This is a genomic window from Streptococcus mitis, from assembly GCF_047459985.1.
Lineage (GTDB): Bacteria > Bacillota > Bacilli > Lactobacillales > Streptococcaceae > Streptococcus > Streptococcus mitis_DZ.
This window is the reverse complement of record NZ_JASHHD010000001.1, coordinates 229,528-287,198: the sequence shown is the minus strand read 5'-3', so window position 1 is coordinate 287,198 and position 57,671 is coordinate 229,528. Positions and strand designations below refer to the sequence as shown.

General features: G+C 41.5%; 54 protein-coding genes, 1 other RNA gene, 1 pseudogene and 1 riboswitch (2 of these 57 only partly in view). Of the genes and pseudogenes, 42 read left to right on the top strand and 14 right to left on the bottom strand.

The window, feature by feature from the left end; translation table 11 throughout:
- The 4 genes from QM959_RS01355 to QM959_RS01340 form a co-directional block, all read left to right on the top strand.
- On the top strand, window positions 1-1,732 hold the 3' portion of the coding sequence (locus tag QM959_RS01355) for a peptide ABC transporter substrate-binding protein (protein WP_414370899.1). It extends 236 nt beyond the left edge of the window; the window shows 1,732 of its 1,968 coding nt (coding positions 237-1,968); its start codon lies off the left edge, out of view; its stop codon occupies window positions 1,730-1,732.
- 204 nt (window positions 1,733-1,936) lie between these two features.
- Window positions 1,937-3,895, top strand: a complete 1,959-nt coding sequence (locus QM959_RS01350; RefSeq protein ID WP_414370897.1) for a peptide ABC transporter substrate-binding protein — start codon at window positions 1,937-1,939, stop codon at window positions 3,893-3,895.
- A 365-nt stretch (window positions 3,896-4,260) separates the two neighbouring features.
- On the top strand, window positions 4,261-5,364 hold the full coding sequence (gene glf, locus QM959_RS01345; RefSeq protein ID WP_414370895.1) for a UDP-galactopyranose mutase: 1,104 nt from the start codon (window positions 4,261-4,263) through the stop codon (window positions 5,362-5,364).
- A gap of 201 nt (window positions 5,365-5,565) precedes the next feature.
- A complete protein-coding gene (locus tag QM959_RS01340; RefSeq protein ID WP_414370893.1) occupies window positions 5,566-7,545 on the top strand; it encodes a peptide ABC transporter substrate-binding protein in 1,980 nt (659 codons plus the stop codon).
- A 291-nt stretch (window positions 7,546-7,836) separates the two neighbouring features.
- Here the strand turns inward: QM959_RS01340 and pbp1a are convergent, their stop codons facing one another.
- Together pbp1a and recU are read right to left on the bottom strand one after the other, a co-directional pair.
- A complete protein-coding gene (gene pbp1a, locus QM959_RS01335; protein WP_414370892.1) occupies window positions 7,837-9,996 on the bottom strand; it encodes a penicillin-binding protein PBP1A in 2,160 nt (719 codons plus the stop codon).
- On the bottom strand, window positions 9,993-10,589 hold the full coding sequence (gene recU / locus QM959_RS01330) for a Holliday junction resolvase RecU (RefSeq protein ID WP_414370891.1): 597 nt from the start codon (window positions 10,587-10,589) through the stop codon (window positions 9,993-9,995). Before recU ends, pbp1a begins: the two co-directional genes overlap by 4 nt.
- Window positions 10,590-10,655: 66 nt before the next feature.
- Between recU and QM959_RS01325 the strand changes: the two genes are divergently transcribed.
- The 17 genes and pseudogenes from QM959_RS01325 to tig all read left to right on the top strand — a co-directional run bounded on the left by QM959_RS01325 (window position 10,656) and on the right by tig (window position 26,474).
- Window positions 10,656-11,183 (top strand): DUF1273 domain-containing protein, encoded by a 528-nt coding sequence (locus tag QM959_RS01325; RefSeq protein ID WP_414370889.1) that lies wholly within the window; start codon window positions 10,656-10,658, stop codon window positions 11,181-11,183.
- Window positions 11,184-11,255: 72 nt separating this feature from the next.
- Window positions 11,256-11,585 (top strand): cell division regulator GpsB, encoded by a 330-nt coding sequence (gene gpsB / locus QM959_RS01320; protein WP_247935598.1) that lies wholly within the window; start codon window positions 11,256-11,258, stop codon window positions 11,583-11,585.
- A 20-nt stretch (window positions 11,586-11,605) separates the two neighbouring features.
- Window positions 11,606-11,987, top strand: an RNA gene (gene rnpB, locus QM959_RS01315) — RNase P RNA component class B.
- An 84-nt stretch (window positions 11,988-12,071) separates the two neighbouring features.
- Window positions 12,072-13,229, top strand: a complete 1,158-nt coding sequence (locus QM959_RS01310; protein WP_414370887.1) for a THUMP domain-containing class I SAM-dependent RNA methyltransferase — start codon at window positions 12,072-12,074, stop codon at window positions 13,227-13,229.
- A gap of 12 nt (window positions 13,230-13,241) precedes the next feature.
- The gene (mapZ, locus tag QM959_RS01305) at window positions 13,242-14,660 is read left to right on the top strand and encodes a cell division site-positioning protein MapZ (protein WP_247935600.1); all 1,419 of its coding nucleotides are present in this window, start codon (window positions 13,242-13,244) and stop codon (window positions 14,658-14,660) included.
- 75 nt (window positions 14,661-14,735) lie between these two features.
- Window positions 14,736-16,160 carry an NADP-dependent phosphogluconate dehydrogenase gene (gene gndA / locus QM959_RS01300; RefSeq protein WP_414370884.1) on the top strand — a complete coding sequence of 475 codons (1,425 nt, stop codon included), beginning with the start codon at window positions 14,736-14,738 and terminating at the stop codon, window positions 16,158-16,160.
- Between the two features lie 11 nt (window positions 16,161-16,171).
- Window positions 16,172-16,861 carry a response regulator transcription factor gene (locus QM959_RS01295; RefSeq protein WP_247935602.1) on the top strand — a complete coding sequence of 230 codons (690 nt, stop codon included), beginning with the start codon at window positions 16,172-16,174 and terminating at the stop codon, window positions 16,859-16,861.
- 95 nt (window positions 16,862-16,956) lie between these two features.
- Window positions 16,957-17,952, top strand: a complete 996-nt coding sequence (gene cbpJ / locus QM959_RS01290) for a choline-binding protein CbpJ (protein ID WP_414370882.1) — start codon at window positions 16,957-16,959, stop codon at window positions 17,950-17,952.
- Between the two features lie 274 nt (window positions 17,953-18,226).
- The gene (gene mvk, locus QM959_RS01285) at window positions 18,227-19,105 is read left to right on the top strand and encodes a mevalonate kinase (protein ID WP_247935605.1); all 879 of its coding nucleotides are present in this window, start codon (window positions 18,227-18,229) and stop codon (window positions 19,103-19,105) included.
- Complete coding sequence (gene mvaD, locus QM959_RS01280; RefSeq protein ID WP_414370879.1) at window positions 19,087-20,040, top strand: diphosphomevalonate decarboxylase; 954 nt, start codon at window positions 19,087-19,089, stop codon at window positions 20,038-20,040. The genes mvk and mvaD overlap by 19 nt, the downstream gene beginning before the upstream one ends.
- Window positions 20,027-21,040: a phosphomevalonate kinase gene (locus QM959_RS01275; protein ID WP_414370877.1), complete on the top strand. Its 1,014-nt coding sequence runs from the start codon at window positions 20,027-20,029 to the stop codon at window positions 21,038-21,040. The genes mvaD and QM959_RS01275 overlap by 14 nt, the downstream gene beginning before the upstream one ends.
- Window positions 21,018-22,028, top strand: coding sequence for a type 2 isopentenyl-diphosphate Delta-isomerase (gene fni / locus QM959_RS01270; protein WP_414370875.1), 1,011 nt, complete (start codon window positions 21,018-21,020; stop codon window positions 22,026-22,028). The genes QM959_RS01275 and fni overlap by 23 nt, the downstream gene beginning before the upstream one ends.
- Before the next feature lie 76 nt (window positions 22,029-22,104).
- Window positions 22,105-22,803, top strand: a complete 699-nt coding sequence (gene liaF / locus QM959_RS01265; protein ID WP_414370874.1) for a cell wall-active antibiotics response protein LiaF — start codon at window positions 22,105-22,107, stop codon at window positions 22,801-22,803.
- A complete protein-coding gene (locus tag QM959_RS01260) occupies window positions 22,800-23,795 on the top strand; it encodes a sensor histidine kinase (RefSeq protein WP_414370873.1) in 996 nt (331 codons plus the stop codon). The genes liaF and QM959_RS01260 overlap by 4 nt, the downstream gene beginning before the upstream one ends.
- Before the next feature lie 13 nt (window positions 23,796-23,808).
- A complete protein-coding gene (locus QM959_RS01255) occupies window positions 23,809-24,441 on the top strand; it encodes a response regulator transcription factor (protein ID WP_153196867.1) in 633 nt (210 codons plus the stop codon).
- Window positions 24,442-25,098, top strand: a pseudogene (locus QM959_RS01250) (DNA alkylation repair protein).
- Between the two features lie 92 nt (window positions 25,099-25,190).
- Entirely contained in the window at window positions 25,191-26,474 is a 1,284-nt protein-coding gene (tig, locus tag QM959_RS01245) for a trigger factor (RefSeq protein WP_414370871.1), read from the top strand.
- 161 nt (window positions 26,475-26,635) lie between these two features.
- On the opposite strand, the gene QM959_RS01240 is transcribed toward tig, so the two are convergent.
- From QM959_RS01240 to rnhC, 3 genes are all read right to left on the bottom strand, one after another.
- The gene (locus QM959_RS01240) at window positions 26,636-29,002 is read right to left on the bottom strand and encodes an ATP-dependent RecD-like DNA helicase (protein WP_414370869.1); all 2,367 of its coding nucleotides are present in this window, start codon (window positions 29,000-29,002) and stop codon (window positions 26,636-26,638) included.
- Window positions 29,003-29,104: 102 nt separating this feature from the next.
- Window positions 29,105-29,719, bottom strand: a complete 615-nt coding sequence (gene lepB / locus QM959_RS01235) for a signal peptidase I (RefSeq protein WP_004245100.1) — start codon at window positions 29,717-29,719, stop codon at window positions 29,105-29,107.
- Between the two features lie 3 nt (window positions 29,720-29,722).
- Entirely contained in the window at window positions 29,723-30,604 is an 882-nt protein-coding gene (gene rnhC / locus QM959_RS01230) for a ribonuclease HIII (protein ID WP_247935263.1), read from the bottom strand.
- 86 nt (window positions 30,605-30,690) lie between these two features.
- Here rnhC and zapA point away from each other — a divergent pair, with 86 nt between their 5' ends.
- From zapA to QM959_RS01200, 6 genes are all read left to right on the top strand, one after another.
- Window positions 30,691-30,993 carry a cell division protein ZapA gene (zapA, locus tag QM959_RS01225; RefSeq protein ID WP_000002019.1) on the top strand — a complete coding sequence of 101 codons (303 nt, stop codon included), beginning with the start codon at window positions 30,691-30,693 and terminating at the stop codon, window positions 30,991-30,993.
- Window positions 30,990-31,538 carry a CvpA family protein gene (locus QM959_RS01220; RefSeq protein WP_247935262.1) on the top strand — a complete coding sequence of 183 codons (549 nt, stop codon included), beginning with the start codon at window positions 30,990-30,992 and terminating at the stop codon, window positions 31,536-31,538. Before zapA ends, QM959_RS01220 begins: the two co-directional genes overlap by 4 nt.
- Window positions 31,539-31,640: 102 nt before the next feature.
- The gene (locus QM959_RS01215; RefSeq protein WP_414370867.1) at window positions 31,641-33,977 is read left to right on the top strand and encodes an endonuclease MutS2; all 2,337 of its coding nucleotides are present in this window, start codon (window positions 31,641-31,643) and stop codon (window positions 33,975-33,977) included.
- A gap of 163 nt (window positions 33,978-34,140) precedes the next feature.
- Window positions 34,141-34,229: riboswitch (glycine riboswitch) on the top strand.
- Window positions 34,230-34,319: 90 nt separating this feature from the next.
- Window positions 34,320-35,642, top strand: coding sequence for an alanine/glycine:cation symporter family protein (locus tag QM959_RS01210; protein WP_414370865.1), 1,323 nt, complete (start codon window positions 34,320-34,322; stop codon window positions 35,640-35,642).
- Window positions 35,643-35,773: 131 nt separating this feature from the next.
- A complete protein-coding gene (locus tag QM959_RS01205; RefSeq protein ID WP_261025698.1) occupies window positions 35,774-36,322 on the top strand; it encodes a carboxymuconolactone decarboxylase family protein in 549 nt (182 codons plus the stop codon).
- A gap of 109 nt (window positions 36,323-36,431) precedes the next feature.
- Window positions 36,432-37,331, top strand: a complete 900-nt coding sequence (locus QM959_RS01200) for a TDT family transporter (protein ID WP_414370863.1) — start codon at window positions 36,432-36,434, stop codon at window positions 37,329-37,331.
- 24 nt (window positions 37,332-37,355) lie between these two features.
- Here QM959_RS01200 and serS read toward each other — a convergent pair whose 3' ends face one another.
- From serS to QM959_RS01185, 3 genes are all read right to left on the bottom strand, one after another.
- Window positions 37,356-38,630, bottom strand: a complete 1,275-nt coding sequence (gene serS, locus QM959_RS01195) for a serine--tRNA ligase (RefSeq protein ID WP_414370861.1) — start codon at window positions 38,628-38,630, stop codon at window positions 37,356-37,358.
- A 215-nt stretch (window positions 38,631-38,845) separates the two neighbouring features.
- On the bottom strand, window positions 38,846-39,217 hold the full coding sequence (locus QM959_RS01190) for a DUF956 family protein (RefSeq protein WP_000079349.1): 372 nt from the start codon (window positions 39,215-39,217) through the stop codon (window positions 38,846-38,848).
- Between the two features lie 2 nt (window positions 39,218-39,219).
- Window positions 39,220-40,584, bottom strand: coding sequence for an aspartate kinase (locus QM959_RS01185; RefSeq protein WP_247935257.1), 1,365 nt, complete (start codon window positions 40,582-40,584; stop codon window positions 39,220-39,222).
- A gap of 360 nt (window positions 40,585-40,944) precedes the next feature.
- Between QM959_RS01185 and QM959_RS01180 the strand changes: the two genes are divergently transcribed.
- The 13 genes from QM959_RS01180 (at window position 40,945) to QM959_RS01120 (ending at window position 51,504) form a co-directional block, all read left to right on the top strand.
- A complete protein-coding gene (locus tag QM959_RS01180) occupies window positions 40,945-41,730 on the top strand; it encodes an enoyl-CoA hydratase (protein WP_247935256.1) in 786 nt (261 codons plus the stop codon).
- A 93-nt stretch (window positions 41,731-41,823) separates the two neighbouring features.
- A complete protein-coding gene (locus QM959_RS01175) occupies window positions 41,824-42,258 on the top strand; it encodes a MarR family winged helix-turn-helix transcriptional regulator (RefSeq protein ID WP_247935255.1) in 435 nt (144 codons plus the stop codon).
- Window positions 42,258-43,232, top strand: a complete 975-nt coding sequence (locus QM959_RS01170) for a beta-ketoacyl-ACP synthase III (RefSeq protein WP_247935254.1) — start codon at window positions 42,258-42,260, stop codon at window positions 43,230-43,232. Before QM959_RS01175 ends, QM959_RS01170 begins: the two co-directional genes overlap by 1 nt.
- Window positions 43,233-43,290: 58 nt before the next feature.
- Window positions 43,291-43,515, top strand: a complete 225-nt coding sequence (locus QM959_RS01165; RefSeq protein WP_000257838.1) for an acyl carrier protein — start codon at window positions 43,291-43,293, stop codon at window positions 43,513-43,515.
- Between the two features lie 116 nt (window positions 43,516-43,631).
- The gene (fabK, locus tag QM959_RS01160; RefSeq protein ID WP_033684213.1) at window positions 43,632-44,606 is read left to right on the top strand and encodes an enoyl-[acyl-carrier-protein] reductase FabK; all 975 of its coding nucleotides are present in this window, start codon (window positions 43,632-43,634) and stop codon (window positions 44,604-44,606) included.
- Window positions 44,599-45,522, top strand: a complete 924-nt coding sequence (fabD, locus tag QM959_RS01155) for an ACP S-malonyltransferase (RefSeq protein WP_414370857.1) — start codon at window positions 44,599-44,601, stop codon at window positions 45,520-45,522. The genes fabK and fabD overlap by 8 nt, the downstream gene beginning before the upstream one ends.
- A 40-nt stretch (window positions 45,523-45,562) precedes the next feature.
- A complete protein-coding gene (fabG, locus tag QM959_RS01150) occupies window positions 45,563-46,294 on the top strand; it encodes a 3-oxoacyl-[acyl-carrier-protein] reductase (protein ID WP_414370855.1) in 732 nt (243 codons plus the stop codon).
- Between the two features lie 21 nt (window positions 46,295-46,315).
- Window positions 46,316-47,551, top strand: coding sequence for a beta-ketoacyl-ACP synthase II (gene fabF / locus QM959_RS01145; RefSeq protein ID WP_414370854.1), 1,236 nt, complete (start codon window positions 46,316-46,318; stop codon window positions 47,549-47,551).
- A gap of 2 nt (window positions 47,552-47,553) precedes the next feature.
- Window positions 47,554-48,039, top strand: coding sequence for an acetyl-CoA carboxylase biotin carboxyl carrier protein (gene accB / locus QM959_RS01140; RefSeq protein ID WP_414370852.1), 486 nt, complete (start codon window positions 47,554-47,556; stop codon window positions 48,037-48,039).
- Window positions 48,036-48,458 carry a 3-hydroxyacyl-ACP dehydratase FabZ gene (gene fabZ / locus QM959_RS01135; RefSeq protein ID WP_000565509.1) on the top strand — a complete coding sequence of 141 codons (423 nt, stop codon included), beginning with the start codon at window positions 48,036-48,038 and terminating at the stop codon, window positions 48,456-48,458. The genes accB and fabZ overlap by 4 nt, the downstream gene beginning before the upstream one ends.
- Before the next feature lie 11 nt (window positions 48,459-48,469).
- Window positions 48,470-49,837, top strand: a complete 1,368-nt coding sequence (gene accC, locus QM959_RS01130) for an acetyl-CoA carboxylase biotin carboxylase subunit (protein WP_414370851.1) — start codon at window positions 48,470-48,472, stop codon at window positions 49,835-49,837.
- A gap of 36 nt (window positions 49,838-49,873) precedes the next feature.
- Complete coding sequence (gene accD, locus QM959_RS01125) at window positions 49,874-50,740, top strand: acetyl-CoA carboxylase, carboxyltransferase subunit beta (RefSeq protein WP_414370849.1); 867 nt, start codon at window positions 49,874-49,876, stop codon at window positions 50,738-50,740.
- Entirely contained in the window at window positions 50,737-51,504 is a 768-nt protein-coding gene (locus QM959_RS01120; RefSeq protein WP_414370847.1) for an acetyl-CoA carboxylase carboxyl transferase subunit alpha, read from the top strand. Before accD ends, QM959_RS01120 begins: the two co-directional genes overlap by 4 nt.
- A gap of 114 nt (window positions 51,505-51,618) precedes the next feature.
- On the opposite strand, the gene nusB is transcribed toward QM959_RS01120, so the two are convergent.
- From nusB to gatC, 6 genes are all read right to left on the bottom strand, one after another.
- Window positions 51,619-52,044, bottom strand: coding sequence for a transcription antitermination factor NusB (gene nusB, locus QM959_RS01115; protein ID WP_247935246.1), 426 nt, complete (start codon window positions 52,042-52,044; stop codon window positions 51,619-51,621).
- Window positions 52,037-52,426: an Asp23/Gls24 family envelope stress response protein gene (locus QM959_RS01110; RefSeq protein WP_247935245.1), complete on the bottom strand. Its 390-nt coding sequence runs from the start codon at window positions 52,424-52,426 to the stop codon at window positions 52,037-52,039. The genes nusB and QM959_RS01110 overlap by 8 nt, the downstream gene beginning before the upstream one ends.
- Before the next feature lie 21 nt (window positions 52,427-52,447).
- Window positions 52,448-53,008 (bottom strand): elongation factor P, encoded by a 561-nt coding sequence (gene efp, locus QM959_RS01105; protein ID WP_000568643.1) that lies wholly within the window; start codon window positions 53,006-53,008, stop codon window positions 52,448-52,450.
- A 129-nt stretch (window positions 53,009-53,137) separates the two neighbouring features.
- The gene (gene gatB, locus QM959_RS01100) at window positions 53,138-54,580 is read right to left on the bottom strand and encodes an Asp-tRNA(Asn)/Glu-tRNA(Gln) amidotransferase subunit GatB (RefSeq protein WP_414370845.1); all 1,443 of its coding nucleotides are present in this window, start codon (window positions 54,578-54,580) and stop codon (window positions 53,138-53,140) included.
- Window positions 54,580-56,046, bottom strand: coding sequence for an Asp-tRNA(Asn)/Glu-tRNA(Gln) amidotransferase subunit GatA (gene gatA, locus QM959_RS01095; protein WP_414370843.1), 1,467 nt, complete (start codon window positions 56,044-56,046; stop codon window positions 54,580-54,582). Before gatA ends, gatB begins: the two co-directional genes overlap by 1 nt.
- The gene (gene gatC / locus QM959_RS01090) at window positions 56,046-56,348 is read right to left on the bottom strand and encodes an Asp-tRNA(Asn)/Glu-tRNA(Gln) amidotransferase subunit GatC (protein WP_414370841.1); all 303 of its coding nucleotides are present in this window, start codon (window positions 56,346-56,348) and stop codon (window positions 56,046-56,048) included. Before gatC ends, gatA begins: the two co-directional genes overlap by 1 nt.
- Before the next feature lie 293 nt (window positions 56,349-56,641).
- On the opposite strand from gatC, the gene QM959_RS01085 reads away from it, so the two are divergent.
- Together QM959_RS01085 and QM959_RS01080 are read left to right on the top strand one after the other, a co-directional pair.
- On the top strand, window positions 56,642-56,716 hold the full coding sequence (locus QM959_RS01085; RefSeq protein WP_232610068.1) for a hypothetical protein: 75 nt from the start codon (window positions 56,642-56,644) through the stop codon (window positions 56,714-56,716).
- 303 nt (window positions 56,717-57,019) lie between these two features.
- Window positions 57,020-57,671, top strand: the start of a protein-coding gene (locus tag QM959_RS01080; RefSeq protein ID WP_247935241.1) for a peptide chain release factor 3. Its footprint extends 893 nt past the window's final position; 652 of the gene's 1,545 nt are visible here — the first part of the coding sequence; it begins with the start codon at window positions 57,020-57,022; its stop codon lies beyond the right edge, outside the window.

The window sequence follows — 57,671 nt, the reverse complement described above, 5'->3', positions numbered from 1 at the left end:
GTCTTTAGCAGAGGATTGGACTGTTTCAGCCGATGGTTTGACTTACACTTACAAACTTCGTAAGGGTGTGAAATGGTATACTTCTGAAGGAGAGGAGTATGCAGAAGTTAAGGCACAGGATTTTGTTACCGGTCTGAAACATGCAGCAGATGGTAAGTCAGATGGTCTTTCTTTGATTGAAAAATCAATCAAAGGTTTGGAAGCTTATGTTAGTGGTGAGACCAATGATTTTTCAACTGTAGGTGTTAAAGCTCTTGATGATTATACGGTAGAATATACCCTTAATAAACCAGAAAGTTTTTGGAACTCTAAAGTAACAACAGCAACCATGCTTCCTGTAAATGAAGAATTTTTGAATGCAACAGGCAAGGATTACGGAGCGCCGACCCCATCAAGTATTCTTTACAATGGTCCATATTTTTTGAAATCTTTGATTTCTAAATCTGTGATTGAATATGAAAAAAATCCTAACTATTGGGATAAGGAAAATGTCAAGATTGATAATGTAAAATTAACATTTTATGACGGATCAGATCAAGAATCTCTTATCCGTAGTTTCGCTACAGGAGCATATAATACAGCGAGACTTTTTCCAAATAGTTCAAGTTTTGCTTCCACCAAAGAAAAATATGGAGATCAGATTATTTATAGCCCTCAGGAAGCAACTAGTTATTACTTTACTTTTAACGTAAATCGTCAATCATATAATAAAACAGCCAAGACAGATGAAGGACAAAAGCTTTCTACAAAAGAAGCCATGCTGAATAAAAATTTCCGTCAAGCAATTAATTTTGCCTTTAATCGCCACGCCTATACAGCTCAATTAAACGGTGAAGAAGGTGCGGATAAGATTATTCGTAATAGTCTAGTACCAGATAATTACGTTCAAGTAGCAGAGAAGACCTTCGGACAGTTGGCTCAAGATGAACTACTGAAATATGGAGAACAGTGGAAAGATGTGACTCTCACAGATGGTAAGGATACAATTTACAATCCTACAAAGGCTAAATCTGCATTTGAGAAAGCGAAGTCAGAATTACAAGCTAAGGGAGTAAGTTTCCCGATTCATTTGGATGTGCCAGTAGAACAGACAGATGTAGTTGCGGTTCAACAAACCAATTCGCTAAAACAATCAATTGAAGAAACGCTTGGAGCGGAGAATGTCATTGTAGATGTTCTTCAAATGACAGACAATGAGAAGGAAAGTATTACTTCTCAAGCAAAAGTGCCAGCGCAAAAAGACTATGATTTGAACGGAACAGGTTGGGGACCAGATTACCAAGATCCAGCAACCTATCTCAATATTTTAGATGCTAAGAAGGGTTCTGCCTTGAAACATCTAGGTATAACAAAGGGCAAGGATCCTGAAGTTATGGCGAAAATTGGCTTAGATGAATACAAGAAGCTCTTGGATGAAGCTGCCTCTGAGACCACTAATCTTGACAAACGTTATGAAAAATATGCTAAAGCTCAGGCTTGGGTAACAGATAGTTCTCTCCTTATTCCAGTGGCGTCTTCAGGAGGTTCTCCTATGGTAAGTCGTTCTGTGCCATTTACTAAAGCTTATTCACAAGTTGGTATCAAAGGGGATCCATTTATTTTTAAAGGAATGGAACTTCAAAATGATATTGTTACGACTAAAGAGTATGAGGCAGCCCTCAAAAAATGGCAAAAGGAAAAACTAGAATCTAATGCTCAGTATCAAAAGGATTTAGAAAAACACGTAAAATGAGTCTAGGCTTGTTTTTACAAATAATTTTTAATCAATAAATCGCATAAAAACAAGGGAAGACTGTATGAAAGACAGAAAACCTTTGTTTTTTTAATTCCTAGAGTTTATAAACTTCCATTCTAGAAATTCAATTAACTTTACAAATCCCCACTAATTTGGTAAAATAAACCTATGTTATAAAAACTAACATAAAGGAGAAAGAAGATGAATACAAAAAAGCGTGTCCTTAGTGCAGGCCTGACTTTTGCGGCTGCTTTGCTTTTAGCTGCTTGCGGACAATCAAGTTCAGATACAAAAACTTACTCATCAACCTTTAGTGGAAATCCAACTACATTTAACTACTTATTAGACTACTACGCTGATAATACATCGATTATAACCAACCTAGTTGATGGTTTGCTTGAAAATGACAATTATGGAAATCTAGTTCCGTCTTTAGCAGAGGACTGGTCTGTTTCAAGTGACGGCCTGACTTATACCTACAAATTGAGAAAAGATGCCAAATGGTTTACAGCTGACGGTGAAGAGTACGCCCCAGTTAAGGCACAAGATTTTGTGACAGGTATCAAGTACGCAGTGGACAATAAATCACAGGCCATTGACTTGATTCAAAACTCGATCAAGGGCTTGAATGATTATATTACAGGAGCGGATTCTGACTTTTCTAAGGTTGGGGTGAAGGCCATTGACGACCAGACGGTTGAGTATACTTTGGTACGCCCAGAGCCTTACTGGAATTCAAAAACAACGAATAGTATTCTTTTCCCAGTAAACGAAGAGTTTCTAAATTCAAAAGGGAAAGATTTTGGTACCCTATCTCCAGATAGCATTCTCTACAGCGGACCTTATTTGTTAAAAGATTTCACATCAAAATCATCTATCGAGTATGTGAAGAATCCGCATTACTATGATCATGACAAAGTATCGATTGAACACGTGAAATTAGCTTATTTTGATGGCTCAGACCAAGAATTAACCATCCGTAACTTTGAAAGTGGAGCCTATTCTATCGCTGGGGTTTATCCAAATAGTTCAAACTTTGCTAAGACCAAGGAGAAATATAAGGATAATATCGTCTATAGCTTGCAAGACAAGACTTCTTGGTATTTCAATTTCAACGTCAACCGTAAGGCCTACAATCATACTGCTAAAACGACAGATGAGCAGAAGAAGTCAACTGAGACAGCTGTTTTGAACAAGAAGTTCCGCCAAGCGGTGAACTTTGCCTTGGACCGCACAGCCTATTCTGCTCAGTCAAATGGGGAAGAAGCGGCTAGCAAGACCCTTCGTAACACCCTAGTGCCTCCTACATTTGTCCAAGTTGGAGATAAGACCTTTGGAGAAGTAGTCGCTTCTAAATTGGTCAACTACGGAACAGAATGGTCAGGTATTAACTTGGCAGATGCTCAGGATGCCTATTTCAACAAAGAAAAAGCCCAAGCAAAATTTGCGGAAGCTAAAAAAGAATTGGCAAGTCAAGGTATGACCTTCCCAATTCACTTGGATGTAGCTGTTGATCAGACAAATAAAAATGCTGTGACAGGCATGAACTCAGTTAAGCAGACCCTTGAGTCGGTTTTAGGTGCTGATAATATTGTCATTGATGTTCAACAACTTTCAACAGATGATTTTAATAACGTAGCCTTCTTGGCACCGACACCAGCTGATCGAGACTACGATTTGAACTTTGATGGCTGGGTAGGTGATTATCAAGATCCATCAACTTATCTCAATCCTTTCAATGCAGAGGATGGTTTCTACCTCAAGATTTTTGGTCTAGATGCCAAGGAAGATAAAGCAAAAATTGCTAGCCTAGGTCTAGATACTTACACTACAATGCTCAAGGAAGCGGATAGTGAAAACAAAGATGTGGCGAAGCGTTATGAAAAATACGCCGAAGCTCAAGCTTGGATGATCGATAACTCTCTCCTTATGTCAGCTATGTCAAATGGTGGAACAGCTTCTGTAACTAAAGTGACACCATTTACAAGAGGTTATTCATTGGTTGGTATCAAGGGCGATGGAAATAACTACAAGTACATGAAACTGCAAAAAGATACTGTTACGACCAAACAGTATGAAGAAGCCAAGACTAAATGGGAGCAAGAAAGCAAAAAAGCAATCGAAAAAGCTCAAAAAGAAGCAGAAAATCATGTTAAATAAGATAAAATAGTTTTTCCGAAAAGAAAATTATTCTATGAAGACAATCATCATTTTTTGATGCTTGTCTTTTTGATTTGACTTATTCATTATATTGGTAGCTGAAAAAATCATTGCTTTATGCTAGAATTGATTAGTATTTCTAGGTTTGCTGATATTGTTTGAAAATCTATTAAAAACTATGTAAATATTGTCTTGTCATTGTAAGTCTATTATTAACTTTATTAGTTTTGTATATAAGTTCAAAGTATTTTTTGAGCTGACTGTAGAAATCACTTTAGTTTGCTAGCTGGTTTTTACTTAGTATTATTTTATTTTAGGAATAACTTGATTGAAATTTAGTATGTTTTGAATTGAAGGAGTATCGTATGTATGATTATCTTATCGTTGGTGCTGGTCTTTTTGGTGCAGTCTTTGCCCATGAAGCAGCCTTAAAAGGAAAAAAAGTCAAAGTCATTGAAAAACGAAATCATATCGCGGGAAATATTTATACCCGTGAAGAGGAAGGAATTCAAGTTCATCAGTATGGTGCTCATATCTTCCATACTTCTGACAAGGAGATTTGGGATTATGTAAATCAGTTTGCAGAGTTTAACCGCTATACTAATTCTCCTGTTGCAAATTATAAGGGAGAGATTTATAACCTTCCTTTCAATATGAATACTTTTAATAAACTCTGGGGAGTTGTAACGCCTGCAGAAGCACAAGCCAAGATTGATGAGCAACGTGCTGTTTTAAATGGCAAAACTCCTGAAAATTTGGAAGAACAGGCGATTTCTCTTGTAGGTACAGACATCTACGAAAAATTAATCAAAGACTATACAGAGAAACAGTGGGGCAAGCCAACTACGGAACTTCCAGCCTTTATCATTCGCCGTTTGCCAGTACGCCTGACCTATGATAATAACTATTTTAATGATACCTATCAAGGAATTCCAATTGGTGGATACACTCAAATAGTTGAAAAAATGTTGGATCATGAAAACATTGATGTAGAAATAAATGTTGACTTCTTTGAGAATAAAGAACAATATATGAAGGACTACCCTAAGATTGTCTTTACTGGTATGATTGATGAATTCTTTGACTATAAGTTAGGTGAACTAGAGTACCGTAGTCTTCGTTTTGAAAATGAGACCTTGGATATGGAGAATTACCAAGGAAATGCAGTTGTCAACTATACAGATGCTGATACCCCATATACTCGCATTATTGAACACAAACATTTTGAGTTTGGGAACCAAGAAAAGACTATTATTACTAAAGAACATTCTAAAACTTGGGAAAAAGGTGATGAACCGTATTATCCAGTTAATAATGATCGGAATAATCATTTGTATAAATCGTATAAAAAATTGGCTGATGAGCAAGGGAATGTTATCTTTGGTGGTCGTTTAGGACACTATCGTTATTACGATATGCACCAAGTAATTGGAGCAGCCTTGCAGTGTGTAAGAAATGAGTTGGATTAAACAACTAAAACTGCTAACCAGTTGCTATTTAGAAATATAATCGATAATTCCTTGACTACCTAATGTAGTTGAGGGATTTTTTGATATTATTCATATTTTTGCAAAGTTGTTGTTTAAAAAATAATTTTCTAAAATTCAGAAAATTCTATTGACAGGACTTTAAAAAGAGTCTATAATGGATAAAAAATAAAGGAGAGTACTATGAAAACAAGGAAAGTATTAGCTCTTGCGGGAGTAACTTTATTAGCAGCAGGTGTCTTAGCGGCTTGTTCAGGTGGTTCTGCAACTAAAGGCGAGCAGACTTTTGCATTTACCTACGAGACAGACCCAGATAACCTCAACTACTTAACAACTGGTAAGGCAGCAACTGCCAATATCACTAGTAACGTGATTGATGGTTTGTTGGAGAGTGACCGTTATGGGAATTTGGTGCCATCAATGGCAGAGGACTGGTCAGTTTCTAAAGATGGCTTGACCTATACTTATAAGATTCGTCAGGATGCCAAGTGGTATACATCTGAGGGAGAAGAGTATGCTCCTGTTAAGGCTCAGGACTTTGTGACAGGTCTTAAATATGCGACAGATAAGAAATCAGAAGCCCTTTACTTGGTACAAGATTCAATTAAAGGTTTGGACGCATATGCTAAAGGGGAAAATAAAGATTTCTCTCAAGTTGGAATTAAAGCGATTGACGATCAAACAGTCCAATACACTTTGAACAAACCTGAAAGTTTTTGGAATTCTAAAACAACAATGGGTGTCTTAGCACCAGTTAATGAAGAGTTTTTGAATTCAAAAGGGGATGATTTTGCCAAAGCTACGGATCCAAGTAGTATCTTGTACAATGGTCCTTATTTGTTGAAATCCATTGTAACCAAATCTGCTGTTGAATTTGCAAAAAATCCTAACTACTGGAATAAAGACAATGTGCATATTGACAAAGTCAAATTGTCATTCTGGGATGGTCAAGATACTAGTAAACCTGCAGAAAACTTTAAAGACGGTAGCCTTTCAGCAGCTCGTCTCTATCCAACCAGTGCAAGTTTTGCAGAGCTTGAGAAAGAGATGAAGGACAATATTGTCTATACGCAACAAGACTCTACAACTTATGTAGTGGGGACAAACATCGACCGTCAGTCCTATAAATATACTTCTAAGACTAGCGAAGAACAAAAAACATCTACTAAAAAGGCTCTCCTAAACAAGGATTTCCGTCAGGCTATTGCCTTTGGATTTGACCGTACAGCCTATGCCTCTCAGCTGAATGGACAAACTGGAGCAAGCAAAATCTTACGTAATATCTTTGTTCCACCAACATTTGTTCAAGCAGATGGGAAGAACTTTGGCGACATGGTCAAAGAAAAATTGGTGACTTACGGGGATGAATGGAATGATGTCAATCTTGCTGATGCACAAGATGGTCTCTATAATCCAGAGAAAGCCAAGGCAGAATTTGCTAAAGCCAAATCAGCCCTACAAGCTGAGGGAGTACAATTCCCAATTCACCTAGATATGCCTGTTGACCAAACAGCAACTACAAAAGTTCAGCGCGTCCAATCTATGAAACAATCCTTGGAAGCAACTTTAGGAACTGATAATGTCATTATTGATATCCAACAATTGCAAAAAGATGAAGTGCTTAATGTAACGTTATTTGCACAAACTGCTGCTGGTGAGGATTGGGATCTTTCTGATAACGTCGGATGGGGACCAGACTTCTCAGATCCATCTACCTACCTTGATATTATCAAACCATCTGTAGGAGAAAATACGAGAACTTACCTAGGATTTGATTCAGGAACAAATAATGAGGCTGCTAAGAAGGTTGGTCTCAATGATTATGATAAAATGGTCAATGAAGCAGGAGCTGAAACTACAGATGTTTCAAAACGTTATAATAAGTACGCTGAAGCTCAAGCTTGGCTAACAGATAGTGCCCTAGTCATTCCAACGACATCTCGTACAGGCCGTCCTATCTTGTCTAAGATGAAACCATTTACAATTCCATTTGCATTGGCAGGAAACAAAGGGACAAGTGAACCACTCTTGTATAAATACCTTGAACTTCAAGACAAGGCAGTCACTGCAGATGAATACCAAAAAGCTCAAGATAAATGGACGAAAGAAAAAGAAGAATCCAATAAAAAAGCGCAAGAAGAACTCGCAAAACATGTGAAATAGATTAAACAAGAAGTTAGTTGTTAGCTAACTTCTTTTGGTTTCGAGAAAATAGATTGATGCCTATCTGATGTTCGATATTACGAAATGTATTTTATACTCTTCTAAAATCTCTTCAAACCACGTCAACGTCGCCTTGCCGTATATATGTTACTGACTTCGTCAGTTCTATCCACAACCTCAAAACCGTGTTTTGAGCAGCCTGTGGCTAGTTTCCTAGTTTGCTCTTTGATTTTTATTGAGTATTATTATAGAAAAAATCCTGAGTTTTTATTCTCAGGATTTTCTTTCATCTCACTGTTGTGGTTGTTGAACTTGTGGATTTTGTGACGTTGGTTGGACAGCTTGACCAGCTTGTCCTTGATTAGGATCAGTTACTGGAGAGTTATTGGGTTGTTGACCAACAGTCGTACTTGCCTGTGTAGTTGAAGTTTCAGTTGTTGTAGAGGAATTTTCTACTGTTTGTTGTGTATCAGGAATATTCCATGTATTTCTGGCTCCGTTTTGGAATACGAACTGCCCGTTTCTATATAATCCTTCAGGCATTGTCCAATCTTCAGGATGGTCATCTTCTGATAGATACGATATCATTGAGCGATAAACTTTGGCAGCAACTAGGAAACCATCTCCAATGATTGGAGTTAAACGATTTGAGTATCCAGTCCATACAGCCATAGAATACTTACGAGTATAACCCACAAACATTTCATCTGGAGCTACGTAGCCAGTGTTCTTGATATACTTTTCAATTTCTTCGTCAGTATAGTTAGAAGTACCTGTCTTACCTGCTTGTGGAAGCCATGGTAGGTAGGCTCCACGTCCTGTTCCGTAAGTTAAAACAGTTTTCATCATTTCAGTCATCATATAGGCAGTAGTCTCTTTCATAGCTCGTGTACCAGCATCAGAAAATTCTTTTTCGCTACCATCACTAAAGACGATTTTATTGATATACATTGGTTTGTGGTAAATACCACCATTAGCGAATGCTGCGTAGGCAGCAGCCATTTTTTCACTACTTGCACCATATTTTTTGTTGGATTCAGTTGTATTACTTGAAATGGCATTTGCATAGTGTATACTTGGATACTCAATACCTAATCCATTGAGGAAAGTTTTTGCTTTGTCTAAACCAACCTTATTAAGAGTTTCAACTGCTGTGACATTACGTGATTGTTGTAGTGCGTATTGTACTGTAATGCTTCCAAAATAACTTTTATCCCAGTTGTAGACTGGAGTGTCAGTACCAGGGTAGTTATAAGGAACATCATGTACAATAGACGCAGTAGAGTCATAGACTCCATATTCTAAGGCGGGAGCATAGTCAGTGATTGGTTTCATAGTAGAACCCCAGTCACGGTTAGTTTCAACGGCTTGGTTAACTCCAAAAGATACATTGCTTGATTGGTGACGGGCGCCTAACTGAGCAATGACTTTACCATTTGTTACATCGACGATGGTAGAAGCTACTTGAAGTTCATCATCTGGATAAGCAACGTACTCATCTGTATTGTATACATCCCAAAGTCTCTGTTGAACATTTTTGTCGACATTAGTATAGACTTCCATACCTGTGGTAAGAAGGTTGTAGCCAGTTTCTTGTTCGACTTGGTCGATTACTTCTTTGAGATAGTTGTCCATATAAGCTGGATAACTATTGGCTGATTTCAAGCTTTGGAGGCCGTCAGTGATAGGCGTATTAATAGCTTTTTCGTAATCTTCTGCACTGATGTATTTCTGTCCCTTCATTTCTGAAAGTACCAAGTTCCGACGCTCTAGAGCAGCTTCTGGGTGGGAATATGGATCATATTGGTTTGGTGCTTGAGGCATTCCGGCTAGGAGTGCTAACTGTGGCAAGCTTAAATACTTCAAGTCTTTGCCATAGTAATTTTGGGCTGCGGTTTGCATTCCATAGTTACCGTTAGACATATAGACTTTGTTGATGTAGTAGGTCAGGATTTCTTGCTTGGTTGCTTTTTGCTCTAGTTGAACGGCTAGCCAAGCTTCTTGAGCTTTACGTGACAAGGTTTGATCGGCAGTCGAAGTAGAGAAATAAGTTAATTTGATTAATTGCTGAGTCAAGGTTGAAGCTCCTTGAAGTCCCCCTCTACCTTGGAGATTTCTCAGAGTTGCCCCAAGGATACGAATAGTATCAACACCTCTATGATCAAAGAAACGGTGGTCTTCGATAGATACAATGGCCTTGACCAAGTCAGTAGGGATTTCATTTGCTTGAGTATTTACGCGACGTTCAGATCCAAGGTCAGCAATCAGTTCGTTCTTATTGTCATAAATCTTGCTAGAGGTTGTCGCAACTAATTTACTTTCAGATAAGGCTGGAGCCTTGCTAACAAAGTAGAGGAAGGTACCTCCACCTAATAGAAATAATGCGATAAATAAGGTAAGGAATGTAATTCCAATATACTTTAAAAATCGCAGAATAATTTGTTTATTCATCTTGTTTTACCACCTAGTAAATGTTCTTTGATAATATCGAGATAGGGAATTTGAGGGAAAGCTTCTTGCTTTACTAAATATCCGTATTCTTGAATATATCCAAGTGGCATTGATTTTTGACCCTTATCTTGATGATAAAAGCGAATCAAATCAAGTGCCGGCAACAAATAAGTTTCTTGTTGAGAAGAGAAATGAAGCAGTACGAAGCAAATGCCCTGCTGTTCTAGAACTTGTTCCATATGTTGAATCTGGTGAAGATGGAAGTTCTTCATTGGGATAGCATTCTTTTGACGCGTTTCTTTGGCTTCAAAGTCAATGTAATGTCCTCTATATACGCCAGAGTAATCCGTTGTGGAAGCTTGTCTAAAATAGGCTTCTACAATCTTTGCTCGACTTCGTTGTGGATAGTCTACTCGAACGATCTGAACTGGTGTAGGTTTTTTATGGATAACTGCCATACCATGCGTCAGATAGTAGTCGTTTGTAGCGTTGATCATCTTTTCAAAAGTCATTCCTCGATTTGCGAAATTTTTTGGTTGAGAAATGGATGTTTGTCTTTTTTTTGATGAAATTTTATGAGGATAGTTGACCATATTTCTCCTTATTGGTACAATAACATCACTCTATTATACCATAAAAGTATAAAGAAAGGTGCAAAAATGACTACAGCTTTAATTATGGGCTATTCTAACTTCGATTTGGGTTTGTTTAATGAAAAAGAGATCAGGTTAAAAATTATAAAGAAAGCCATTCGTCGTGATCTAGAAAGTTTAGCAGAAGAAGGGATTAAATGGCTGGTCTTTACAGGGAACTTGGGATTTGAATCTTGGGTTCTCGACGTTGCAAATGAAATGAAAGACGAGTATGATTTTAGCCTAGCGACTATTTTTGATTTTGAAACACACGGGGAAAATTGGAATGAAGCGAATCAGGTTAAGCTTAGCCAATTTAAGCAGGTAGACTTTGTCAAATATGCTTATCCTCGCTATGAACACAAGGGGCAGTTAAGAGATTACCAGCAGTTTTTACTGGCAAATACTGATTTAGCCTATTTTTTCTATGACCCAGAAAATGAGACCAAATTAAAATTTATGGACAACTTGATGACAAATCAGGAAGGTTATCGCATAAAAAGGCTAACCTTTGAAGACTTAAATGAGATGGCAGAAAATTTTTCTGAAAAGTAAGCCTTTGACCTTGATTTTTGTTTGCTTTTTTTTATATAATAATACTATTAGAAACTGAGAATGGAGAGAGAGATGGCAAGTATTATTTTTTCAGCAAAAGATATTTTTGAGCAAGAGTTTGGACGTGAAGTCCGTGGATATAGTAAGGTTGAAGTTGATGAATTTTTGGACGATGTCATCAAGGACTATGAAACTTATGCTGCCTTGGTCAAGTCTCTCCGTCAAGAAATTGCAGAGTTGAAGGGAGAATTATCTCGCAAACCTGAATCTGCACCGGTTCAAGCAGAACCTCTTGAAATGACAGCTACAACTTCTATGACGAATTTTGATATTTTGAAACGTTTGAATCGTCTTGAGAAAGAAGTATTTGGTAAACAAATTTTGGATAACTCTGATCTATAAGAGCTTATTTGAAAAGTGCAATTTTTGGATAATCGCGTGAGGAGAGTTTCTTTTCATGAGGAAAGTCCATGCTAGCACAGGCTGTGATGCCTGTAGTGTTTGTGCTAGGCGAAACCATAAGCCTAGGGACGAGAAATCGTTACGGCAGTTGAAATGGCTAAGTCCTTGGATAGGCCAGAGTAGGCTTGAAAGTGCCACAGTGACGGAGTCTTTCTGGAAACGGAGAGAGTGGAACGCGGTAAACCCCTCAAGCTAGCAACCCAAATTTTGGTCGGGGCATGGAGTACACGGAAACGAACGTAGTACTCTGACTGCTATCAGCTCTAGGCTGTTAGTGGTAGACAGATGATTATCGAAGGAAGTGGTCCTAGTCACTTCTGGAACAAAACATGGCTTATAGAAAATTGCATATAGGTTGGGGCTGAGAAATTTTCTCAACCTCATTTTTTAAAGTGGACATATAGAAAGGTCTTGCAAGACTGTAAAATGAAAAAAGAATTTAATTTAATTGCAACTGTTGCAGCAGGTCTTGAAGCTGTTGTGGGACGTGAAGTGCGAGAGTTGGGCTACGATTGTCAGGTTGAAAACGGTCGTGTTCGTTTTCAAGGAGATGCGAGAGCCATCATCGAAACCAACCTCTGGCTTCGGGCAGCAGATCGTATCAAGATTATCGTTGGGACGTTCCCAGCTAAGACTTTTGAGGAGCTCTTTCAAGGAGTTTTCGCCCTAGATTGGGAAAATTATTTACCGCTTGGGGCTCGATTCCCGATTTCAAAAGCCAAATGTGTTAAATCTAAACTTCACAATGAGCCAAGTGTACAGGCTATTTCTAAGAAGGCTGTTGTTAAGAAGTTGCAAAAACACTATGCCCGTCCAGAAGGCGTTCCTCTGATGGAAAATGGTCCTGAGTTTAAGATTGAGGTTTCTATTCTCAAAGATGTGGCAACTATCATGATTGATACGACAGGGACTAGCCTCTTTAAACGTGGCTATCGTACCGAAAAAGGTGGCGCTCCTATCAAGGAAAACATGGCAGCAGCCATTTTACAACTCTCTAACTGGTACCCAGACAAGCCCTTGATTGATCCGACCTGTGGTTCGGGGACTTTCTGTATTGAGGCAGTTATGATTGCTAGAAAGATGGCTCCAGGACTTCGTCGCTCTTTTGCTTTTGAGGAATGGAACTGGATTAGCGATCGCTTGATTCAAGAAGTGCGCACAGAGGCGGCTAAAAAAGTGGATCGTGAGCTGGAACTGGATATTATGGGATGTGATATTGATGCTCGCATGGTGGAAATTGCTAAGGCTAATGCTCAGGCGGCAGGTGTTGCAGGAGATATTACCTTTAAGCAGATGCGCGTGCAGGATTTACGTTCCGATAAAATCAATGGTGTGATTATTTCCAATCCGCCTTATGGTGAACGCTTGTCAGATGATGCAGGGGTGACCAAGCTTTATGCGGAAATGGGTCAAGTATTTGCACCGCTAAAAACCTGGAGCAAGTTTATCCTAACTAGTGATGAAGCCTTTGAGATCAAGTACGGTAGTCAGGCGGATAAGAAACGTAAGTTGTACAATGGAACCTTAAAAGTTGATTTGTATCAATATTTTGGTCAGCGCGTTAAACGTCAGGAAGTAAAGTAGAAAGGAAAACTCATGAGTAAGAAAAGACGTAATCGTCATAAAACAGAACATAAAGAAGCGCAATTTGATTTTGATGATGCCAAAGAGCTAACAGTTGGAGAAGCCATGCGAAAAAATGAAGAGGTGGAAGCGGGTGTATTGCCTGGAGATTCTATCTTGGACAAGTATGTGAAACAACATAAAGATGAAATTGAGGCAGATAAGTTTGAAACGCGTCAGTTTAGCAAGGATGATTTAGTTGAAAAAGAAGAGGTAGAGGAGATAGAGGAGACTCAGACTCTGGATAATTTGCTTCAAGAGCTTCGTGAGGAAACAGGAGTAACTGCTCTAGCTCCAGAAGATGAATTGAGTCAGTTTGATGATTTAGAATTAACACGAGTTTCAGAAGCTCCTCTTGTTGAAGAATTTGAGACTGAAGAGGTACAATTGGTCGGAGCGGAAGAGTCCCTCACACGTTCTCGAGTGACAGATAGTGAAGATGGAAAAAGTAAGAAGAAAGGGGTACTTTATGGGCTTCTAGCAGCCTTAGTGGTTCTTATCCTTGGAACTGGTTATTATGTTTATCGTCAAGTAGCTCGTTCAACCAAGGAAATCCAGACTTCTCAATCAACTACAAACACGCAGTCAGATGTAGAAGAATTCAATAATTTATATGATGCTTTCTACACAGATAGCAATAAAACGGCTTTGAAGAATAGCCAGTTTGATAAACTGAGTCAACTCAAGACCTTGCTTGATAAGCTAGAAGGTAGTCGTGAATATACGCTTGCCAAATCGAAATATGATAGCTTAGCAACGCAAATCAAGGCTATCCAAGATGTCAATGCTCAATTTGAGAAGCCAGCTATTGTGGATGGTGTTTTGGATACCAATGCTAAAGCAAAATCGGATGCTAAATTTACAGATATTAAAACTGGAAATACGGAGCTTGATAAAGTGCTAGATAAGGCTATTAGCCTTGGTAAGAGCCAGCAAACCAGCACTTCGAGCTCAAGTTCAAGTGAAACTAGCAGCTCAAGCTCTAGTCAAGCAAGTGAAAATATTGCTAGTGAGACAAGCCCAAGTAGCTCAAATACTACATCAAATGAAACTAGAAGTACTCGCAGTGAAGTCAATATGGGTGTATCAAGTGCAGGAGTTGCTGTTCAAAGAAGTGCCAGTCGTGTTGCCTATAATCAGTCTGCTATTGATGATAGTAACAACTCGGCCTGGGATTTTGCGGATGGTGTCTTGGAACAAATTTTAGCGACTTCACGTTCGCGTGGTTATATCACTGGTAACCAATACATCCTCGAACGTGTCAATATCGTTAATGGCAATGGTTATTACAACCTCTACAAGCCAGATGGAACCTATCTCTTTACCCTTAATTGTAAGACAGGCTACTTTGTTGGAAATGGTTCTGGGCATGCGGATGACTTGGACTACTAAGCAGTCGTTACAAAATTCTTTCTTTTCAAAAGTAAAAATGATAAAATAAAACAAATTAAACAAGAGGAGTGTCAAATGACAAAAGCTAACTTTGGTGTCGTTGGTATGGCCGTAATGGGTCGTAACCTTGCCCTTAATATTGAATCTCGTGGTTACACAGTTGCTATTTACAACCGTAGTAAAGAAAAAACTGAAGATGTGATTGCTTGCCATCCTGAAAAGAAATTTGTACCGAGCTATGACGTTGAAAGTTTTGTAAACTCAATCGAAAAACCTCGTCGTATTATGCTGATGGTTCAAGCTGGACCTGGTACAGATGCTACAATCCAAGCCCTTCTTCCACACCTTGATAAAGGTGATATCTTGATTGACGGAGGAAATACTTTCTACAAGGATACCATCCGTCGTAATGAAGAATTGGCAAACTCAGGTATCAACTTTATCGGTACTGGGGTTTCTGGTGGTGAAAAAGGTGCCCTTGAAGGTCCTTCTATCATGCCTGGTGGACAAAAAGAGGCCTACGAATTGGTTGCGGATGTTCTTGAAGAAATCTCAGCTAAAGCACCAGAAGATGGCAAACCATGTGTGACTTACATCGGTCCTGATGGAGCTGGTCACTATGTGAAAATGGTTCACAACGGTATTGAGTATGGTGATATGCAATTGATCGCAGAAAGCTATGACTTGATGCAACACTTGCTAGGCCTTTCTGCAGAAGATATGGCTCAAATCTTTACTGAGTGGAATAAGGGTGAATTGGACAGCTACTTGATTGAAATTACAGCTGATATCTTGAACCGTAAAGACGATGAAGGTCAAGATGGACCAATCGTAGATTACATCCTTGACGCTGCAGGTAACAAAGGAACTGGTAAATGGACTAGCCAATCATCACTTGACCTTGGTGTGCCATTGTCACTCATCACTGAGTCAGTATTTGCACGTTACATTTCAACTTACAAAGAAGAACGTGTACATGCTAGCAAGGTGCTTCCAAAACCAGCTGCCTTCAAGTTTGAAGGGGATAAGGCTGAATTGATTGAAAAAATCCGTCAAGCTCTTTACTTCTCAAAAATCATTTCATACGCACAAGGTTTTGCTCAATTGCGTGTAGCTTCTAAAGAAAACAACTGGAACTTGCCATTTGCAGACATCGCATCTATCTGGCGTGATGGCTGTATTATCCGTTCTCGTTTCTTGCAAAAGATTACTGATGCTTACAACCGTGATGCAGACCTTGCTAACCTTCTTTTGGATGAGTACTTCTTGGATGTTACTGCTAAGTATCAACAAGCAGTGCGTGATATCGTAGCTCTTGCGGTTCAAGCTGGTGTACCAGTGCCGACATTCTCAGCAGCTATCACTTACTTTGATAGCTACCGTTCAGCGGATCTTCCAGCTAACTTGATTCAAGCACAACGTGACTACTTTGGTGCCCATACATACCAACGTAAAGACAAAGAAGGAACATTCCACTACTCTTGGTATGACGAAAAATAAGTAGGTCAGCCATGGGGAAACGGATTTTATTACTTGAGAAAGAAAGAAATCTAGCTCATTTTTTAAGTCTGGAACTCCAAAAAGAGCAATACCGAGTTGATCAGGTAGAAGAGGGCAAAAATGCCCTTTCCATGGCTCTTCAGACAGACTATGACTTGATTTTACTGAATGCTCATTTAGGGGATATGACAGCCCAGGCTTTTGCAGAACAGCTGAGTCGGACAAAACCAGCCTCAGTGATCATGGTTTTGGACCATCGAGAAGGGTTGCAAGACCAACTTGAAACTATCCAGCGTTTTGCTGTTTCATACATCTATAAGCCTGTGATTATAGAAAATTTGGTAGAACGAATTTCAGCCATTTTTCGAGGTCGGGACTTCATTGACCAACATTGTAGCCAGATGAAAGTTCCAACATCCTATCGTAATCTGCGTATGGATGTTGAAAACCATACTGTCTATCGTGGTGATGAGATGATTGCTCTGACACGCCGGGAATACGATCTTTTAGCGACTCTTATGGGAAGCAAGAAGGTTTTAACTCGTGAACAGTTGTTGGAAAGTGTTTGGAAGTATGAAAGTGCGACCGAAACCAATATCGTGGATGTCTATATCCGTTATCTACGTAGCAAGCTTGATGTAAAAGGTCAAAAAAGCTACATTAAAACCGTGCGTGGTGTTGGGTACACCATGCAAGAATAGAAAAGCAGTTGCAGTCATGTAACTGCTTTTTTGAGGATTGTACATATTGACATATAGTTTGGTCTTTGCTACAATTAGTTATGGAGGAAAATCTAATGAAAACAATAAAAAAATTGATGCAAATTGCATTAGCAGTCTTTTTCTTCGGTTTGCTGGTTACAAATACAGTATTTGCAGATGATTCAGAAGGTTGGCAATTTGTCAAAGAAAATGGTAGAACCTACTACAAGAAGGGTGACATCAAAGAAACGGACTGGCGAGTGATTGATGGCAAGACCTATTATTTTGATTATAATGGTGAAATGGTTGTTGGTTGGCAGTACATTCCAATGCCAGTTAAAGGATATACAATTGGTCCTTACCCTAATGGTATAAGATTAGAAGGTTCCCCAATGCCAGAATGGTACTACTTCGATAAAAATGGGGTACTACAAGAGTTTGTAGGCTGGAAAGCATTAGAGATTAAAACAAAAGATAGTGTTGGAAGAAAGTACGGGGAAAAACGTGAAGATTCAGAAGATAAAGAAGAGAAGCGTTATTACACGAACTATTACTTTAATCAGAATCATTCTTTAGAGACAGGTTGGCTTTATGACCAGTCTAATTGGTATTATCTAGCTAAAACTGAAATTAATGGAGAAAACTATATTGGTGGTGAAAGACGTGCAGGTTGGATAAATGATAACTCAACTTGGTACTATCTAGATCCAGAAACTGGCATTATGCAAACAGGTTGGCAATATCTTGGTAATAACTGGTACTATCTCCGTTCATCAGGGGCTATGGCGACTGGTTGGTATCAAGATGGCTCAACGTGGTATTATCTTGATGCTCAAAATGGTGATATGAAAACTGGTTGGCAAAACCTTGGTAACAAGTGGTACTATCTCCATTCATCAGGAGCTATGGCAACTGGTTGGTATCAAGATGGTTCAACTTGGTACTACCTAAATGCAAGTAATGGCGATATGAAAACAGGCTGGTTCCAGGTCAATGGAAAATGGTACTATGCTTATAGCTCAGGTGCTTTGGCAGTGAATACGACTGTAGATGGCTATTCTGTCAATTATAATGGCGAATGGGTTCAATAATGAAAGAGGCGATTGTGAAGGAAACAATCGCTTTTTTTGTGAAAATATAATAAAATAGATAGGAGAGAATAAATATTTGTATGAAAAATAATACTCTTCGAAAATCTCTTCAAACCACGTCAGCGTCGCCTTACCGTAGGTATATGTAACTGACTTCGTCAGTCTTATCTGCAACCTCAAAGCTGTGCTTTGAGCAACCTACGGCTAGCTTCCTAGTTTGCTTTTTGATTTTCATTGAGTATAAGACGGCTTTTTCGTCTAGTAAAAGGAAAATATGACAAAAAAAGTTGGTGTCGGTCAGGCACATAGTAAGATTATTTTAATAGGGGAGCATGCGGTCGTTTACGGTTATCCTGCTATTTCCCTGCCTCTTTTGGAGGTGGAGGTGACTTGTAAGGTGGTCCCTGCAGAAAGACCTTGGCGTCTTTATGAGGAGGATACCTTGTCCATGGCGGTGTATGCTTCGCTGGAGTATTTGGATATCAAAGAAGCCTGCATTCGCTGTGAAATTGACTCGGCTATCCCTGAGAAACGGGGCATGGGTTCGTCAGCAGCTATCAGCATAGCAGCCATTCGTGCGGTATTTGACTACTATCAAGCAGAACTACCTCATGATGTACTAGAAATCTTGGTCAATCGGGCTGAGATGATTGCCCATATGAATCCAAGCGGTTTGGATGCTAAGACCTGTCTCAGTGACCAGCCTATTCGCTTTATTAAGAATGTAGGATTTACAGAGCTTGAGATGGACTTATCAGCCTATTTGGTCATTGCCGATACGGGCGTTTATGGTCATACTCGTGAAGCTATCCAAGTGGTTCAAAGCAAGGGCAAGGATGCCCTGCCGTTTTTACATTCCTTGGGGGAATTGACCCAGCAGGCAGAAGATGCGATTTCACAAAAAGATGCTGTAAGATTGGGACAAATCCTCAGTCAAGCGCATTTACATTTAAAAGAAATTGGTGTCAGTAGTCCTGAGGCAGACTCTTTGGTTGAAACGGCTCTTAGCCATGATGCTCTGGGTGCCAAGATGAGCGGTGGTGGGCTGGGAGGCTGTATCATAGCCTTGGCAGACAATTTGACACAAGCACAAGAATTAGCAGAAAGATTAGAAGAGAAAGGAGCTGTTCAGACATGGATAGAGAGCCTGTAACAGTACGTTCCTACGCAAATATTGCTATTATCAAATATTGGGGAAAGAAAAAAGAAAAAGAGATGGTGCCTGCTACTAGCAGTATTTCTCTGACTTTGGAAAATATGTACACGGAGACGACTTTATCATCTCTGCCGACGGATGCGACAGCTGATGCCTTTTATATCAATGGCCAGCTACAAAATGAGGCGGAACATGACAAGATGAGCAAAATTATTGACCGCTACCGTCCAGATGGTGAGGGTTTTATCCGTATTGATACTCAAAACAATATGCCTACCGCGGCGGGTTTATCCTCAAGTTCTAGTGGTTTGTCCGCCTTGGTCAAGGCTTGCAATGCCTATTTCAAACTTGGTTTGACTCGGAGCCAGTTAGCGCAGGAAGCCAAGTTTGCCTCAGGGTCTTCTTCTCGGAGTTTTTATGGACCGCTAGGAGCCTGGGATAAGGATAGTGGAGAAATTTACCCTGTAGAGACAGACTTGAAACTAGCTATGATTATGTTGGTGCTAGAAGACAAGAAAAAACCAATTTCTAGCCGTGATGGGATGAAACTTTGTGTGGAAACATCGACGACTTTTGATGACTGGGTGCGTCAGTCTGAGAAAGACTATCAGGATATGCTTCTTTATCTCAAGGAAAATGACTTTGCCAAGGTTGGGGAATTAACGGAGAAAAATGCCCTTGCTATGCACGCTACTACAGAAACAGCATCACCAGCCTTTTCTTATCTGACCGATGCTTCTTATGAAGCCATGGACTTTGTCCGCCAGCTTCGAGAGCAAGGAGAATCCTGCTACTTTACCATGGATGCCGGTCCCAATGTCAAGGTCCTCTGTCAGGAGAAGGACTTGGAGCATTTATCAGAAATCTTTGGTCAACGTTATCGCTTGATTGTGTCAAAAACAAAGGATTTGAGCCAAGATGATTACTGTTAAAACATGCGGAAAACTCTATTGGGCAGGGGAATATGCTATTTTAGAGCCAGGGCAATTGGCCTTGATAAAGGCCATTCCCATCTATATGAAGGGGGAGATTGCTTTTTCTGATAGTTACCGTATCTATTCAGATATGTTTGAGTTCGCAGTTGATTTGACACCAAATCCTGACTACAGCTTGATTCAAGAAACGATTGCCTTAGTGGATGATTTCCTGACTTATCATGGCCAGACCTTGCGACCTTTTTCTCTAGAAATCCGTGGAAAAATGGAACGAGAAGGGAAAAAGTTTGGTCTGGGTTCTAGCGGTAGCGTCGTTGTCTTGGTTATCAAGGCCCTACTGACTCTGTATAATCTTTCAGTTGATCAGACTCTCTTATTCAAGCTAGCCAGTGCTGTCTTGCTCAAGCGAGGAGACAATGGTTCCATGGGAGACCTTGCCTGTATTGTAGCAGAGGATTTGGTTGCCTACCAGTCATTTGATCGCCAGAAGGTGGCTACTTGGTTGGAAGAAGAAAACTTGGCGACAGTTCTGGAGCGTGATTGGGGCTTTTCAATTTCACAAGTGCAACCAGCCTTAGAATTTGATTTTTTGGTGGGTTGGACCAAGGAAGTAGCTGTGTCTAGTCATATGGTCAAGCAAATCAAGGATAATATGAATGCTAGCTTCTTGCAGGCTTCAAAAGAAACTGTGAGCTCTTTGGTGAAGGCTTTACATGCAGGTCAAGAAGATAAAATCATTGACTTGCTAAATCAGGCTAGTCTGCTTTTAGAAGGCTTGAGTTCAGATATTTACACACCTTCGCTCAGGCAATTAAAAAATGCTAGCCGAGACTTAAAAGCTGTTGCAAAAAGTAGTGGTGCTGGTGGTGGAGACTGTGGGATTGCTCTCAGTTTTGACCAAGACTCGACCACATTACTGAAAAAACGCTGGGCTAATCTAGGGATTGAGCTCTTGTATCAAGAAAGGATAGGACATGACGATAAATCGGAAGGATGAGCACATCCGCTATGCCCTTGAACAAAAAAGTTCTTATAATAGTTTTGATGAGGTGGAGTTAATCCACTCCTCACTACCCTTATATGACTTAGATGAGATTGATCTTTCGACAGAATTTGCAGGGCGTAAATGGAACTTTCCTTTTTATATTAACGCCATGACAGGTGGGAGTGATCGGGGCAGAGAAATCAATCAAAAATTAGCCCAGGTGGCAGAGGCCTGCGGGATTTTATTTGTAACGGGTTCTTATAGCGTAGCGCTAAAGGATCCAACAGATGACTCTTTTTCTGTCAAGTCTAGTCATCCAAATCTCCTCCTTGGAACCAATATTGGATTGGACAAGCCTGTCGAGTCAGGACTTCAGACTGTAGAAGAAATGAATCCTCTTCTCCTGCAAGTACATGTCAATGTCATGCAGGAATTACTCATGCCTGAAGGAGAAAGAACGTTTAGAAGCTGGAAATCGCATCTAGCAGACTATAGCAAGCAAATTCCCGTTCCTATTGTCCTAAAGGAAGTGGGCTTTGGAATGGATGCCAAGACTATTGAAAGAGCCTATGAACTGGGTGTTCGAACTGTGGACCTATCGGGTCGTGGTGGTACTAGCTTTGCTTATATCGAAAACCGTCGCAGTGGTCAACGTGATTACCTCAATCAATGGGGGCAGTCCACCATGCAAGCCCTTCTCAATGCCCAAGACTGGAAAGACAAGGTCGAATTCTTGGTCAGTGGAGGGGTTCGGAATCCGCTGGATATGATTAAGTGCTTGGTCTTTGGTGCCAAGGCCGTAGGACTGTCTCGAACAGTTTTGGAATTGGTTGAAACCTACACAGTTGAAGAAGTGATTGACATTGTCCAAGGCTGGAAAACAGATTTACGCTTGATTATGTGTGCCCTTAATTGTGCCACCATAGCAGACTTACAAAAAGTAGACTATCTTCTTTATGGAAAATTAAAAGAAGCAAAGGATCAGATGAAAAAGGCGTAACCACCGCCTTTTTTCCATCTTCAGACTGAGGTGCCTTTTTTGAATTGTGATAAAATAGAAGGGAGAGGATGAACCTATGAGAAAATTTAAAATCTTTTTATTTATCGAAGCTTGTCTTTTGACAGGAGCTCTGATTTTGATGGTTTCAGAGCATTTTTCGCGTTTTCTGCTGATTCTATTCCTCTTTTTGCTTTTGATTCGCTATTACACTGGTAAAGAGGGAAATAACCTTCTGTTGGTAGTGACAACCATTCTCTTCTTTTTCATCGTTATGCTCAATCCCTTTGTGATTCTAGCTATTTTTGTTGCGGTCATCTATAGCCTCTTTCTTCTTTATCCGATGATGAACCAGGAAAAAGAGCAGACCAATTTAGTTTTTGAAGAGGTGGTAACGGTTAAGAAGGAGAAAAATCGTTGGTTTGGAAATCTCCATCATTTTTCAAGCTACCAGACTTGCAAGTTTGATGATATCAATCTCTTTCGTTTCATGGGGAAGGACACTATTCATCTGGAGAGGGTCATCCTAACCAATCATGATAATGTCATTATCCTCAGAAAGATGATAGGCACGACCAAAATCATTGTACCTGTAGATGTGGAAGTCAGTCTTAGCGTTAACTGTCTCTATGGGGATTTGACTTTTTTCAACCAACCCAAGCGAGCCCTCCGAAATGAACACTATCATCAAGAAACAAGAGACTATCTTAAGAGTAACAAGAGTGTCAAAATTTTCTTGACCACTATGATTGGGGATGTGGAGGTGGTCAGAGGATGAAAAAACAAGCTTATGTCATTATTGCTCTCACCTCCATCCTGTTTGTCTTATTTTTCTCCCACAGCTTGATGGAAATTCTTGATTTTGACTGGTCTATTTTCCTGCACGATGTCGAAAAAACAGAAAAATTTGTCTTTTTGTTATTGGTCTTTAGCATGTCCATGACCTGTCTCTTAGCCCTATTTTGGCGAGGTATTGAAGAGCTTTCTCTAAGAAAAATGCAGGCTAATCTCAAGCGTTTATTGGCAGGGCAAGAAGTGGTTCAGGTTGCCGATCCAGATTTGGATGCCAGTTTCAAGTCCTTGTCTGGGAAACTTAACCTTTTGACAGAAGCTCTTCAAAAGGCTGAAAATCAGAGTCTTGCTCAGGAAGAGGAGATTATAGAGAAGGAACGGAAGCGGATTGCTCGGGACTTGCACGATACGGTCAGTCAGGAGTTGTTTGCGGCCCACATGATTTTATCAGGTGTCAGCCAGCAGGTTTTGAAACTGGACAGAGAAAAGATGCAGATCCAGTTGCAGAGTGTCACAGCTATTTTAGAAACCGCCCAGAAGGATTTGCGGGTCTTGCTCTTGCATTTGCGGCCGGTTGAGTTGGAGCAGAAGAGTCTGGTTGAGGGAATCCAAATCCTCTTAAAAGAGCTTGAGGACAAGAGTGATCTTAAGGTTAGTCTCAAGCAAAATGTGACGAAATTGCCTAAGAAAATCGAGGAACATATCTTCCGTATCCTGCAAGAGTTAATCAGCAATACCCTACGACATGCCCAGGCATCTTGTCTGGACGTCTATCTCTATCAGACAGATTTTGAATTGCAACTGAAGGTGGTGGACAATGGGATTGGGTTCCAACTGGGGAATTTAGATGACCTGAGTTATGGACTCCGCAATATCAAGGAGCGGGTTGAAGATATGGCAGGGACGGTTCAGTTATTAACAGCTCCCAAGCAAGGGCTGGCGGTTGACATCCGTATTCCCCTGCTCGATAAGGAATGATAAAGGAGTAAAGATGAAAATTTTACTAGTAGATGACCATGAGATGGTCCGATTGGGTTTGAAAAGCTACTTTGACCTCCAAGATGATGTAGAAGTTGTGGGAGAGGCAGCAAACGGGTCTCAAGGTATTGATTTGGCCTTGGAACTGCGTCCAGATGTCATTGTCATGGATATCGTCATGCCTGAAATGAATGGAATTGACGCGACCTTGGCCATTCTCAAAGAATGGTCTGAAGCCAAGATTTTGATTGTGAGCTCTTATTTGGACAATGAAAAAATCATGCCAGTATTGAATGCGGGTGCTCGGGGCTATATGCTCAAGACTTCTAGTGCTGACGAATTACTTCATGCCGTCCGTAAGGTGGCTGCTGGCGAGTTGGCCATTGAGCAGGAGGTCAGCAAGAAGGTCGAATATCACCGCAATCATATGGAGCTTCATGAGGAGCTAACTGCGCGTGAGCGAGATGTGCTTCAACTCATCGCCAAGGGCTATGAAAATCAGCGCATCGCAGACGAACTTTTTATCTCTCTCAAGACGGTCAAGACCCACGTGTCTAACATTCTTGCCAAACTTGAAGTCAGCGATCGTACCCAGGCTGCAGTCTATGCCTTTCAGCATCATTTGGTAGGGCATGAGGAGTTTTAGATGAGTCTAACAGATTTACTTGTTGAGCTAGAAGCAGCAAAAGATTCAAAAAAGGCAGGGCCCATGGAATCCTATATGCGCCATCAATTTTTCTTCCTAGGTATTGCGGCTCCTGAAAGAAATGCACTCTATAAAAAATACTTTCCAAAAGCGAAAAAAACAAAGATTATCGATTGGGATTTTGTAGACACTTGCTGGGAAAAAGAATCTAGAGAATACCAGTATGTGGCTGCCAATTATTTGAAAGCCATGCAGTCTTATCTAACGGAGAACGATTTACCTAAGCTTGAGCGGTTAGTCGTCACAAAATCCTGGTGGGATACCGTAGATATCCTAGATCGAGTAGTAGGGAGTTTGGTGTATGACCACCCTGAACTAGAAGAAATAATCTTAAAATGGAGCCTATCAGATAATATCTGGCTGAGACGGGTCGCTATTGACCACCAGTTGTTAAGAAAAGAGAAGACCAATGTTCAATTAATGGAAAAGATTCTGCTTCATAATTTGAACCAAACAGAATTCTTTATCAATAAAGCCATTGGCTAGGCTCTAAGAGACTACTCCAAAACCAATCCAACTTGGGTAGCAGGTTTCATTGAGAAAAACAAGAAAAGAATGGCTGATCTTAGTATCAAAGAAGCAAGCAAGTACCTCTAGAGTGATTGAAAAGCGCATTCGTTACTTGAAAAAATTCACTCGTTTATGTTATAATAGACTGTATTTAAAAAATTTTAAGGAGAAATGACAGAATGTCTGTATCATTTGAAAACAAAGAAACAAACCGTGGTGTCTTGACTTTCACTATCTCTCAAGACCAAATCAAACCAGAATTGGACCGTGTCTTCAACTCAGTGAAGAAATCTCTTAATGTTCCAGGTTTCCGTAAAGGTCACCTTCCACGCCCTATCTTCGACAAAAAATTTGGTGAAGAGTCGCTTTACCAAGACGTTATGAACGCTCTTTTGCCAAACGCTTATGAAGCAGCTGTAAAAGAAGCTGGCCTTGAAGTGGTTGCTCAACCAAAAATTGACGTAACTTCAATGGAAAAAGGTCAAGATTGGGTTATCACTGCTGAAGTCGTTACAAAACCTGAAGTAAAATTGGGTGACTACAAAAACCTTGAAGTATCAGTTGATGTAGAAAAAGAAGTAACTGACGCTGACGTTGAAGAGCGTATCGAACGCGAACGCAACAACTTGGCTGAATTGGTTATCAAGGAAGCTGCTGCTGAAAACGGCGACACTGTTGTCATCGACTTCGTTGGTTCTATCGACGGTGTTGAATTTGATGGCGGAAAAGGTGAAAACTTCTCACTTGGACTTGGTTCAGGTCAATTCATCCCAGGTTTCGAAGACCAATTGGTAGGTCACTCGGCTGGTGAAACTGTTGATGTTATCGTAACATTCCCAGAAGACTATCAAGCAGAAGACCTTGCAGGTAAAGAAGCTAAATTCGTAACAACTATCCACGAAGTAAAAGCTAAAGAAGTTCCAGCTCTTGACGATGAGCTTGCAAAAGACATCGATGAAGAAGTTGAAACACTTGCTGAATTGAAAGAAAAATACCGCAAGGAATTGGCTGAAGCTAAAGCAGAAGCTTACAAAGATGCAGTAGAAGGTGCAGCAATCGATAAAGCTGTAGAAAACGCTGAAATCGTAGAACTTCCAGAAGAAATGATTCACGAAGAAGTTCACCGTTCAGTAAACGAATTCCTTGGAAACTTGCAACGTCAAGGTATCGACCCTGATATGTACTTCCAAATCACTGGAACTACTCAAGAAGATCTTCACAAACAATACGAGGGAGAAGCTGAGTCACGTACTAAGACTAACCTTGTTATCGAAGCAGTTGCGAAAGCTGAAGGATTTGATGCTTCAGAAGAAGAAATCCAAAAAGAAGTTGAACAATTGGCAACAGACTACAACATGGAAGTTGCTCAAGTACAAAGCTTGCTTTCAGCTGATATGTTGAAACACGATATCACAATCAAAAAAGCTGTTGAGTTGATTACAAGCACAGCAACAGTTAAATAATCTTATACTCTTCGAAAATCAAATTCGAACCACGTCAACGTCGCCTTGCCGTACTCAAGTACAGCCTGCGGCTAGTTTCCTAGTTTCCTAGTTTGCTCTTTGATTTTCATTGAGTATTCATAAACAAAAATCCCACCTGAATTGGTGGGTTTTCTTGTGCACTATTTTCCAAAAATCTCTTTGAGATCTGCGTCTGTAATCCCAATCATGGCTGGGATGCTATCCCAGTTTTCTTCGGTTAGGATGTAGGATTGATCAGAGTCACTTGATGTGGCAGTTTCGGAGATAGCTGGTTGCTTTTCTTCAACATTTTCAATTAAATCGCTGAATCGTTCAATCAGATAGGTTTTTCGGGCAGTTCCGATGTGCTGGGTAGCATAGTCGAAAGCCTGTAATTCGCCTAGTAAGATGAGTTTGCTTTTGGCGCGTGTAATGGCTGTATAGATGAGATTGCGCTCCAGCATACGCCTGCTAGCACTGGTGATAGGTAGAATAACAACAGGGAACTCACTTCCCTGGGACTTATGGATACTCATGGCATAGGCCAAGCGAATCTTGTACCATTCGTTACGCGGGTAAGAGACCTCATTGCCATCAAAATCAATGACAATCTCGTCTTGCTTTGACTCGGTATATTTACTCGGAATCAGGTCTGTGATAGCTCCTAGATCCCCATTAAAGACATTGATTTCAGCATCGTTGACCAAATGAATGACCTTGTCTCCCTTACGATAGTGGCACTGGGGAGCTTCAAAACTGAGTTGGTCTTTTTGTGGTGGATTGAGCAGGTCTTGCATGAGCTGGTTGATAGCATCAATCCCTGCCGTCCCTCGGTACATAGGAGCCAGAACTTGGATATCACGGGCAGGGATACCACTCCTGAGGGCAGCACCTAATATTTTCTCAATCGTAGCAGGAATATGGCCACTAGCAATTTCAAAGTAGGAACGGTCTGCTTTTTTCTGAGTGAAATCAGCTGGCAAGATACCCTGTCGAATCTGACTAGCTAGGGTGACGATGGTTGATTCTTCGCTTTGTCGATAAATTTTTTCCAAGCGAGTCTGAGGAATCAAGGGAATATGAAGCAGGTCCGCTAGAACTTGTCCAGGGCTGACAGACGGTAGCTGGTCGCTGTCACCCACGATGAGGATCTTACTGTTAGAAGAGATGTTGGAGAAGAGTTGATTGGCCAGCCAAGTATCCACCATAGAAAATTCATCCACGATGATAAAGTCGGCATCCAGATAATCTTCCAGATGACTGGTATCATCGTCCCCTGTCATTCCCAAGTGGCGGTGTATGGTAGCGCTAGGTAAACCTGTCAATTCATTCATGCGCCGAGCTGCTCGTCCAGTTGGAGCAGCCAGAAGAATGGGCAGGTTGCTTTTTTTTCTGAGGTCAAGTCCTTCTAAGAGGGCATAAACAGCGATAATCCCATTGATAACAGTTGTCTTCCCAGTACCAGGGCCACCTGTCAGGATAAAGACCTTATTCTGGATAGCATCACAGATAGCTTGTTTTTGAATGCTATCATACTTAATACCCAGTTCTTCCTCGACAGTAGTGATATGTTTTTGAATGGTTTCCAAATCTTGGCTCTTTTGTCTTCCTTTTTCAAGGATACGAACCAAGTGACTACGGATGCCTTCCTCAGCGAAAAAGAGGCTATTATCAAAGATTTTGGTATCAATCTGCTGAACCTTATCTTCTTCAATCAGGTGGGAGAGTTCTTGGGCTATTTGGCTGGGATCCAGTTCCACGGGGCGGGAAGACTCAAGGAGAGTAAGGGTTTGTTCCAGCAAATCCCGTGCTTCAACATAGGTGTCCCCTGTTTCCATACAAGCCTGAAAAAGACTGTGAACTAGACCGGCACGGAAGCGCTCAGGAGCCTGACTTTCGATGCCTAGTTCCTCGGCTAATTGGTCAGCAATAGTAAAGCCCAAACCCTTTATATCCTCAACCAGCTGGTAGGGATAATTTTCAACCACATCAAGAGTTTCTTCCTTGTAGAAGTCTTGAATCTGAAAGGCTAGTTTGTTGGGAATACCATAGTTGGCTAGTTTGGCCAAGACCATCTCCGTTCCGTAGTTGAGACGAAGAGTGGAGACGAACGCCTCGCGATTTTTGGCAGAGAGTCCTGCGATGCCTTCTAGCTTTTCTGGGTGTTGCAAAATCTCGTCAATGGTATTGTCGCCATAGGTATCCACAATTTTCTGAGCTGTCTTGAGACCAATCCCCTTGAAATGGCTACTTGAAAAGTATTTGACCAGCCCCTTGCTAGTTGGTTTTGCTCGTTCATATCGGCTGATTTGAAGTTGTTCCCCGTACTTGGAGTGCTGGACAATTTGTCCCCAAAAAGTATAGTCTTCTCCCTCAATCACGTCAGCCATAGTGCCCGTGACAATGATTTCAAAATCATCAAAATCTTCTGCGTCCGTATCGTCGATTTCTAGGAGGAGGATGCGATAAAAATTGCTGGGATTTTCAAAAATAATCCGTTCAATGGTTCCTGAAAAATAAACTTCCATAAAATTCCTTTGCATGAATAGGTGAGAGTTGGGTAGTGAATAACCATCTTCTCACGATAGAAGAAGAGGCTGAGATTCTTGATTCTCGGCCTCTTAGGTTTCTTAAAATGTTCCGATACGGGTGATTGGCCAGAAGCGGAATTTAGCTTCTCCTGTGATATCTTTTGCTTTGAAGGTACCTACGTGGCGGCTGTCACTCGAAACCAAGCGGTCATCTCCGAGGAGAAGGTACTCTCCTTCTGGGACAGTAAAGCTAAAGTTGGTATTGTAGTTGACATCAACTGTGAAGGCTTGGGCTTTTTCAGCAATACTTCTAAAGAAAGTGCCTTTATTTCCCTCAAATCCCTTGCCTGAGTATGTGCTTTGAAGTTTATCATCCTTGAAACGTTTGATGTAGTCAGCTAGATAAGGTTCATCTGTTTCTTTGTCATTGATGTAAAGTTTATCGTTTTCGTAACGGATAGTATCGCCAGGCATTCCGATCACGCGTTTGACAATGTCCTTATTGCCATCTTCCTCATGGGCCACCACGATATCAAAACGGTCAATAGGGAGGTGTTTGACAACAAAGAGGATTTCGCCATCCGCTAGAGTTGGATCCATGGAATGTCCTTCTACGCGGACATTACTCCAAAAAAAGATACGGCTCAAAGCTAGTAATGACAGAATCAGGAGGAATAATCCCCACTCTTTTAGGAAATTTTTAAATGAATTCATAACTTACCTTTCTAAGCGTTTTTTCGCTTTTTCAGTATTTTTAAAGTGCAGTTTGGCGCAGAAGTTAAGTCCCTGCATACCATAGGCTTGTAAAATCTGGCTAGCCAACTTATCAGAAGCCGTTCCAGCTCCGCTTGGAAGTTGATAGCCTAGTTCTCGTCCCAGATTTTCAAGATTTTCCAGAAAGAAATCACGCGCAATGATGGAAGAAACTGCGACAGCCAAGTATTTGCCTTCAGCCTTTTCTTCTAAGCTGATAGGATTGCTGAAACGATTGGCCTCTTGTGCCAAGTACTTGTCATAATTTTTAGCACTGGTAAAGGCATCAATCACAATTTTCTCAGGCTGAACACCTTTTTGAAGAAGGAGGTAGATAGCCTGATTATGGAGGGCAACCTTAACAGAAACAGCGTTGTAGCGGTCTCCGATAACCTCGTTGTACTTGCTGGGTGAGAGAAGCAGTGCTTGGTGCTGAATTTTTTCCTTGAGGATAGGGGCAATCTGACGGATTTTTTGGTCGGTCAGATTCTTGGAATCCCCCACACCGAGTTTTCGCAAGAAGTCATGCTGGTCAGGTGTGACAAAGGAAGCCACAACTGCAAGCCCACCAAAGTAGGAACCATTTCCCACCTCATCTGTCCCAATCAAAGGAAGATTTTGTCCGCTGGTTTTCTCTAGAACCTGATAGCCAAAGAAACTAGCGTATTTCTCAGCCCCTTCACCCTGAAGCAAGACCTTTCCAGAAGTATAGATAGAAACTGTTGCTTGAGGTAGTCGCAAAAAGTAGCGGATATAGGGATTTTTACTGGGAGCCAGACTGGTTTGGTAGTGTTCAAGAAAAGCCTGAATCTCCTTTTCGCTTGGTGTGAGTGTGATACTTGCCATAGTTTCTATTGTACCATAAAAGCAGGCAAATTTGTAAAAACTGACAAAGTTAGCGAATTTTGGTATAATATCGTGAGGTGAATTTTATGGCAAATCTAAATCGATTCAAATTTACATTCGGGAAAAAATCATTAACTTTGACAAGCGAACATGACAATCTCTTTATGGAGGAAATCGCTAAGGTTGCGACAGAAAAATATCAAGCAATTAAAGAACAAATGCCTAGTGCAGATGATGAAACCATCGCCCTTTTGTTGGCAGTTAACTGTTTGTCAACTCAGCTCAGTCGTGAGATTGAATTTGATGATAAGGAGCAAGAATTAGAAGAGCTCCGCCACAAGCTTGTGACTTGCAAGCAAGAACAGAGCAAGATTGAGGATTCCTTATGATTTCACTCCTTCTTCTATTGGTCTTGGCTTGGGGATTTTATATCGGCTATCGGCGAGGTCTGCTCTTACAGGTTTATTACCTGATTTCAGCTATGGCATCGGCTTTTATGGCTGGCCAGTTTTATAAGGGTCTTGGAGAGCAGTTCCATTTATTGCTCCCTTATGCAAATCCGCAGGAAGGTCAGGGAACTTTCTTCTTCCCATCGGATCAACTTTTTCAGTTGGATAAGGTCTTTTACGCAGGTATTGGCTACTTGCTTGTATTTGGGATTGTCTATAGCATCGGTCGTTTGCTTGGTCTCCTCTTACACTTGATTCCTAGTAAAAAACTGGGTGGTAAGTTGTTCCAAGTTTCAGCAGGCATCTTGTCCATGTTGGTGACCTTATTTGTCTTACAAATGGTCTTGACAATACTAGCGACCATCCCCATGGCAGCTATACAAAATCCTCTTGAAAAGAGTATCGTCGCAAAACACGTCATCCAGAGCATACCAGTAACAACTAGTTGGCTCAAACAAATCTGGGTGACAAATTTAATCGGATAAAAAGGGCAGGAATTTTCCTAGCCCTTTGTTTACAGATTGACTCGAATCTATCAGAATGTAAAAAGCTATCACACCTAGACATTCAAAGACAAGGAAATAAAGATGAACAAGAAAATATTAGAAACATTAGAGTTCAATAAGGTCAAGGCCTTGTTTGAACCCCATTTGTTGACAGAGCAGGGCTTGGAGCAACTAAGACAGCTGGCTCCAACTGCTAAAGCAGATAAAATCAAACAGGCTTTTGCTGAGATGAAGGAAATGCAGGCTCTTTTTGTTGAGCAACCGCATTTTACCATTCTCGCAACTAAGGAAATCTCAGGACTCTGCAAGCGGTTGGAGATGGGGGCAGACCTCAATATCGAGGAGTTCCTACTCTTGAAGCGTGTGCTTCTTGCTAGCCGAGAACTGCAAAGTTTTTATGCCAATCTGGAAAATGTCAGCTTGGAAGAATTAGCTCTTTGGTTTGAGAAATTACATGATTTTCCGCAATTACAAGGAAATCTCCAAGCCTTTAATGATGCAGGTTTCATTGAAAATTTTGCCAGTGAAGAACTAGCGCGCATCCGTCGAAAAATCCATGATAGCGAGAGTCAGGTACGCGATGTTTTACAAGACCTGCTCAAGCAAAAAGCGCAGATGTTGACGGAAGGAATTGTTGCCAGCAGAAATGGCCGTCAGGTTTTACCGGTCAAAAACACCTACCGCAATAAGATTGCAGGGGTCGTTCATGATATTTCTGCTAGTGGAAATACCGTCTATATCGAACCTCGTGAGGTGGTCAAACTAAGCGAAGAAATTGCTAGTCTGCGAGCAGATGAGCGCTATGAAATGCTTCGCATTCTTCAAGAAATCTCGGAGCGTGTCCGCCCTCATGCGGCTGAGATTGCTAATGACGCTTGGATTATCGGCCATTTGGACTTGATTCGTGCCAAGGTCCGCTTTATTCAAGAGAGACGAGCAGTCGTTCCTCAGCTGTCAGAAAATCAAGAGATTCAACTGCTCCATGTTTGCCATCCTTTGGTCAAAAATGCCGTCGCGAATGATGTCCATTTTGGTCAAGATTTAACAGCCATTGTTATTACAGGTCCCAATACAGGTGGGAAGACCATCATGCTCAAAACTTTGGGATTGACGCAAGTTATGGCCCAGTCTGGTTTACCGATTTTAGCAGATAAGGGAAGTCGTGTTGGTATTTTTGAAGAAATCTTTGCCGATATTGGAGATGAGCAATCTATTGAGCAGAGTTTGTCTACCTTCTCTAGCCATATGACAAACATCGTGGATATTCTTGGCAAGGTCAACCAGCATTCACTTCTACTCTTGGATGAGTTGGGGGCTGGTACAGACCCTCAAGAGGGAGCCGCCCTTGCCATGGCTATTCTGGAGGACCTGCGCCTGCGTCAAGTCAAGACCATGGCGACCACCCACTATCCAGAGCTCAAGGCCTACGGTATTGAGACAGCCTTTGTGCAAAATGCCAGCATGGAGTTTGATACTGCAACTCTTCGCCCGACCTATCGCTTTATGCAGGGTGTGCCTGGCCGAAGCAATGCCTTTGAAATTGCTAAACGTCTAGGCCTATCTGAAGTTATCGTAGGAGATGCCAGTCAGCAGGTCGATCAGGATAATGATGTCAATCGGATTATTGAGCAACTGGAAGAGCAGATGCTAGAGAGTCGCAAACGCTTGGACAATATCCGTGAGGTGGAGCAAGAAAATCTCAAGATGAACCGTGCTCTCAAAAAACTTTACAACGAGCTCAATCGTGAAAAGGAAACCGAGCTTAACAAGGCGCGTGAACAGGCTGCTGAGATTGTGGACATGGCCCTAAGTGAAAGTGATCAGATTCTCAAAAATCTCCACAGTAAATCCCAACTCAAGCCCCATGAAATCATTGAAGCCAAGGCCAAACTGAAAAAATTGGCTCCTGAAAAAGTAGATTTGTCTAAAAACAAGGTCCTTCAAAAGGCCAAGAAAAAACGAGCTCCAAAGGTGGGAGATGATATCGTGGTTCTCAGTTATGGACAGCGTGGTACTTTGACCAGTCAACTCAAGGACGGCCGTTGGGAAGCCCAAGTCGGCTTGATCAAGATGACCTTAGAAGAGAAAGAATTTGACCTTGTTCAAGCCCAGCAAGAAAAACAGGTCAAGAAGAAACAAGTCAATGTCGTGAAACGAACTTCTGGTCGTGGTCCACAAGCTAGACTGGACCTTCGAGGCAAACGTTATGAAGAGGCCATGAATGAGCTAGATGCCTTTATCGACCAAGCCTTGCTTAACAATATGGCTCAAGTTGATATCATCCATGGTATCGGAACAGGTGTCATCCGTGAAGGTGTCACCAAATACTTGCAAAGAAACAAACATGTCAAGAGTTTCGGCTATGCCCCGCAAAATGCTGGAGGCAGTGGTGCAACCATTGTCACTTTTAAAGGATAGCAGTATTTCGGACTTCATAAAGTAAAAACTGCTGAACTAATTTTTACTAATTAAAACATTGACAAAAGCCAACATTTTTTGTAAAATAAGAATCAATTAAATACCAACACCGAATGAAGTTTAATAGAAGTGGGAAATCGTTTGATTTTCCATGACTGTAAATGGACGGAACTCTGGAGAGACCGTAAAGGCACCGAAGGGGCAAGGCAGGTAACTGCTCAAACTCTCAGGTAAAAGGACAGAGCTAGGATAGACCGCTTTTTAGCATTTATCTAAGCATTCCAGAGTACATGTATCTTGCATGTGCTCTTTCTTTTGGGGTTGAAAAGATAGGAGAAGAAAATGTTAGAATTGCTTAAATCAATTGATGCTTTTGCTTGGGGGCCTCCACTCTTGATTTTATTGGTCGGAACAGGGATTTACCTAACTGCCCGGCTAGGACTCTTGCAGGTTTTGCGTCTGCCCAAGGCCTTCCAGCTTATTTTTATCAAGGATAAGGGGCATGGGGATGTATCCAGTTTTGCGGCCTTGTGTACAGCCCTAGCAGCGACAGTTGGTACGGGAAATATTATCGGGGTGGCGACGGCTATCAAGGTCGGTGGCCCAGGGGCCCTCTTTTGGATGTGGATGGCTGCTTTCTTTGGAATGGCAACCAAGTATGCGGAAGGTTTATTAGCTATTAAATACAGAACTAAAGACGATAACGGTGCTGTTGCAGGAGGTCCCATGCACTATATCCTTCTAGGGATGGGAGAAAAGTGGCGACCACTTGCCATCTTCTTTGCCCTGGCAGGTGTTCTAGTAGCTTTGTTGGGAATCGGAACCTTCACCCAAGTCAACTCGATTACAGAATCTATCCAAAATACAACGACTATTTCGCCAGCTATCACGGCTCTCGTGTTGTCTATCTTTGTAGCAATTGCTGTTTTTGGCGGGCTCAAGTCTATTTCTAAGGTTTCAACTACTGTTGTTCCTTTTATGGCTATCATTTATATTTTGGGAACACTTACAGTTATTATCTTTAATATTGGAAAACTCCCTGCTACAATCGCTTTAATCTTGACATCAGCTTTTAGTCCGGTTGCTGCGGTAGGTGGATTTGCCGGTGCTAGCATTCGGATGGCTATCCAAAATGGTGTGGCGCGTGGTGTGTTCTCAAACGAATCTGGTCTGGGTTCTGCTCCCATTGCAGCTGCTGCGGCTAAGACAAATGAACCAGTAGAGCAAGGTTTGATTTCCATGACAGGAACCTTTATTGATACCCTTATTATCTGTACCTTGACTGGTTTGACCATCTTGGTAACCGGAGTATGGAATAGTGATTTGAATGGAGTGGCTTTGACTCAGTCAGCCTTCTCAACATTCTTTTCACATTTTGGGCCGGCCCTCTTGACTATCTTCCTTGTACTCTTTGCCTTTACAACGATTCTAGGTTGGAACTACTATGGAGAACGCTGTTTCGAGTTTCTCTTTGGGGTTCGTTTTATCTGGCTCTACCGTGTGATTTTTGTGCTCATGGTCTTGCTGGGAGGATTTATCGAGTTGGATATGGTCTGGATTATCGCAGATATCGTCAATGCCTTGATGGCATTGCCAAACTTGATTGCCCTCTTAGTTTTATCACCAGTTGTTATTGCTGAGACTAAAAAGTATTTTAATAAATAGTGGAATCACACAGCTCGTGTGATTTTTTGCTTTCATAAAAAATTTTTATCGATGCAATTTAAAATATATATTATACACGGTATAGAATCTGTGATAGACTAGGTTTCAACAAAATGAAAAGAGGTTTTATGATGACAGCATTTACCATCCATACAGTAGAATCAGCACCAGCAGAAGTGAAAGAAGTTCTTGAAACAGTAGAAAAAGATAACAATGGCTATATTCCTAACCTAATCGGTCTCTTGGCTAATGCTCCCACTGCTTTAGAAGCCTACAGAACTGTCGGAGCCATCAATCGTCGCAACAGCCTGACACCCGTTGAGCGCGAAGTAGTGCAAATCACGGCAGCTGTGACCAATGGTTGTGCCTTCTGTGTCGCAGGGCACACAGCCTTTTCAATTAAACAAATCCAGATGAACGATGACCTTCTGCAAGCCCTTCGCAATCGTACTCCAATCGAAACAGATCCTAAATTAGACACCCTCGCTAAGTTTACCTTGGCTGTTATCAATACCAAAGGTCGTGTAGGAGATGAAGCCTTGGCTGAGTTTCTAGAAGCTGGTTACACCCAACAAAATGCCTTGGATGTGGTTCTTGGTGTCAGCCTAGCAAGCCTCTGTAACTATGCCAATAATCTAGCTAATACCCCAATTAACCCAGAATTGCAACCTTATGCTTAATCCTTATCTGAGTAAAAATGAAGTCTGAAATAATCGGACTTCGTTTTTTAGAATCTTATTCCAGCTTTTTTATGATATACTAAAGATAATATCATTATTGGAGGTTAGGATGAAAAAACTCCCCTTGGTATTTTCTGGTTGTTTGTTAGGTTTGGCAGGAGCTGGAAATCTTATTTTAGATACGTTACCGGTTCTGTCCCATCTATTAAGTCTGACTGGTTTGATTTTGTGGATTTACTTTCTAATTTTTCATCTCTTTAATTGGAAGGAAAGCAAGCAAGAATTGACCAAGCCTCCTCTTTTGTCAGGAATGGCCACTTTTCCCATGGCTGGGATGATTTTATCGACTTATGTCTTTCGCGTATTCCCTCATTTGCCTATAGTAGCGCAAGGACTCTGGTGGTTTTCATTTCTCTTGGATTTGGCCTTGATTGCTGCTTTTACAATTAAATTTACCTATCCGGGTCGGAGAGTTCATGCCACTCCTAGCTGGACGGTTCTCTATGTGGGGATAGCAGTGGCAGCCTTGACCTATCCTCTTGTAGGCATCATCGAAATTGCCTATGCGACTTTGAGTTTTGGATTTCTCTTGACCTTCTATCTCTACCCACTTATTTATAGCGATTTAAAGAAACATCCACTCCCACTAGCCTTGCTTGGGCAAGAAGGAATCTACTGTGCTCCTTTCTCTCTACTCTTGGCATCCCTAGTTCGGGTAGGAGGAGCCAGCCTACCGACTTGGCTCTTGATTGTCATGATTTTGGCTTCTCAATCCTTCTTTTTCTTTGTTTTGACTCGCCTGCCCAATATTTTAAAACGAGGCTTTCAACCAGCCTTCTCAGCCCTCACCTTCCCAACCATTATCACGGCTACCTCGCTTAAGATGGCTCAGGGAATCTTGAAACTTACATTTCTGGATTATCTGGTACTGGCTGAAACTGCTATTTGCCTAACTATTTTATTCTTTGTTTTAGGTACTTATCTGATTTGGTTACGAAAAAAGGTCTAGCTAGAAATAGCTAAACCTTATTTTTTATGGTTTGATGACTTCAGCTCCACCCATGTACGGACGAAGTGCTTCTGGGATGGTTACAGAACCATCTTCATTTTGGTAGTTTTCAAGAATAGCAGCCACTGTACGTCCAACTGCAAGTCCAGAACCGTTCAAGGTGTGGAGCAATTTCACCTTGCCATCAGCTTCATCACGGTAACGGATTTGGGCACGACGGGCTTGGAAATCTTCTGTGTTTGAACAGCTTGAGATTTCACGGTAAGTATTTTGTGCTGGGATCCAAACTTCCAAGTCGTAAGTCTTCGCAGCTGAGAAGCCCATATCTCCTGTAGAAAGAGCAACGACACGGTATGGTAAGTTTAGTTTTTGAAGAATGTTTTCAGCGTTGGCTGTCATTTTCTCCAATTCTTCATATGACTCTTCAGGTTTAGCAAATTTAACCATTTCAACCTTGTGGAATTGGTGCAAACGAATCAAGCCACGAGTGTCACGGCCAGCAGAACCAGCTTCTGAACGGAAAGATGGGCTCATAGCAGTAAAGTAGATTGGTAAATCTTTGCCATCGATGATTTCATCACGGTAGTAGTTAGTGAGAGGCACTTCAGCGGTTGGAATCAAGACAAAGTTGGTATCGCTAAGTTCAAAAGTATCTTCCTTGAATTTTGGATATTGTCCTGTACCAAACATTGAATCATGATTAACCATGTAAGGTGTGATGACTTCAGTATAACCTTCCTTACCATGTTCATCCAACATAAAGTTGTAGATGGCACGTTCTAAGCGAGCTCCGAGGCCTTTATAGAAGAGGAAACGAGCTCCAGTGACTTTTGCACCACGTTCCCAGTCAAGAATACCGAGGTCTTCACCAAGATCCCAGTGGGCTTTTGGTTCAAAGTCAAACTTACGAGGAGTTCCCCAACGGCGAACTTCTACGTTATCATCTTCATCTGCTCCAATAGGAACACTGTCCGCTGGGATGTTTGGAAGAGTAGTGGTAAATTCTGTCAATTTAGCATCGATTTCTGCTAATTCTGCATCTAGCGCTTTGACTTCTGCAGAAAGAGTTTGCATAGCTGCAATCTTATCATCTGCATTTTCCTTGTTGCGTTTAGCTTGGGCAATCTCAGCAGAAACTGTGTTACGCTCTGCCTTGAGGGTTTCAACCTTGACTAAGATGTCACGACGTTTAGCATCGATTTCTTTCATCTCATTTAAGATAGCAGCGTCTACACCTCGTGTAGCCAATTTTTCAGCGACAGCTTCAAAGTCTGTACGAATTCGTTTGATATCTAACATGAGTCCTCCTTTATATGAAAAAAGCACACCTGACAAAGCGTTGGAGTGGCAGAGCCACGGTTCCATCCAACTTCACAGATGTGCACTTGATTGTGTATTTGATTTAAAACAACGGTAGAATTTCAATTAACTCCTCTATCTGCTCGCAGCACCCGCAGACTTTCTGAAAGAAGGGAATAACCTACTTATCCGTTTCTATGATTATACTAAACTTTCTATTTTTTTGCAAATAGATTTTTAAATTTTTGACCAATGGTCTGAATCAGGGTCGGAAGCTTGACGACCTTGTCATTGCCCAATTTTTCGCGTGCAATTTTGAGAATGGCACCTGAATCTTTTGACGCAAAGAGGAATTTTCCTCGATCTGTAAAAACTTCGAAGTGGCGACTGATTTTGCGACCAGTGACATTGGCTCCAATCTGATTGATATGGCTCCAAGGAATCTGGATAAATTGTTCGACATTAACATCTGGGTAAAATTCCAGAGCCTGATCTCCGACAAGGAATTTCCCAACTTTCCCAGCTATAGAGAGGTAGGAAGTTCCTGTGGTATTGAGGAGCACTGTTTTATTAAGTGATTGGGCCATGATTAGTCTTCCTTACTTTCACCGAAAAAGGCATTGTAGAGGGCTTTGATTGCTGCTTTTTCTTGGTCTTTATTGACAACAAACATGATAGAAACTTCACTAGAACCTTGAGACATCATCTGGATGTTGATCTTGTTTTCAGATAGAGCTCGTGTCGCAGTAGCAGTTACTCCGATATGACTCTTCATTTTTTCTCCAACAATCATAATGATAGAAAGGTCGTGTTCAATTTCTGCATGGTCTACCTCAGCCTTTTGAACCAACTGACGAAGGATTTCTTCTTCCTTGATAGGAGTTAGTTCACGAGAACGGAGAATGATAGAAAGATCGTCGATACCTGTTGGCATATGTTCCCAACCGATGTTAAGGTCTTCAAGGATTTGCAGAACCTTGCGACCAAATCCGACCTCGCGGTTCATGAGGTATTTCGACATGTTGATGCTGACAAAGCCTGAGTCACCAGCAATTCCCACAACTGGGAATTCATCACTACTATGTTTTAGAACGATACGAGTACCTGGATGGTCAGGGTTGTTGGTATTCTTGATAACCAGAGGAATTTTTCCACGGTAGGCAGGAAGAAGGGCTTCGTCATGAAGGACTGAGAATCCTGCATAGGCCAACTCACGCATTTCACGGTAGGTCAACTCAGGGATTGAGTGTGGTTGATGGATAATACCAGGGTGAGCTGCAAAGATACCATCAACGTCTGTAAAGTTTTCATAGAGGTCGGCTTTTACACCTGCAGCAATGATAGAACCTGTAATGTCTGAACCTCCACGTGAGAAAGTACAGATTTGATTCTCTTTAGTAACTCCAAAGAAACCAGGAATGACAAGGACTTCATTTGTATTTGTCAATTCTTCAATCTTGTCATAACTTGATGGCACGATGCGAGCGTTGCCCGGTTCACTTGTTACCACAATCCCAGCTTCTCTAGGGTGAACATAGCGTGCATCGATACCGTTTTGGTTAAAATATGCAGCAATCAATTTGGCATTGTTATTTTCACCGGCTGCTAGGAAAGTATCGTAGAGAAATTCATTTTCTTCGATAGGAAGACTGGCCAAGGCGCGAATGCTTTTTGAAATTTTGTCTAGCACAGCTGGTTTCAGTCCCAATTCACTAACCATAGCAGCATAGCGGTTGATAATCCAGTTTTGGCTCTTGCTAATATCGTTACCAGCAACATAATCACGGTAGTATTTAATCAAGGCATCCGTAACCTTAGTATCTTCAGCATTGCGTTTACCAGGCGCAGAAACGACTACAAAACGACGCTCTGAATCGCTTTTTACGATGTTTAAAACTTTTTCTAATTGACTAGCAGAGGCAAGAGAACTACCTCCAAATTTAACAACCTTCATAAGAACTCCTAAAGTAAGTATTTTATACGATTATAGCAGAAAGGAAGGCTTTTTTCAATGAAGAAAATAAGATGCTTTCTAGGATAAAGCGAGCTTTTCTAATCGGCTGAGACACTTTCAGTCGATTTTTTCTTGCTTTCCACTCCTAAAAAAGATATACTTTGAAAATAAAATAATTTAATGCTCAATGAAAATCAAAGAGCAAACTAGGAAGCTAGCCGTAAGTTGCTCAAAACACGGTTTTGAGGTTGTGGATAGAACTGACGAAGTCAGTAACATATATACGGCAAGGCGAAGCTGACGTGGTTTGAAGAGATTTTCGAAGAGTATAAACTGCTTATCAAACAAAAAGGAGTCCAGATGGAACATATTATTTATCAGATTGAAGAGGATTTGGCAATTATTACTTTAAACCGTCCTGATGTCGCTAACGGTTTCCACATTCCTATGTGTGAGGAGATTTTAGATGCTCTGACTTTGGCAGAAGAGAATCCAACTGTGCATTTTGTCTTGATCAATGCGAATGGCAAAGTCTTTTCAGTTGGGGGAGATTTAGTAGAGATGAAGCGGGCAGTGGATGAGGATGATATTCCATCATTAACGAAAATCGCAGAATTGGTCAATACTATTTCGTATAAAATTAAACAAATAGCCAAACCTGTTTTAATGGAGGTAGATGGGGCTGTTGCAGGTGCTGCAGCTAATATGGCTGTTGCCGCAGATTTCTGTTTAGCGACTGATAAGGCTAAATTTATCCAAGCCTTTGTTGGAGTTGGTTTGGCGCCAGATGCAGGAGGAATTCATCTCTTGAGTCGAAGTATCGGTGTGACGCGTGCTACTCAACTAGCCATGACAGGAGAGGCTTTAACCGCAGAAAAAGCTCTAGAGTGGGGTGTGGTTTACCGTATTTCTGAAGCTGATAAGTTAGAAAAAACCAGAGAACAGCTTCTTAAAAAATTAAGACGTGGCTCAGCTAATTCTTATGCTGCCATTAAGAAGTTAGTTTGGGAGAGCCAATTTAAAGATTGGCAAGATTATGCCGCTTTAGAACTGAACCTACAGGAATCACTAGCGCAAACAGAGGATTTCAAAGAGGGAGTTCGGGCTCATTCAGAGAGAAGAAGACCTAAATTTACAGGAAAATAAAAAAATACTTGCACCATTCTTTGAAGTTTGATATAATTCTCTTGTCAAATGTTTTGATTCTAAAAGTTTTTTTGAAAAGGAGGGAAGGAAAGATTGGACTACCAACGAATTAATGAATATTTAACATCTATATTTAACAATGTCCTCGTTATCGAGGAAGTTAGCTTGAGAGGTAGTCGTTTCAAGGATATCTCCATCAAAGAAATGCATACGATTGATGTGATTGGAAAAGTTCCAGATGTGACACCAAGTCAAGTGTCAAAAGAGTTGATGGTGACTCTTGGGACAGTGACGACTAGTTTGAATAATCTCGAACGCAAGGGTTACATTGAACGCATTCGTTCAGAGCATGATCGACGTGTGGTGCATCTGCATTTGACAAAGAAAGGTCGCTTGGTTCATAGGCTACATAAACGCTTCCACAAGGCCATGGTTGAAAAAATCATTGATGACATGAGCGAGGAAGAAATTGCTGTTATGAGCAAAGGTTTGACTAATCTTTACCAATTTTTGGAGGATTTGAAATAATGGCTTTTGCAAAAATAAGCCAGGTTGCTCATTATGTGCCAGAGCAAGTGGTTACAAATCATGATTTGGCTCAGATTATGGATACCAATGATGAGTGGATTTCAAGTCGGACGGGAATACGACAAAGGCATATCTCAAGAACAGAATCTACTAGTGATTTGGCTACAGAGGTTGCTAAGAAACTGATGGCAAAAGCTGAAATTTCAGGAGAGGAGTTGGATTTTATCATCCTAGCTACCATTACTCCAGATTCGATGATGCCCTCTACAGCTGCTCGTGTCCAAGCCAATATTGGTGCAAGAAAAGCTTTTGCTTTTGACCTAACAGCTGCTTGCAGTGGATTTGTATTTGCTCTTTCAACTGCTGAAAAGTTTATCGCTTCTGGTCGCTTTCAAAAAGGCTTGGTGATTGGTAGTGAAACCCTCTCTAAAGCAGTCGATTGGTCAGACCGATCTACAGCTGTTTTGTTTGGAGATGGTGCTGGTGGTGTCTTGCTAGAAGCTAGCGAGCAAGAGCATTTCTTGGCTGAGAGCCTCAATAGCGATGGAAGTCGTAGTGAATGTCTGACGTATGGATATTCAGGCTTGAATTCTCCATTTTCAAATCAAGAAAATGCAGATTCATTTTTGAAGATGGATGGACGCGCAGTCTTTGATTTTGCTATTCGAGATGTTGCTAAGTCTATCAAACAGACTATTGCTGAATCTCCTATAGAGGCGACAGACTTGGATTATCTGCTACTTCATCAGGCTAATGACCGTATCTTGGATAAAATGGCTAGAAAAATCGGTGTCGACCGAGCTAAACTTCCAGCCAATATGATGGAATATGGGAACACCAGTGCAGCCAGTATCCCGATTTTACTTTCAGAGTGTGTAGAACAAGGTCTCATCCGTTTAGATGGAAGCCAGACTGTTCTGCTATCAGGCTTCGGTGGAGGCTTGACCTGGGGCACACTCATTCTTACAATTTAGGTAATCATGTGGTGAACACATTGTTATAAAAAACTATTTATTTTAAAGGAGTCCTATCATGGCAGTATTTGAAAAAGTACAAGAAATTATCGTTGAAGAACTTGGAAAAGATGCATCAGAAGTAACACTTGAATCAACTTTTGATGATTTGGATGCAGATTCATTGGACTTGTTCCAAGTAATCTCAGAAATTGAAGATGCTTTTGATATCCAAATCGAAGCAGAAGATGACTTGAAAACAGTTGGTGACTTGGTTGCCTACGTTGAAGAGCAAACAAAATAAACAGAATATGGATAGAAGGAGTAGGGAAACCCGCTCCCTCTTGTTTAGGCAATAGTTTGATTGTCAAATTATGACGATATCGAACTATTACGTAAGCAAGAAACGATGGAGGCACTATGAAAACGCGTATTACAGAATTATTGAACATTGATTATCCTATTTTCCAAGGAGGGATGGCCTGGGTTGCTGATGGTGATTTGGCAGGGGCTGTTTCCAAGGCTGGAGGACTAGGCATTATCGGTGGGGGGAATGCCCCAAAAGAAGTTGTCAAGGCAAATATTGATAAAATCAAATCATTGACTGATAAACCCTTTGGTGTCAACATCATGCTCTTGTCTCCCTTTGTGGAAGATATTGTAGACCTCGTTATCGAGGAAGGTGTTAAGGTGGTCACAACAGGCGCAGGAAATCCAAGTAAATACATGGAACGATTTCATGCTGCTGGTATTACGGTTATTCCAGTTGTACCAAGTGTTGCCCTAGCTAAACGCATGGAAAAAATCGGTGCGGATGCCGTTATTGCAGAAGGAATGGAAGCTGGTGGTCACATTGGTAAATTAACAACCATGACCTTGGTTCGTCAAGTTGCAGCGGCTGTTTCAATTCCTGTTATCGCTGCAGGTGGTATTGCAGACGGTGAGGGAGCAGCAGCTGGATTTATGCTTGGTGCAGAAGCTGTGCAAGTAGGAACTCGTTTCGTAGTTGCTAAAGAATCAAACGCTCATCCAAACTATAAGGCTAAAATTTTAAAAGCTCGTGATATTGATACAACAATTTCAGCACAACATTTTGGTCACGCAGTTCGTGCTATCAAAAATCAATTAACTCGTGATTTTGAACAAGCTGAAAAAGATGCCTTTAAACAAGAAAATCCAGATTTGGAAATTTTTGAGCAAATGGGAGCAGGTGCTTTAGCCAAAGCGGTTGTTCACGGAGATGTGGATGGGGGTTCTGTGATGGCCGGCCAAATTGCAGGCTTGGTTTCAAAAGAAGAAACTGTTGAAGAAATCCTAAAAGATTTGTATTACGGAGCAGCTAAGAAAATTCAAGAAGAAGCCTCTCGTTGGGCAGGAGTTGTAAGAAATGACTAAAACAGCCTTTTTATTTGCTGGCCAAGGTGCCCAGTATCTAGGTATGGGCCGTGATCTATATGATCACTACCCTATTGTCAAAGAAACGATTGATCAAGCGAGTCAGGTACTCGGTTATGATTTGCGTCATCTCATTGATAGGGAAGAAGAAAAACTCAATCAGACCCGCTATACGCAACCAGCTATTTTAGCGACTTCAGTTGCTATTTATCGTTTATTGCAAGAAAAGGGATATCAGCCTGATATGGTTGCTGGTTTGTCTCTTGGGGAATACTCTGCCTTGGTGGCCAGTGGCGCCTTGGATTTTGAAGATGCAGTTGCCTTGGTTGCTAAGCGTGGAGCCTATATGGAAGAAGCGGCCCCTGCTGGCTCTGGTAAGATGGTTGCTGTTCTCAATACGCCAGTAGAGATTATTGAAGAAGCTTGTCAAAAAGCTTCTGAACTGGGAGTGGTTACCCCAGCCAACTATAATACACCTGCACAGATCGTGATTGGTGGAGAAGTGATTGCAGTTGATCGAGCTGTTGAACTCTTGCAGGAAGCGGGTGCTAAACGCTTGATTCCTCTCAAGGTTTCAGGACCTTTTCATACTGCTCTCCTTGAGCCTGCTAGTCAGAAACTAGCTGAAACTCTAGCTCAAGTAAGTTTTTCAGATTTTACTTGCCCCCTAGTCGGCAATACAGAGGCTGAAATTATGCAAAAAGAAGACATTGCTCAACTCTTGACGCGTCAGGTCAAGGAGCCAGTTCGTTTCTATGAAAGCATTGGGGCCATGCAAGAAGCAGGCATCACCAACTTTATCGAGATTGGACCGGGGAAAGTTTTGTCAGGCTTTGTCAAAAAAATTGATAAGACAGCTCAACTAGCCAATGTTGAAGATAAGGCTAGCTTGGAAGCCTTGCTAGAAAACGAGTAATCCCTTCTCCCATAAATACAAAAGGAAACAGGAGAAAAGAATGCAACTAAAAAATAAAAATATCTTTATTACAGGTTCGAGTCGTGGAATTGGTCTTGCCATCGCCCACAAGTTTGCTCAAGTAGGAGCTAATATTGTCTTAAACAGTCGTGGGGCAATCTCAGAGGACTTGCTAGCTGAGTTTTCAAACTATGGTGTCAAAGTGGTTCCCATTTCAGGAGATGTGTCAGACTTTGCAGACGCTAAGCGTATGGTTGATCAAGCTATTGTAGAGTTGGGTTCAGTTGATGTTTTGGTCAACAATGCAGGAATTACCCAAGATACTCTTATGCTCAAGATGACAGAAGCAGACTTTGAAAAAGTTCTCAAGGTTAACCTGACTGGTGCCTTTAACATGACACAATCAGTCTTGAAACCGATGATAAAAGCTAGAGAAGGTGCTATCATTAATATGTCTAGTGTTGTTGGTTTGATGGGAAATATTGGTCAAGCTAACTATGCAGCTTCTAAGGCTGGTTTGATTGGTTTTACCAAGTCTGTGGCGCGTGAAGTGGCCAATCGCAATATCAGGGTTAATGCTATTGCACCTGGAATGATTGAGTCCGATATGACAGCTGTTTTATCAGACAAGGTGAAAGATGCCATGCTGGCGCAAATTCCTATGAAAGCATTTGGGCAGGCAGAGCAGGTTGCAGATTTAACAGTATTTTTAGCAGGCCAAGATTATCTAACTGGTCAAGTGGTTGCCATTGATGGTGGCTTAAGTATGTAGCAGAAGCTAGAGGTAAAAAAGATGAAACTAAATCGCGTAGTAGTAACAGGTTATGGAGTAACATCTCCAATCGGAAATACACCAGAAGAATTTTGGAATAGTTTGACAACTGGAAAAATCGGAATTGGTCCAATTACAAAATTTGATCATAGTGACTTTGATGTGCATAATGCGGCAGAAATCCAGGATTTTCCGTTTGATAAATACTTTGTAAAAAAAGATACCAATCGTTTTGATGACTATTCTTTGTATGCCTTGTATGCAGCTCAAGAAGCAGTGAACAATGCTAATCTTGATGTAGAGAATCTTGATAGAGACCGCTTTGGTGTCATCGTTGCATCAGGTATCGGTGGGATTAAAGAAATCGAAGACCAAGTGCTTCGACTTCACGAAAAAGGTCCAAAACGTGTAAAACCATTGACACTTCCAAAAGCCTTGCCAAACATGGCTGCAGGTAATGTTGCTATGCGCTTTGGTGCCAATGGTATCTGTAAATCTATCAATACTGCTTGTGCTTCATCAAATGATGCTATCGGAGATGCCTTCCGTTCTATCAAATTTGGTTTCCAAGATATCATGCTGGTTGGAGGTTCAGAAGCCTCTATTACACCTTTTGCGATTGCTGGTTTCCAAGCTTTGACAGCTCTTTCTACTACAGAGGACCCAGCTCGTGCTTCTATCCCATTTGATAAGGACCGCAATGGGTTTGTTATGGGTGAAGGTTCAGGGATGTTGGTTCTTGAAAGCCTTGAACATGCGGAAAAACGTGGCGCTACTATCCTTGCTGAAGTAGTTGGTTACGGAAATACCTGTGATGCCTACCATATGACTTCGCCACATCCAGAAGGTCAGGGAGCAATCAAGGCCATCAAACTAGCCTTGGAAGAAGCTGAGATTTCTCCAGAGCAAGTAGCCTATGTCAATGCTCACGGAACGTCAACTCCTGCTAATGAAAAAGGAGAAAGCGGTGCTATCGTGGCTGTTCTTGGTAAGGAAGTGCCTGTATCATCAACCAAATCATTCACAGGACATTTGTTGGGAGCTGCAGGTGCGGTAGAAGCTATCGTCACCATCGAAGCTATGCGTCATAACTTTGTACCAATGACAGCTGGAACAAGTGAAGTATCAGATTATATCGAAGCCAATGTCGTTTACGGACAAGGCTTGGAGCAAGAAATTCCATACGCTATTTCAAATACCTTTGGTTTTGGCGGCCACAATGCAGTTCTTGCTTTCAAACGTTGGGAGAATAAATAAGTATGAATTTAAACGATATTAAAGACTTGATGGCTCAATTTGACCAATCAAGTTTGAGAGAATTTTCTTATAAGAATGGGACGGATGAGTTGCAGTTTAGCAAGAATGAAGCTAGACTGGTTTCTGAAGCTACAGCTCAAGTCGCTCCAGCACCTGTTCTAGCAACACCGAGTCCAGTAGCTTCTACATCTGCTCCAGCAGAAACTGTAGCAGAAGAAGTTCCAGCTCCAGCTGAAGCAAGCGTGGCTGCTGAGGGAGATGTTGTAGAGAGTCCACTTGTTGGGGTGGCTTACTTGGCTGCTGGTCCTGATAAACCTGCCTTCGTTTCAGTTGGTGATAGTGTTAAAAAAGGCCAAACATTGGTAATTATCGAAGCCATGAAAGTCATGAATGAAATTCCAGCACCTAAGGATGGTGTGGTAACGGAAATTCTCGTTTCGAACGAAGAAATGGTTGAGTTTGGTAAAGGATTGGTACGCATCAAATGATCGATATTCAAGGAATCAAAGAAGCTCTACCTCACCGCTATCCCATGCTCCTAGTGGATCGTGTGTTGGAAGTGAGCGAGGATACCATTGTTGCCATCAAAAATGTGACCATCAACGAACCCTTCTTTAACGGCCATTTCCCTCAATATCCAGTTATGCCAGGTGTTCTGATTATGGAAGCCTTGGCGCAAACAGCTGGTGTCTTGGAGTTGTCTAAGCCTGAAAATAAAGGGAAACTGGTCTTCTACGCTGGTATGGACAAGGTTAAATTCAAGAAGCAAGTTGTACCTGGAGATCAATTGCTTATGACGGCAACCTTTGTAAAACGTCGTGGCACCATTGCTGTGGTTGAAGCAAAGGCTGAAGTGGATGGCAAGCTTGCAGCTAGTGGTACTCTTACCTTTGCAATAGGGAACTAAGGAGGTTCTCCATGTTTCGAAAAATTTTAATTGCCAATCGTGGTGAAATTGCGGTTCGGATTATCCGTGCAGCGCGTGAATTGGGGATTGCGACGGTAGCAGTTTATTCAACTGCTGATAAGGAAGCCCTTCATACGCTTTTGGCAGATGAAGCAGTTTGTATCGGTCCTGGCAAGGCAACAGAGTCTTATCTCAATATCAATGCGGTTCTATCAGCTGCAGTCTTGACTGAGGCAGAAGCCATTCACCCAGGTTTTGGATTTCTCAGTGAAAATTCCAAATTTGCAACCATGTGTGAAGAGGTTGGAATCAAGTTTATTGGTCCATCTGGTCATGTTATGGATATGATGGGAGACAAGATCAATGCGCGTGCTCAGATGATTAAAGCAGGTGTGACAGTTATTCCAGGTTCGGATGGAGAAGTGCATAACTCCGAGGAAGCTTTGATTGTTGCAGAAAAAATTGGCTATCCTGTTATGCTCAAGGCTTCAGCAGGTGGAGGTGGTAAAGGGATTCGTAAGGTTGAAAAACCAGAAGACCTCGTTTCAGCCTTTGAAACTGCCTCTAGTGAAGCCAAAGCCAATTATGGCAATGGTGCCATGTACATAGAACGGGTCATCTATCCAGCTCGTCACATCGAGGTTCAAATCCTAGGAGATGAGCATGGACATGTGATTCATTTAGGTGAACGGGATTGTTCTCTTCAACGGAATAATCAAAAGGTTTTGGAAGAAAGTCCTTCGATTGCAATCGGAAAAACGCTGCGTCATGAAATCGGTGCTGCTGCTGTTCGCGCTGCAGAGTCTGTAGGCTATGAAAATGCAGGGACCATTGAGTTTCTTCTTGATGAAGCCAGTGGCAACTTCTATTTTATGGAGATGAACACCCGTGTACAAGTAGAACATCCAGTAACAGAATTTGTTTCAGGTGTTGATATCGTTAAGGAACAGATTCGCATTGCGGCAGGTCAGCCCCTGTCTGTTAAGCAAGAAGATATTGTCCTACGCGGTCATGCCATCGAGTGTCGTATCAATGCTGAAAATCCAGCTTTCAACTTTGCTCCAAGTCCAGGTAAGATTACCAATCTCTATCTGCCAAGTGGAGGAGTTGGCTTGCGCGTGGATTCAGCAGTTTATCCAGGTTATACCATTCCACCCTATTATGATAGTATGATTGCCAAAATCATCGTTCACGGTGAAAATCGTTTTGATGCACTTATGAAAATGCAACGTGCCCTCTATGAACTAGAGATAGAGGGGGTGCAGACCAATGCAGATTTCCAGCTTGACCTTATTTCAGATCGCAATGTCATTGCTGGGGATTATGATACTTCCTTCTTGATGGAAACCTTCTTACCCAAATATCAAGAAAAAGAATAAAATGACTTCAAGAGTTTAAACCGAAAAGGGGAATCAATGGCTCTATTTAGTAAAAAAGATAAGTATATTCGAATCAATCCCAATCGTTCGGTTAGGGAAAAACCTCAAGCTAAGCCAGAGGTTCCAGATGAATTATTCTCCCAGTGTCCGGGTTGTAAGCATACCATCTATCAGAAGGATCTGGGAAGTGAGCGTATCTGTCCGCACTGTAGCTATACCTTTCGTATTTCTGCCCAAGAACGCTTGGCTTTGACGATTGATATGGGAACCTTCAAGGAATTGTTTACAGGGATTGAAAGCAAGGATCCCTTGCATTTCCCTGGTTATCAAAAGAAACTAGCGGCTATGCGTGAAAAAACAGGGCTGGATGAAGCTGTTGTGACAGGAACTGCTCTTATTAAAGGTCAGACTGTGGCTCTTGGGATTATGGATTCCAACTTTATCATGGCTTCTATGGGTACAGTTGTAGGGGAAAAAATCACTCGTTTGTTTGAGTATGCGACTGTTGAACAGTTGCCAGTGATTCTCTTCACCGCCTCTGGTGGAGCCCGTATGCAGGAAGGAATCATGAGTCTCATGCAGATGGCCAAGATTTCGGCAGCGGTTAAACGCCATTCAAATGCTGGTCTCTTTTACCTGACCATTTTGACAGATCCAACGACAGGTGGTGTAACAGCTTCTTTCGCTATGGAAGGCGATATCATTCTGGCTGAACCACAGAGTTTGGTCGGTTTTGCTGGGCGTCGTGTGATTGAAAATACGGTTCGTGAAAGCTTGCCTGAGGATTTTCAAAAGGCAGAATTTCTACTTGAACATGGCTTTGTGGATGCTATTGTCAAAAGAAGAGATTTGCCAGATACGATTGCTAGTCTAGTCAGATTGCACGGAGGGGGTTCTAGATGAATATTGCAAAAATAGTCAGAGAAGCGCGTGAGCAGAGTCGCTTGACAACCTTAGATTTTGCGACAGGCATTTTTGATGACTTTATCCAATTACACGGTGACCGTTCTTTTCGTGACGATGGTGCAGTTGTTGGTGGTATTGGCTGGCTTGGGGAACAAGCTGTAACAGTGATTGGTATCCAAAAAGGCAAGAGTTTACAAGATAACCTTAAACGGAATTTTGGACAACCGCATCCAGAAGGTTACCGCAAGGCCCTACGGTTGATGAAACAGGCTGAAAAGTTTGGCCGTCCAGTGGTGACCTTTATCAATACAGCAGGTGCTTATCCTGGTGTCGGAGCGGAAGAACGTGGACAGGGAGAAGCTATTGCTCGCAATCTCATGGAAATGAGTGACCTGAAAATTCCTATTATCGCCATCATTATCGGTGAAGGTGGTTCAGGCGGGGCTCTGGCTCTAGCAGTCGCTGACCGTGTCTGGATGCTGGAAAATTCTATTTATGCTATTCTCAGTCCAGAAGGCTTTGCTTCCATTCTATGGAAAGACGGCAGTCGTGCCATGGAAGCGGCAGAACTGATGAAAATCACTTCGCATGAACTGTTAGAAATGGATGTGGTGGACAAGGTGATTTCTGAAGCAGGACTTTCTAGTAAAGAACTGATTAAGAGTGTCAAGAAAGAACTTCAAGCTGAGCTAGCTAGACTTTCACAAAAACCGCTAGCAGAGTTGTTGGAAGAACGCTATCAACGATTTAGAAAATACTAATTCTTCAGAATACGCAAAAACTAGAACTGACTGTCAGTTCTAGTTTTTGTGTGGGTCTCACTCTGTGTAGATGGGAAAGTCAAAAGGTGCTTGGAAGACCAAACACCTTTTCGATTATTCATTTTCTTCAGTTACAAATTGACTAAGCAGTCCGTTGATAAAGCGGGCTGATTTTTGATCTGAAAAATTCTTAGCGAGTTCAATAGCTTCATTGACTGCTACCAGCTGAGGTGTGTCAAATGAAGTGATTTCAAAGATACCCAAGCGTAGTAAGTTTTTTTCGACCAAGGTCAAGCGTTCAACTGTCCAGCCTGACTTGAGGTGCTGGTTGATTTGTTTATCCAACTCGTCTTTTTGAGCTTGAACACCAGAAACCAAGTTTAGAAGAAAGGCAGGGATTTGCACATCTGTATCTTCACGGTCATGCGTGTAGGCAAAGTGACAAGCTGTTTCCATATCTGTGTCGAATTCAAGGCTCATAAGAGCTTGAAAAGCGCATTTACGAAGTTCGCGTCTAGATTCTAATAATGGACTAGTCATTGAGGAAGTCCTCGTTAAATAGATCTTTCAACTCAGGTTTTGGTGTTTTATCTGGAACGATTCCTGCAACATGTATATTGACAGCAGCAAGTTCCACATCAGCCATATCACGGACAGCATCTTTAACCGCTTTTTGAATAGCCAGAGCAACTTTTGGTACTTTCACACCGTACTCAAGATAGAGATAGATATCAGCTGTCAGCTCTTCTTCGATATTTTTTAAATAAACACCACGACCAAGAGAGAGTTTTGATAGAGTATCAGATACGGATTTATTTGAAAATGAGTGAACACCATCAACTTTAGCAGTTGCGATGGCAATGATTTTTTCAAGTACACGTGGAGCGATAACGATTTCGCCAAATTGTTCTTCAATTCCCATAGAATGACCTCTTTCTAGAGATTAGGCACGAGAAACGTAAGTTCCTTCTGCAGTGTTGATGATCAATTTTTGTCCAGCTTCGATGAAGTCTGGAACGTTGACAACAAGTCCAGTTTCCATAGTTGCTGGTTTACCAGAACCTGTAACAGTAGCACCTTTGATAGATGGTTGTGTTTCAGCGACTGTTAATTCAACAGTAGTTGGTACAGTTACACCGATTACTTCAGTTCCGTAGAATTGGATTTTCACATCAGAGTTTTCAAGGATGTAAAGCAATTCATTTTCAACGTTTACGACTGGGATTTCGTATTGGTCGTAAGTTTCAGTGTTCATGAAGTAGGCAGTTTCATCCATTTTGTACAAGTATTGAGCTGGAACAGTTTCGATAATAGCTTGTTCGAATTTTTCTTCTGGACGGTAGCTTGTGTCAAATGTAGAACCAGTACGGACATCACGCAATTTCATACGCATGATCGTGTTTCCTTTACCTGGTTTGTGGTGGCTAGCTTCCAAAACGCGGATCAATTTTCCGTCTGCAGTTTCAAATGTCATACCAGCTTTCAATTTGCTTGCTTCAATCATGTTTTTACCTCTTTAATAAATATTATTACTCTTCATTTTAACATAAAATCTTCTGGAAATAAAGTCAAAATAGTTATTGGAAGATGGTGGGAGCCAAAAAAACCAACCTCAGGGCTGGTTTTTTATATATTAATCTTCTTTCAACTTGGCCAATTCTTGGGCAAGGAGTTTAAGGGCGACTTGTGGGTTGGCTTGACCTTTGGTTGCTTTCATAAGGAAGCCTGTGAAGGCCTTGTCTGCGTTACGTTTGCCTGACTTGAAGTCGGCAACAGCCGCTTCGTTATCGGCAAAGACTTGGTGGATGATTGGAATTAAGACAGCTGGATCTGAGATTTGAATCATGCCTGCTTTTTCCACGTATTCACGCGCGCCGCCGCCATTTTTAGCCAGGTGGACAAAGACTTTCTTAGCAATCTTAGAAGAGATCGTACCGTCTTCGATGATGGCAATCATTTCAACCAAGTTTTCTGGTGTTAGTTTGATTTGTTCGAGAGTTTTGCCTTCAGCGTTCAAGAATTGAGCGACTTCCCCTTGGAGCCAGTTAGAGACTTGTTTGGCATCACCACCAAGGGCAACAGCTTTTTCAAAGAAGTCAGAAGTGACTTTATTTGCAGTCAACTGGCTAGCATCATAGTCTGACAAGCCAAGGTCAGATACATAACGCGCACGGCGTTCTTTTGGAAACTCTGGCAACTCAGTACGCATTTCCTCAATCCACTCATCTGAGATTTCAAAGAGTGGTAGATCTGGTTCTGGGAAGTAGCGGTAGTCAGCAGCCCCTTCCTTGACACGCATGAGGATGGTTGCCTTGTTAGCTTCATCATAACGACGAGTTTCTTGGCGGATTTGACCCCCTGAGCGAAGGATTTCAGCTTGACGTTGGACTTCGTATTCAAGACCCTTGCGAACATTTGAGAAGGAGTTGAGGTTTTTCAACTCAGTCTTGGTACCGAATTTCTCTTGACCATAAGGACGAAGGGAGATGTTGGCATCCACACGCATAGAACCTTCTTCCATCTTAACGTCAGAAATACCAGCGTACTGGATGACTTCCTTGAGGGCTGTCAGATAAGCATAGGCTTCTTCTGGCGAACGCATGTCGGCTTCAGATACAATCTCAATCAAGGGCACCCCTTGGCGGTTGAGGTCAACATAAGAGTAGCCATCAGTACCGTGGGTGTTTTTACCAGCGTCTTCCTCTAGGTGGGCACGTTCGATACCGATTTTCTTAGTTGTACCGTCTTCTAGCTCGACTTCAATCCAACCGTTATAGCCGATTGGCTCATCAAACTGAGAAATTTGGTAGGCTTTTGGATTATCAGGGTAGAAGTAGTTCTTGCGGTCAAAATGCATATTTTTGTGGATATCCATGTTGAGGGCAAGAGCAGCCTTGATTCCGGCATCGACAACACCTTTATTGAGAACTGGCAGTACGCCTGGGAAAGACCAGTCAATCACGTTAGTGTTGGCGTTTTGGTCATTTCCAAAGTGGGCAGAAGTAGGTGAGAAGATTTTTGAATTGGTGTTTAGCTCTACGTGGACTTCAAGTCCGATGACTGTTTCAAAGTTCATTAGTTGTCACCTCCAAAAATCACGGGTTGTTGTTTGTGGTAGTCTGTTGTTGCTTCAAAGGCAGCAGCAGCTTGGTAAATGGTTTCCTCAGAGTACTTAGGACCGATCAATTGGAGACCGACAGGTAGACCTTGAGAGAATCCAGCAGGAATCGAAATTCCTGGTAGACCAGCCAAGTTGACAGGGATGGTCAAAAGGTCAGCTAAGTACATAGCAACGGGGTCATGGTTGAGTGAATCTAAGTCATAGGCAACACTAGGAGCAGTTGGTCCCAAAATCAAGTCGTAATCTGCAAAGACGTTTTCGAAATCTTGGATGATGAGGGTACGGACTTGTCCAGCCTTTTTGTAGTAAGCATCATAGTAACCTGATGAAAGGCTGAAAGTACCTAGCATGATACGACGTTTCACCTCTTCACCGAAACCTTGGCTACGGCTGTTTACATAGATTTCATCAAGGTTGGTTGCATCCTCTGCGCGGTAGCCGTAACGGATACCGTCAAAGCGTTGCAAGTTTGATGAAGCTTCAGATGAAGCGATGATGTAGTAAACGGCAACACCGTATTTTGAGTGAGGCAGGCTCACTTCTTCAACGATAGCACCAAGTTTTTCAAAGTGCTTAGCAGCATTCAGAATAGTTTCCTTAACTTCTGGGTCAATTCCTTCACCAAGGTATTCCTTAGGCAAAGCAATTTTCATGCCCTTGATGTCTTGCCCGATTTTTGAAGTAAAGTCGGCAATACGGACAGGAGCAGAAGTGGAGTCTTTGGCATCTTCACTGGCAATAGCGTTGAGCAAGAGGGCATTTTCCTTAACAGTTGGTGCAAAAGGTCCGATTTGGTCTAGAGAGCTACCGAAGGCAATGAGACCGAAACGAGAAACCGTTCCGTAGGTTGGTTTGAGACCAACAATCCCGTTGAAGGCAGCAGGTTGGCGGATAGAACCACCAGTATCAGAACCAAGTGATAAACGGACTTGTCCAGAAGCTACAGCAGCTGCTGAACCACTTGATGATCCACCAGGAACCTTGCTGTGGTCCCAAGCATTTTTAGTAGCACCATAGTAAGAAGTCTCACCTGATCCACCCATGGCAAATTCGTCCATGTTGGTCTTTCCAACGACGATCATACCTTTAGATTTTGCATTGGAAACGGCTGTCGCATCAAAGATTGGCTCATAGTTGTAGAGCATTTTTGAGGCAGCAGTTGTGAGAATACCATCTGTGGAGATGTTATCCTTGACAGCTAGGGGAATTCCTGAAAGGACATTATCAGCGTCAATTCCAGCTTCATCAATAGCTTTAGCCTGAGCAAGAGCTTGATCTTCAGCGATTGTAACAAAAGCGTTAATAGCTGTCTCGCGTGACTTGATATCTTCAAGCGTAGCTTGGGTCAATTCTGTTGCAGAAATTTCCTTAGAAACAAGGAGATTGTGCAAGTCTTCAATGGTTTTATTGTTGAAAGTCATTAGGCATCTCCTCCGTCGTCTAAGATAGCTGGCACCTTGATATAGTAGTTGTCTTTTTCAGGTACGTTTTTAAACAGGCGCTCAAGGTCTGTTCCTTCTTCAGCCACATCAGGGCGAAGTACAGTTTTGCGGTCAGCCATAGTTGTAGTTGGTGCGACACCTGTTGTGTCAACTTCGCCCAGCAATTCAACCATGTCAACAATCTTAGACAAGGTAGTCGCAAAAGCGGCAGTTTCTTCTTCAGAGAATCTTAATTTTGAAAGATTGGCAACGTGTGTTACCTCTTCTTGCGTAATTTTCATCTTGCATCCTTTCGTGAAATGATGATTTTTAGTCTGTTCTATTTTACCATATTTTCCTATAAATAAGGGAGGTAAAGCTGAAAAAAGACATGTGGAGGCTAGAGAATGTGTTTTAATGATGATTTGTTTGAAAAGCGGATTTCAAAGGGGAAATTATATGATACAATGGTATAACAGAGAAGTGAAGACGGTGGTTACGAAATCGAAAGGAGGGTGATGTTTATGTGCAGAACCCGTAAAATCTTAGTAGAAAGGAGTAACCAGATTTGTTACCCTTTGAGGCTTTGACGCTCATGTTTGTAGCTGGTAACTTTGTTATCACGCTCCTGAAGTTCATCCTTGAATTGGTAAAAGAGACAAAAAAATAGCCGTCCTAACTTTGGCGAGTTAACGAGCTATTTTTTAGTTATGTAATTACAGCCACCGTCTTAAACGGCTTTGTAGGGTGTTGTTGACGCAACACCTTTTTCTATCTATATTCATTGTAACATTTATTTTAAAAATTGCAAGTGGAATTGTTCTACTCTAGCAGTGTCTTATATAAAATAGAAATTGAAAAAAATGCTAAAATCCGATATAATGGAGTGTTGAAAGGAATGGTAAAATCCAATGTAAAAATCATTCTTAGCTATTGAAACAACTTAAAATAGAGAATCAAAGAAAGAGAACTTATGAATATTCAAGAAGAAATTAAGAAACGTCGAACCTTTGCCATCATCTCTCACCCGGACGCGGGGAAAACGACCATTACTGAGCAGTTGCTCTACTTTGGGGGAGAAATTCGTGAGGCTGGTACTGTAAAAGGAAAGAAGACAGGAAACTTTGCCAAGTCTGACTGGATGGATATCGAGAAACAACGTGGGATCTCGGTAACCTCATCTGTGATGCAGTTTGACTATGATGGTAAACGAGTCAATATCCTGGACACTCCAGGGCACGAGGACTTCTCAGAGGATACCTATCGTACCTTGATGGCGGTGGATGCTGCGGTTATGGTAGTGGACTCTGCCAAGGGTATTGAGGCCCAAACCAAGAAATTGTTTGAGGTTGTGAAACATCGTGGCATTCCGGTCTTTACCTTTATGAACAAGCTGGACCGTGATGGTCGTGAACCACTAGATCTCTTGCAGGAATTGGAAGAAGTCTTGGGCATTGCTAGCTACCCGATGAACTGGCCTATCGGGATGGGGAAAGCCTTTGAAGGCTTGTATGACCTCTATAACCAACGTTTGGAGCTCTATAAAGGAGATGAGCGTTTTGCTAGTCTGGAAGATGGGGATAAACTTTTTGGCAGCAATCCTTTCTACGAGCAAGTCAAGGATG

Excerpts from the sequence above, each read along its gene's own strand:
- QM959_RS01350 (WP_414370897.1), top strand. The coding sequence starts at position 1,937 with ATGAATACAAAAAAGCGTGTCCTTAGTGCAGGCCTGACTTTTGCGGCT.
- glf (WP_414370895.1), top strand. The coding sequence starts at position 4,261 with ATGTATGATTATCTTATCGTTGGTGCTGGTCTTTTTGGTGCAGTCTTT.
- QM959_RS01340 (WP_414370893.1), top strand. The coding sequence starts at position 5,566 with ATGAAAACAAGGAAAGTATTAGCTCTTGCGGGAGTAACTTTATTAGCA.
- pbp1a (WP_414370892.1), bottom strand. The coding sequence starts at position 9,996 with ATGAATAAACAAATTATTCTGCGATTTTTAAAGTATATTGGAATTACA.
- recU (WP_414370891.1), bottom strand. The coding sequence starts at position 10,589 with ATGGTCAACTATCCTCATAAAATTTCATCAAAAAAAAGACAAACATCC.
- QM959_RS01325 (WP_414370889.1), top strand. The coding sequence starts at position 10,656 with ATGACTACAGCTTTAATTATGGGCTATTCTAACTTCGATTTGGGTTTG.
- gpsB (WP_247935598.1), top strand. The coding sequence starts at position 11,256 with ATGGCAAGTATTATTTTTTCAGCAAAAGATATTTTTGAGCAAGAGTTT.
- QM959_RS01310 (WP_414370887.1), top strand. The coding sequence starts at position 12,072 with ATGAAAAAAGAATTTAATTTAATTGCAACTGTTGCAGCAGGTCTTGAA.
- mapZ (WP_247935600.1), top strand. The coding sequence starts at position 13,242 with ATGAGTAAGAAAAGACGTAATCGTCATAAAACAGAACATAAAGAAGCG.
- gndA (WP_414370884.1), top strand. The coding sequence starts at position 14,736 with ATGACAAAAGCTAACTTTGGTGTCGTTGGTATGGCCGTAATGGGTCGT.
- QM959_RS01295 (WP_247935602.1), top strand. The coding sequence starts at position 16,172 with ATGGGGAAACGGATTTTATTACTTGAGAAAGAAAGAAATCTAGCTCAT.
- cbpJ (WP_414370882.1), top strand. The coding sequence starts at position 16,957 with ATGAAAACAATAAAAAAATTGATGCAAATTGCATTAGCAGTCTTTTTC.
- mvk (WP_247935605.1), top strand. The coding sequence starts at position 18,227 with ATGACAAAAAAAGTTGGTGTCGGTCAGGCACATAGTAAGATTATTTTA.
- mvaD (WP_414370879.1), top strand. The coding sequence starts at position 19,087 with ATGGATAGAGAGCCTGTAACAGTACGTTCCTACGCAAATATTGCTATT.
- QM959_RS01275 (WP_414370877.1), top strand. The coding sequence starts at position 20,027 with ATGATTACTGTTAAAACATGCGGAAAACTCTATTGGGCAGGGGAATAT.
- fni (WP_414370875.1), top strand. The coding sequence starts at position 21,018 with ATGACGATAAATCGGAAGGATGAGCACATCCGCTATGCCCTTGAACAA.
- liaF (WP_414370874.1), top strand. The coding sequence starts at position 22,105 with ATGAGAAAATTTAAAATCTTTTTATTTATCGAAGCTTGTCTTTTGACA.
- QM959_RS01260 (WP_414370873.1), top strand. The coding sequence starts at position 22,800 with ATGAAAAAACAAGCTTATGTCATTATTGCTCTCACCTCCATCCTGTTT.
- QM959_RS01255 (WP_153196867.1), top strand. The coding sequence starts at position 23,809 with ATGAAAATTTTACTAGTAGATGACCATGAGATGGTCCGATTGGGTTTG.
- tig (WP_414370871.1), top strand. The coding sequence starts at position 25,191 with ATGTCTGTATCATTTGAAAACAAAGAAACAAACCGTGGTGTCTTGACT.
- QM959_RS01240 (WP_414370869.1), bottom strand. The coding sequence starts at position 29,002 with ATGGAAGTTTATTTTTCAGGAACCATTGAACGGATTATTTTTGAAAAT.
- lepB (WP_004245100.1), bottom strand. The coding sequence starts at position 29,719 with ATGAATTCATTTAAAAATTTCCTAAAAGAGTGGGGATTATTCCTCCTG.
- rnhC (WP_247935263.1), bottom strand. The coding sequence starts at position 30,604 with ATGGCAAGTATCACACTCACACCAAGCGAAAAGGAGATTCAGGCTTTT.
- zapA (WP_000002019.1), top strand. The coding sequence starts at position 30,691 with ATGGCAAATCTAAATCGATTCAAATTTACATTCGGGAAAAAATCATTA.
- QM959_RS01220 (WP_247935262.1), top strand. The coding sequence starts at position 30,990 with ATGATTTCACTCCTTCTTCTATTGGTCTTGGCTTGGGGATTTTATATC.
- QM959_RS01215 (WP_414370867.1), top strand. The coding sequence starts at position 31,641 with ATGAACAAGAAAATATTAGAAACATTAGAGTTCAATAAGGTCAAGGCC.
- QM959_RS01210 (WP_414370865.1), top strand. The coding sequence starts at position 34,320 with ATGTTAGAATTGCTTAAATCAATTGATGCTTTTGCTTGGGGGCCTCCA.
- QM959_RS01205 (WP_261025698.1), top strand. The coding sequence starts at position 35,774 with ATGACAGCATTTACCATCCATACAGTAGAATCAGCACCAGCAGAAGTG.
- QM959_RS01200 (WP_414370863.1), top strand. The coding sequence starts at position 36,432 with ATGAAAAAACTCCCCTTGGTATTTTCTGGTTGTTTGTTAGGTTTGGCA.
- serS (WP_414370861.1), bottom strand. The coding sequence starts at position 38,630 with ATGTTAGATATCAAACGAATTCGTACAGACTTTGAAGCTGTCGCTGAA.
- QM959_RS01190 (WP_000079349.1), bottom strand. The coding sequence starts at position 39,217 with ATGGCCCAATCACTTAATAAAACAGTGCTCCTCAATACCACAGGAACT.
- QM959_RS01185 (WP_247935257.1), bottom strand. The coding sequence starts at position 40,584 with ATGAAGGTTGTTAAATTTGGAGGTAGTTCTCTTGCCTCTGCTAGTCAA.
- QM959_RS01180 (WP_247935256.1), top strand. The coding sequence starts at position 40,945 with ATGGAACATATTATTTATCAGATTGAAGAGGATTTGGCAATTATTACT.
- QM959_RS01170 (WP_247935254.1), top strand. The coding sequence starts at position 42,258 with ATGGCTTTTGCAAAAATAAGCCAGGTTGCTCATTATGTGCCAGAGCAA.
- QM959_RS01165 (WP_000257838.1), top strand. The coding sequence starts at position 43,291 with ATGGCAGTATTTGAAAAAGTACAAGAAATTATCGTTGAAGAACTTGGA.
- fabK (WP_033684213.1), top strand. The coding sequence starts at position 43,632 with ATGAAAACGCGTATTACAGAATTATTGAACATTGATTATCCTATTTTC.
- fabD (WP_414370857.1), top strand. The coding sequence starts at position 44,599 with ATGACTAAAACAGCCTTTTTATTTGCTGGCCAAGGTGCCCAGTATCTA.
- fabG (WP_414370855.1), top strand. The coding sequence starts at position 45,563 with ATGCAACTAAAAAATAAAAATATCTTTATTACAGGTTCGAGTCGTGGA.
- fabF (WP_414370854.1), top strand. The coding sequence starts at position 46,316 with ATGAAACTAAATCGCGTAGTAGTAACAGGTTATGGAGTAACATCTCCA.
- accB (WP_414370852.1), top strand. The coding sequence starts at position 47,554 with ATGAATTTAAACGATATTAAAGACTTGATGGCTCAATTTGACCAATCA.
- fabZ (WP_000565509.1), top strand. The coding sequence starts at position 48,036 with ATGATCGATATTCAAGGAATCAAAGAAGCTCTACCTCACCGCTATCCC.
- accC (WP_414370851.1), top strand. The coding sequence starts at position 48,470 with ATGTTTCGAAAAATTTTAATTGCCAATCGTGGTGAAATTGCGGTTCGG.
- accD (WP_414370849.1), top strand. The coding sequence starts at position 49,874 with ATGGCTCTATTTAGTAAAAAAGATAAGTATATTCGAATCAATCCCAAT.
- QM959_RS01120 (WP_414370847.1), top strand. The coding sequence starts at position 50,737 with ATGAATATTGCAAAAATAGTCAGAGAAGCGCGTGAGCAGAGTCGCTTG.
- nusB (WP_247935246.1), bottom strand. The coding sequence starts at position 52,044 with ATGACTAGTCCATTATTAGAATCTAGACGCGAACTTCGTAAATGCGCT.
- QM959_RS01110 (WP_247935245.1), bottom strand. The coding sequence starts at position 52,426 with ATGGGAATTGAAGAACAATTTGGCGAAATCGTTATCGCTCCACGTGTA.
- efp (WP_000568643.1), bottom strand. The coding sequence starts at position 53,008 with ATGATTGAAGCAAGCAAATTGAAAGCTGGTATGACATTTGAAACTGCA.
- gatB (WP_414370845.1), bottom strand. The coding sequence starts at position 54,580 with ATGAACTTTGAAACAGTCATCGGACTTGAAGTCCACGTAGAGCTAAAC.
- gatA (WP_414370843.1), bottom strand. The coding sequence starts at position 56,046 with ATGACTTTCAACAATAAAACCATTGAAGACTTGCACAATCTCCTTGTT.
- gatC (WP_414370841.1), bottom strand. The coding sequence starts at position 56,348 with ATGAAAATTACGCAAGAAGAGGTAACACACGTTGCCAATCTTTCAAAA.